Consider the following 57,671-nt stretch of genomic DNA (forward strand, 5'->3'; position numbering starts at 1 on the left):
ATTTACTATTTGATGTATCGACGTATCAAGACGAACAAATAAAAGGGGTCGCCCAATTAAAGATACTTTTTACGGTATGGCGCAATCTTTATACGGAAAATCCAGCGGATTTAAAAGAGAGTATCTATCAGGCGGCGAAAGCCTTAAATACGCTAGATGAAAAAGCGTCCGCATCGCCTATTTTGAAACGTTGATGCGGTATATTTTTAATGTAAGTGATGCATTCACTAAAAATGATATCCGTGATATAGTAAAAACATTAGAACAAGCCTATCCTATGGGGAGTGATGTCATGAAGACTATTGCTGATGTGTTACGAGAAGAAGGTATAGAACAAGGAATAGAACAAGGAGAACAAAAAGGCATAGCAAAAACATTGTTGGCCTTCCTCAGCCGAAAAATTGAGCACTTGCCTGAAGAAACAAAAGATAAGTTACGACAGTTAGATGGCCAAAAACTTGAAACAATTGTAAATGACTTTCATCAGATCGAGACAGTCGAGGACTTAAATAAATATCTTTAATTGTTGACTTATTTCATATGAATGACGTAAAAGACAGGTGAAGGCCTGTCTTTTTGTGTGGACATTTTTTGAAAATCTAAAGACAAGTGTTTTTCTTTTTTTGTTTTAGTGTTATAGTTAAGTGTAACACTAAAACATTATGAGGTGAGTACATGTTTCAATTAGAAAAAGTGTCATTTGACTATAGTGAAGAGCGTGTCTTTGACCGGATCAATCTTGACGTAACATCAGGGTCAGTTATTGGTATATTAGGACCGAACGGTGTCGGTAAGACAACGTTATTTCAACTACTGACAGGCTTGTATTATCCGAGTAGTGGGAATGTGAGCGTTCTAGGATATGAACCAAGATTACGAAACAAACAGTATTTAGAGAAAATCAGTTATTTACCAGAGACTTTACCAAATATTGAGCTATCCATTGGGGCATACGGTGAGTTGATTGGTCCGATGTATCCGAATTTTAGTCGAGAAAAGCTGACAGCTTATTTAACCGCCTTTGATTTAGAAGAAGATTTAAACTTGATTGACCTCAGTGCTGGAATGAAACGAAAAGCCTTTGTGTCGATTACTTTAAGTCTCGGTACACCGATGGTATTTCTTGATGAACCAACAAAAGAAATGGATTTAGAAGGACAACGTATCTTTAGGCAGCTGTTAATTGATGCGCAGTCTGATGGACGTATGATTGTGATTGCGACCCACCACTTAAGAGAATTAGAACCATTACTTGATCACGTTATAATTATGGACCGAAGAGGACATGTTGTGATTAATCACGCGACCAATGATTTGGACCAAGTCTTGTCGTTAAAAGAAGTAACAACGTTGCCTGACGAGACGATGTACTTAACGTATCAACGTTTACCCTTCGGATACCGGTTACTCTGTCATACACCGTCAAGTGAACCAACCGATATACCGTTGGAACTTGTTTATCAAGGTTTTGTAGGAGGTAAATAATATGGTGCGTTTTATTCATGCGAGTAGTCTCTATGGCAATAAAACATTTTTAAATATGTTTAATGCTATTACGATTTTACTCATCGCAGAAACGCTTATTAAATTTGGACTTAGTGAGTTGTTGTTTCAAGAAATAGACGCTGTTCCTGAACGCTTAGAATTACCCTTATATTTTTTCATTGCGTCCTTGTTGTTGGTGGGATTAACGGAGTATAATATCCGACTTATGAGAAAAGATGATAAGGTCACGACGATCAGGCTATTACCACAACGAACAGTAGTTAAGGTGAGTCTTTTCAGTTTCTTTCACGTCGCGTTACCGGTCTTGGCTATGATTTTTGCCATTCAATTTGTCCGCCCAACTATTCTAACAGCCGATGGGTTATATGTTTTAGGGGTAGTCGTACTCGGAGTATTTTTTACTCTACGGGCTTTATCAAAACCAACACAATCAACGAAGCAACAAGTCACCCATTGGTTTATCAATAGTGGCCTTGTTTTTATTGTTTCAGTCGCTTTTTATCTGAATGCGGGACTCGTCATCGTTAGTTTAGCTCTCATCACTGTAGGTGTATACCATTATGCCAAAGCGGCTTTTTCCGGGGAGAGAAGGACATATCAACGAGCGAAAAATAACCATGAACCAGCGTGGCTCATTCAATTGATTAAGAAACGTTACCTGAAAGTCAATCTACTTATTCACTATGACCGTCAGTTTTTTCTTCATCCGTTTCGTGAAGTGGCCGTCTTTACTGGGCAACTTATAGTCATTATAGGTCTAATCATTGTCTTCATGTTTCAAGACATGATGACGGCTAATTTTTCAACAATTGATCCTCAGATCATTACATGGTGGACGACCGTCTTTGCGGTTTTTTTCGTCATTTTAAATTTATCACAGATAAAGACAACCGACGTCACGCTGTTACCGTTTAAGCCATTTGAGCGTTGGTCACTCATTTCAGGATACCGCCATCTGAAAATTATCTTGTTGTCTACTGCTGCTGTTGCGACTGTGTTGACCGTCATTCATGTTGGGTTTCGACTATTTTATCTGTTTAACTCACATCAGATGTATGACGTGAATGTAACATATATAGACTTCTTAATGACTGGTTTCGAGTCGTATTTTGTCGCTTTCATATATGTCTTAGGTTTCTATCATGTAACGTTGATTTTACATCACCTGTTTTTATTATTGACCCGTGATGCAAAACTCTATCTTAGAGAGGGATTTAATAAGAAAAGTCAATTAAGCTTTCTTTATATCATTGTCTTTCCGTTCCTTTTGTATGATTATATCTCAAATATACGGTTCATAACGAATACCGTTGATTTAAAGTATGTAGGTCTTGTCATTATCCTGTCACTCTTAATAGATTACTATGCCAATCGTAAACTGGAAGTGGTGACGTAATGACGGAACTTTTTAGTGAATATCAAAGCATCTACCGCCAAATCGCGGACAAAATAAAAAATCAGATCTTAAAAGGGGACTTAAAAAAAGGGGATAAACTCCCCTCCCTTAGAGCACAAGCCGTGGAACTTGAAGTAAATATAAATACCATCACAAAAGGGTATAATATATTAGAGAATGATGGTATGATTGAAAAACAACGTGGTTTGGGCTTCTTTGTGACAGAGGATGCCTACGTGCGCGCATTAACAGAGCGAAAACAACGGTTTCAAGAAGAGACGTTGCCGAAATTGAAACAAGAGCTTGCTTTATTAAATCTGTCAGAACAAGCGTTATTACAACTATTAAAGCAAATTAAATAACTTGTATTCAAATTGTATCAAACTGTTTCAGGTGAGAAATAATAAACAAAGCATCGTTTGATTAACGAGCGAGCAAACAATAAAACGTGGAGAAACTGTTCATTTTTTAAGTGGACAGTTTTTCTATTTAAAAGGAGATAAAAATCTATGCAAGATTTTACTATGTTGAAAGACGAGGCGTTATTACGCCGTTTAAATGAGAAAGGTTTTACGACACCCACACCCATTCAAGAACAACTCTTACCAATGATTGTGGACGGTAAAGATGTACTCAGTCAAGCTGAGACCGGTAGTGGTAAAACATTAGCCTTCTTACTACCCGTGTTAGACCGATTAGATTTTAATGCGAACGATCCATCCGTCCTCATTTTAACGCCAACACGTGAATTAGCGCTTCAGATTGAAGGGGTTGTGAAAGATATTGCGGTATACAAACGTTTAAAGCCCGTGACTGTGATTGGGGATATGTCTTATGAAGCCCAAGAAGTCCAACTGAAACAAAAAAGTCATATCGTCATTGGAACACCAGGCCGCGTCTTAGATTTAATGAGTAAAGGCACAATTAAACGCGCGCTGATTGATACGTTGATTATAGATGAAGTGGATCATTTATTTGACCGCGGGTTCGCGGAGACGATTGAAGAAATTATTAGCCTGTTACCTTATGAAAGACAAAATATTTATACCTCAGCAACAATGAGTGACGAGATTGAACCGTTTATTAACGAAACGTTAGTTGATCCTGTACGTGTGACAATTGAACCGAAAAACCAACAAGTGTTTGACCAAATCCGTGTCGATGTTGACCCTTACGATAAAATCGAAACGGTAGTGGATGTCCTAGTAGAAGAACATGTCTCTGAGGCAATTATCTTTTGTGAAGAGAAGCGCACGGTCGATGAAGTTGCTGATGAACTGAGTGACTTAGGGATTCCAGTCGTGCGCCTGCATGGTGATTTAAAACAGCCAGTAAGAATTAAAGCACTCAAACAATTTAAAGAAAAACATCGCTCGATTCTTGTCACGACGAATTTAATGGCTAGAGGGATGGATTTAATCGACTTACCACTTGTGATTAATTATGATTTAGCTTATACAGAAGATGTCTTTACGCACCGGATGGGGCGTACCGGCCGGATGGGTAAGAAAGGAAAAGTTGTGCATCTTCTTGCACCAGATGAACAAGCGAGCTATGAAGCGATGAAAGACAACCTCAAGTTTCATGACCGTGAGCTTACGTATCCACAACGAGAGAACAGTGATACAAAAGAGTATGTGAATATGCTCGGCCGCCAAAAGAAAGTCGAGACAAATGACTCTGTCACGACGCTATACTTTAACGGTGGTAAAGAGAAAAAATTACGGGCCTTTGATTTTGTTGGCACAATCAGTTCTTTGCCAGGTATGGATTTTAATGATATTGGTGCGGTGACGGTTTATCCGAGACATACCACTGTCGAAATCCTCAATGGTAAAGCCGAAGACGTCTTAAAGAAAATGAAGCATACGAAAGTAAAGAAAAAACAATTAAAAGTCCATATCGACCGAGAGACGCATCTTTAATATCGTCTCGTGAGATAAGGTTTTGATAAAGACTAGCTGAGTTATAGCGTAGCATCGCTGTTTCTCAAGCTTGTCTTTTTTTTGCATTATTTTCTTTGTCACTCATAACCCAATCTATAGTTTTTAAATCGTTCAACGGCAAGACTATATGAAAATCACTGTAAAATCAATAGATAACACAGGCATGACACGTTACGAAGTGACGTGATAACTAAACTTTTTGAAGAAGAGACTAAACCACCACTGGTACGCATAATGTAAGCGCTTCACTATAATAGAAAATATACGACTTTACATAGGAGAGGAGGCTAATGTTTCTTAATCACTTACTATTACTAGGAGGTCAAACATGTCAAAACAGAAGCAATCGAAATGGTTTATTTATTTCCTTATTACTTTGATGTTGTTACCTAACTTATCACCCCTTACTGTCTATGCTGAAACGAGTGATGTGATCTTGCATCATGATTTTGAAACAGATACCGATGGATGGGAAGCATTAGATTGGGGGGATTCGACTTCCCCACTCACGAGAGAATTAACTGAAACAGAGGCCTTTAGTGGCCAAAAGTCACTAGAGGTAAGCCGTGAGGCATACAATAGTAAGCTAAGTTTTAATCTTACAGACCAACTTATTGAAGGTGAGTCATATAAACTTTCCTTTAGTATAAAACTGAAAGAAGGAACGGAAACGTTACGTCTTGCTTCAAAACATAGTTATCCAGGGACAACCAATGAATACCCTTGGGTTATAGGGAATAATGAGGTTAGCACGGAATGGGTGACTTTTGAGTCTGAAGCGATTCATTACGAGCCAGGAACAACAGAATTTATCGTTTATATTGAATCAAATCAAGAAGTAGGAACACCAGCTGTGTATTATTTAGATGATATTCAAATGATTCAGCTTGAAGGTGAAGACACTCCTGAAGAACCCGAGGGAGAAGCTGTTTCGATAATTAAACACGATTTTGAAACAGAAACGCATGGTTGGGAAAAACTCAGTTGGAGTAATGAGGGTTTAACGACAGCTCTAACAACAGACGAAGCTTATACTGGAGATCAGTCACTAGAAGTGACGCGTACTGGCTTTGGTAGTAAGCTCAGTCTAAACTTAACGGATCAACTCACAGAAGGTGAGACATATAAACTATCGTTTTATTTAAAGCTTAAAGAAGGGACAGAACAACTACGTCTCGCATCTAAATATAGCTATCCAGATACATCCAACGAATACCCGTGGATAATTAATACAAAAGAAGTAGGAACAGAATGGGTAAGGTTCGAATCTGGTGAAATTAACTATATGCCAGGAACAACAGAATTTATCGTCTATTTAGAATCAGAACAAACTGAAGGGACACCGTCGGTGTATTACTTAGATGATGTCGAGGTCGTACATTTGGAAAAAGAGACGACTGACGATAAACCAGCAGCGGAGATATTATCACCGATTGATTTTGAATCAGGTGAAGCAAGTGGCTTTGTGGCGCGTGGTGAAGTAGAAGACCTGACCGTCACTGATGAAACAAACCACACACCAGACGGTTCGATGAGTTTAAAAGTTGAAAATAGAAGTCAAAACTGGCACGGACCATCACTCGATGTTTACAATTACGTTGACCAAGGAGAGTTATACGAGGTTTCTGCTTGGGTGAAGATGGTTGAAGGCTCAGATGAACTTAAATTATCAACACAAGTAGGCGCAGGTGATACGGCAAGCTACAACAATATCACCTCAGCTCAAGTCACAGCAAATGAGTGGGTGAATTTAAAAGGGACCTATCGCTATTCAAGTTTAGGTGGAGGTAATTTAAGTATTTATGTGGAAGGTGCGAGTGCAACGTCTAGTTTCTATCTTGATGATGTGACGTTCACAAAGCTTGAAACCGCTCCGATTGTCATCGAAGACATTACCCCAATTAAAGATGTCTACCAAGATGACTTTTTAATTGGAAATGCGGTCTCGATGTCAGAATTTGAAGGGATTCGCCTCGAGTTATTGAAAAAACACTTTAACTTAGTCAGTGCAGAAAATGCGATGAAACCAAGTTATGCGTATGATGATGAGGGGAACTTTGATTTTAATGCAGAGAAATTGCTTGTAGAAACAGCGATTGAAGAAGGTTTTGATATTCATGGCCACGTGTTAGTTTGGCACCAGCAATCACGTGACGCATTGTATCAAGATGAGGAGGGAAATCCGCTCTCCCGCGAAGAAGCACTAGAAAATATGTACACGCATATTGAGACGACGATGGCGGCGTTTAAAGACTATGACGATCACCTCATTTCATGGGATGTGGTGAATGAAGCGATGCTTGATAGCGCAAATGCCCCGTATGACGATTGGGAAAGTAACTTACGTCAATCAGGTTGGTACAAAGCCATTGGTTCTGACTACATTGAGCTCGCCTTTAAAAAAGCACGTGAAACAGCCGATCGCTTAGGACTTGACGTTGTTTTATACTACAACGACTATAATGATGATCAACAAAATAAAGCCCAATCGATCTATCATATGATTAAAGATATTAATGAACGTTACCAAGAAGAAAATCCAGGTGAGTTACTGATTCAAGGGATGGGCATGCAGTCACACTATAATATGAACACCAATCCTACAAATGTGCGCCTTTCAATGGAACGTTTCATTGAGTTAGGTGTTGAAATTGGTGTGACGGAACTTGATGTCACTGCTGGTTCTGGTGGGGTACAAACAGCTAAAGAAGCAAATCGTCAAGCTTATATTTATGCAGAGTTATTCTCACTTTACAAAGAACACGCAGAACATATTTCACGCGTGACCATTTGGGGTTTAAATGATGCGACGAGCTGGCGCGCAGAACAATCACCACTTGTCTTTGATGCTAACTTACAAAGTAAATTAGCTTATGAGGCAATCATGGACCCAGAGACATTCTTATTAAATTATGAAGAAGAACAGGTACCTGTTAGAGAAGGACAAGCAATAAAAACAGAAACAACGCCAATCTTAGACGGTGTGGAAGATGGGTTATATAAAGAAGCCATGACGCTTTCAGTTGACCGATTCCAACAAGCATGGTCAACAGCAACGGCCGAGGCGAAAGCTGTTTGGGATGATGATTTCTTATATGTCCTTGTCAATGTGACAAATGATGTCCTTGACGTGACAAGCGCAAATGCTTGGGAACAGGACTCAGTTGAGGTCTTTGTCGATCAATTAAACAGTAAAGCGCCTAACTATGATGCCGCTGAAGGTATTGGACAATACCGTGTCAATGTCGAGAATGTTCAATCATTTGGAAATGGTAATGTTTATGAGGGCTTTAAATCAGCGACGAAAGTCAATGGCACAAGCTATACAGTTGAGATGGCGATTCCATTAACGAACATCACACCATCAAATGAGACGGTTATTGGATTTGACCTTCAAATTAATGATGGAGAAGACGGGACAAGAGTCGGTGTCGCTACATGGAACGATACAAGTGGACAAGGCTTCCAAGACCCGTCTGTGTTTGGAGAAGTGACACTAGTATCTGATGATACTGATGAAACACCAACACCAGGCGAACCAGGAGAAGAAACCCCGACACCAGGTGAACCAGAAGAAGAAACACCAACACCAGGTGACGAAAATTCAACGAATAATGACACCGTGATTGGTTTATCAAAAGCACCGGTTCGTGTGTCTAAAGGTGAAACGATTGTTATTGAGGATTTAAAAGCGACGATTAAGATGCCAAACGACCTACCTGAAGGCACAACAATCACAGTTGGTACGTATGATGAGGAAACCTATACGGCCGCAAATGGCGAAAAGCTTAACGTTAGAGGAGAAATCATCACGGTTAACCTCGTGTTCCCGGAAGGTTTTGAGGGCTATGAAGGTGAGTTTAAATTAACTCTAGGTGTAAATGCCGATGCTGACAATCCAGCGGTCTACTACTTAGGCGAAGATGGCTGGGAATTACGCGGCGGTGATTACGACGAAGAGAACGGAGTTATTCGATTAATGGTCTCAGGCTTTTCTACTTATGGAGTATTTGAAACTGAAGTAGACGATGCCGCAGGTGAGACATTACCTGATACAAGTACGATGATGTTTAATTGGTCAGTGATTGGGGCTATATTACTTCTCGTAAGTGCGGGGTTATTCCGCGTAAATAAGCGTAAACAAACGGTTAAATATTAAACAATGAAGAAAGATCTCAAGCGGTCACCATGACCGCTTGTTTTCGTTCATAACTCGACACATGAGGAGGTTAAAGGATATGAAAAAGTATGGTAGGTATATACTGTTATCGCTATTGATCTTATTGGTCGGATGTAGTGAGAGCGCTACCTATGAAGCCGAAGATGACTACTTTAAAGTAGAAGCAACCATAACGGAAACAACCGATGACAGTGATACAAAGTTTGAGGTAGAGGCACAATTAACCCCGAAACAACCAATGGAAGCTGAATCATTTCACTACCAAATGGTCATCGAACCACTCGGTACGAGTGAAAAAACAGAAGATTACGATGAGGTTGTGGAACTTGAAGCGCTCACGATTCGAGACACATTCACAAGTGAAGAGGCTGTAAGTATCGATGACTTCACCTTAACGATTAAAGTAAACGAACTAGAAACAACCTATACGTTAACACGATAATGAAATAAGAATGGACATGACCATATTTACAGGTTATGTCCTTTTTTTCTTGCTTATAATCATGAGGATATAAATGAAAAAGTGATGAGAGTGACGTCTTTTGTTGTTAAAAAAATCACAAAGGATAAATCTTTCCCCTCAAGGATAATAATTTACCCGAAGTAGTGATTACGATAATAAAGCGCTTACATTATACTTCAAGTTGTAAGACAAATTAAATGATTTGAGAGGGGTTAAATTATGTTAAAACGTTCTAAGTTTTTATGGGTATTACTTGTTGGAGCCTTATTCTTTTCACTACTCGTCGGTTGTTCTGATACACAGACAGATGAAGGAAGTGGTGGCGATAGTGATGAAGGTACCTCAGATGAAGGGTCAAGTGATGATGCCATTGATGTAGGGATTATCTTACCAACACGTGACGAACCACGTTGGGTACAAGATGAGCAACGTTTCCGCGATGCCATTGCCGATTCAGACTATACAACGGAAATTCTATTCTCACAAGGGTCATCGGCGAATGAATTACAAAACGTTGAAACATTGATTAGCCGTGGGATTGATGTACTTATCATGAGTCCACATGATGGCGATGCTGCTGGTGCTGCCGCTAAAGCTGCCAGTATGGAAGGTATTAAAGTCATCTCATACGACCGCTTAATTACGAATACCGATGCAGTTGACTATTATGTCACCTTCGATAGCTTTGCGGTTGGAGAAGCACAAGGTCAATATTTAATTGATAACACAGACGGTTCTGGCATTCCACTTTACTTATATGCAGGAGCATCATCTGATAATAATGCGTTCCTCTTCTTTGAAGGCGCATGGAGTGTGCTTCAACCGAAAATCGCCGACGGCACATTTGTAGTCGCCAACTCAAGTGCCGCAGAAGAATTATCAAGTAAAAATGAGTTAACACGTGATGAATTAGGACAAATTCTTAACCAAGTTACAACAAACTGGGATCCAAACGAAGCGATCAACAAAGCACAAACGCACCTGACAAGTGCTGGGGCTGAGTTAAAAGGTGATGTTGCCGTTCTTGCGCCAAACGACGGGACAGCCCGTTCGATTGCTGATACATTTAGCTCAGACAGTGAAGTGACAAGCTACGTTATTACTGGACAAGATGCTGAAAAAGCCTCCATCCAGTACATCATTGATGGCAAACAATCGATGACGGTCTTTAAAGATGTGCGTCGCTTAGTTGAAGATGCGATGGGTATGGCGATTACGATTCTTGATGGCAGTGACCCAGAAACAACAGGTTCATATGATAACGGTTCAGTCGATGTACCAGCACTTCAATCAGAAGTTATCACTGTTGACCAAGCCAATGTAGAAGCCGAACTTATTGAATCTGGTTACTACGAAGCCAGTGAATTTACTGGTTTAGAGTAAACAATAACGTCAGTCGTTAAAATCTAACATGTGTGTCTCTACTATATAACAGAATAATTTTTAGAACAGGATAGAATAGTGTCCCCCACTATTCTATCCGTTTTAAAACGAAGGTGGTGCGAGTCAATGGCAGATGTCATTTTAGAAATGGCCAATATCACAAAAACTTTTCCTGGGGTCAAGGCCCTTGATCAAGTAAACTTTCAAGTGGAAAAAGGTGAGATTCATTTTCTTGTCGGTGAAAACGGGGCAGGTAAATCAACCTTAATGAAAGTCTTAAGTGGCGTATACCCTTATGGCAACTATGAAGGCGATATTATTTATGAAGGTAAGGTTCAACAATTTAATAAAATTCAGGACAGTGTCAATGTCGGAATTGCGATTATTTATCAAGAACTCGCGTTATTCCCGGATTTATCCGTCTATGAAAATATTTATATGGGGAATGAAGTTAAAGACGGTGGCATTATCAATTGGAATCAGACCATTGTCAAAGCAAAAGAGATGTTACAGAAAGTCAATTTAAAAGTCAATCCAGAAACGTTGATCAAAGATTTAGGGGTTGGGAAACAACAACTCGTAGAAATCGCAAAAGCTTTAAGTAAACAAGTCAAGTTGTTGATCTTAGATGAACCAACCGCCGCTTTAAATGAAGATGATTCCGAGAATCTTTTAGAACTCATAAAAGAATTAAAAAAACAAGGCATTACCTGTATCATGATTTCACACAAATTAAAAGAAGTGGCAGCGATTGCCGATAAGGCAACGATCCTAAGAGACGGTCAAACGATTATCACCTTAGATGCGAAAAAAGGCGAAATTGATGAACCAACAATTATTCGTCACATGGTTGGACGCGAGATGAATCAAATTTATCCAGAACGGGCGAATAGAAACATCGGTGATACGGTATTAGAACTTATCAACTGGTCTGCTTATGATACCCAGCTCGGTCGCGCGGTTGTAAAAGATGCCAACTTGCACCTTAAGCGTGGTGAAATTATTGGCATCGCTGGACTAATGGGCGCAGGACGGACAGAGCTTGCCTTAAGTATGTTTGGTAATCCGAAAAGCTATAAACTGATGGGCAGCATGGCACTAAATGGCCAAGCGCAAAACTTTAAACATACGAGTGACGCCATCAAAGCAGGTATGGCTTATGTGACAGAGGACCGAAAAGGGAATGGTCTCTTTTTACTTAATACGATTACAAAAAACGTGTCGGCCTCGAAACTATCTGGCATTGCACATAACGGCATTATTAATACAAATGAAGAAATCAAAGTTGCCGAACACTATAAAAATTCTCTCCACATTAAAGCCTCTTCGATTGAACAATTGGTAGGAAAACTGAGTGGAGGGAACCAACAAAAAGTCTCACTCGGTAAGTGGTTATTTGCTGGACCGAACATTCTTATTTTGGATGAACCAACACGTGGTATTGATGTTGGAGCTAAGTTTGAAATTTACTCCGTGATGAATACCTTAATTGAAAAAGGCATGAGTATTATCATGATTTCATCAGAACTCGGTGAAATATTAGGTATGAGTGATCGGATCTATGTGATGGCAGAAGGAAAAATCACCGGAGAGCTCGACAGGCAAGAAGCCGATCAAGAAAAAGTTATGGCACTAGCCACGAAGTAGGAGGAGAAATCATGAATCTTTTAAAAGAAACATCACATTTAATTAAAGACAATATCCGTGATTACGGCATGTACATCGCCCTCGTGGCCATTATGATTACCTTTAACGTGATGACGAGTGGAACGTTTATGTCTTCCCGTAACATTAGTAATTTACTTGATGCGAGTGGGTATATTGCCGTCTTAGCCGTTGGGATGACGCTCGTCATTGTCATTCGTCACATTGACTTATCTGTCGGGTATGTGGCCGGGTTCTTAGGGGCAATTGCGGCCATATTACTGATGCAACAAGGCTTGTCTGTTTGGCTTGTCATACCGATTATCTTAGTCTTAGGTATTGTAATTGGTCTCATGAACGGCTTTCTTATTGCTCAACTCGGCATTCCTGCTTTTGTCGCCTCACTTGCAGGGATGTTAATCTTCCGCGGGGCGCTGTTACAAGTAACAGAAGGTACAGGGACAATTATTGTTCAAGATGATATTTTTAATGCGATTGGGAATGGTTACTTACCCGCGATTAAGTATTTCTATAATCGTCATGTCCTCACCTTAATAATTGGTGCTGTTGGCGTTGTTCTATACATCTTCTCAGAACTAAAAAATAGACATGATAAATCAAAATATAATTTCGACGTGATTTCGATGCCTATATTCTTAATAAAGTTAGTGTTTGTATCGGCCATCATCGCTTATATTACTTGGATTTTAGCAGGCTATAACGGGATTAGTTGGACACTGGTCATTGTATTACTCGTGACAATGGTGTATCACTTTATTACAAATAAAACAGTCCTTGGCCGTCAAGTGTACGCTGTCGGTAGTAATCCAGAAGCGGCCCACTTAAGTGGGATCAATGTTAAAAACGTGACTTACATGGTGATGGGCTCGATGTCCATGCTGGCAGCACTTTCTGGTATTTTATATACGTCACGGTTACAATCTGCCACAACAACCGCTGGGATGTTGTTTGAACTTGATGCGATTGCGGCAGCTTATGTTGGTGGGGTCTCCTCTGCCGGCGGTGTTGGAAAAGTAACAGGAGCGATTATTGGGGCGATTGTTATGGCCTCCCTCACAAACGGGATGAACTTGCTCGGTGTCGGAATTTCTTATCAATATATGATCCGCGGGGGCGTTTTAGCTGGTGCGGTTATCTTTGATGTCATCACAAGAAAACGCGGCAAATAATGACGAGATCAACCAACGCACTATAGCAATAACTCACTATAAATAATGAGTCAACAATGAAGCGCAATGACCCCGAAAAGCATGACTGACGGGGTCTATTGTCGTATTTTCAAGAAAGAACAGCGAATGATAGGCAGCTCTTGAGTTAATTATGATTAAAAAATATAATACCAACAGCACATACGTTTTGTGATAGAATATGAAGAGCGACGATTCTTTCGTCTAGTGTCTTTCAACAAGAGGAGTTGTCATTATGCGCAAAATTGTAACCGCTTTATTTATAGGGATGTTAATCTTGACAACGTTATTTACCTTGCAATCATTGACACATGTCTTATCTGTTGATATCGATTTACCAACGGGAGACACATCAGAAGATGATGCAAAACGACTTGTGCTCATTACAGACCAAATGGGGACGCCTTTTTATGATGCCATCGTTAAGGGCGCACGGGCGGCAGCCCTTCATCAAGGGATGTCTCTAGAGGTGCTCGGCTATGCGAATCAAAATGAGGAAGCCTTACTTACCGACTTAGAGCGGTCAATTTATGCGAAAGTTGATGGCATTATTGTGCAAGGAAAAGATACAGAAGCGTTTAAAGAATTAACGAAAGTAAAAGCGGCTTTTTATAGTATACCGGTAGTCACCATCGCAGAAGATGTCCCGATTGAAGAAAGTCTAAGACGGACGTACGTCGGATCTAATCACTTCCAGATGGGGCAAACATTAGCCAACGTGGTGACAGAAGATTATCAAAGCTATGAGACAGTCGTTATTTATTATGATGAGACGCGTCCTTTTTATCAACGAGAGCGGCTACGAGGGGCGGCGGCAGTCCTAAATGAATCAGAACTTACGGTGCAATATATTGGCCTTCCGGCCTCGACCGATGAAGCCATCTTACAGACACAACGTGCGCTTAATCAGTATCCAACGTTTGATGCGGTGATGATTTTAGATGCCCAGCTGTCCTCTATTGTCATAGAGGAAATTAAACGTCGCCGCCAAATTGAACCACTCGGGATTTATACATTTGATGAACAACGAAATTTAGATCTTTTACTTGACCAAGGAGAGATTGATGCCTTAATCAAACAATCTCCAGAAAAAATGGGAAGTATGAGTGTAGAGGTCCTTAGTGAATGGATCAATAATGAGCGTGATCATCTAGAGTTTTCAGGTTATTTAACCCCATTCTCTGTTGAGAGGGGGAAGAGTGATGCACAAGATTAAACATAAAGTGGCCCTTTTTATGATAATAGTTATCTCAACGTTATTTGTGATTTGGCTGTCGTTAACGTACTTTAATCGACAAACACAAAATAATTATAATGACATTTTAGCGCGCTATTTAATCTTAAATGAAGCCAACACGAAAAGTGACACATTAATGACGACCTTAAGCGGCCTACTAACAGAACGAGTTGATGTTGACTCGCCGAGCCTCAATCAATTGGAGCGTGAATGGCGTGAGATTCAGCGCTTAGAGAATCGACTAGCAGACCTTGAAAATAGCAGCAACATAAACGCACTTACTAACTACATTCATTTACTTGATAGCTTAGTTGAATCAACCGATCGTGCGATGCGTCTCTATGAACAACAAGACATTGACCAAGCAGAACGAGAGCTGAATGATGCGATTCGGATTCAAACATATATTTCAGATACGACCTTGCAGTTACTTGATCAAGAATTAAAAACATATGATAGTTTTTATCGCGGCATGATCGAGCAATCACGTGCGATTAATACCTTTGGGTTTTGGTTACTTATTTTACTGGTGCTTGTTTTAATCGCGGTGACGTATTTATTTCAGCGACAAATCACTCATCCGATTCATCAACTAACCCGGGCAGCTAATGGTCTATCATTAGGTAACTTAGACCAAGAGATACAAATTGACTCTCAGGATGAACTGGCCTTTTTAGGTAAAACATTTAACCGAATGCGTGAGAATATTAAACAACTGATTCATGAAATCAATGAAAAAGCAAAAGTAGAAAAAGAATTGAGTGAATCAAAAATGCTACTCCAACAAACACAGCTGAGAAGTTTACAAAGTCAAATCAATCCACACTTTTTATTCAATACGCTCAATACCGTCTCGAAAAAAGCTTACTTAGAAGATGCTTATGAAACAAGTGATTTACTTGTCTCCATTGCTGATTTGTTGCGGTATAACTTAAAGCAACTTGACCGAGCCGTGACGTTAGCCGATGAAATTAGAGTCATAAGGCAATACATTCAAATTCAACAAACAAGGTTCAGTGACCGTCTCGTCTACACAGAAGAAATTGATTCCACCTTACTCGGAAGTCATATACCTGCCCTTACCCTGCAGCCTATCATTGAAAATGCGGTGATTCATGCGGTTGAACCATACCAAAAGGGTGGTCAAATTACGTTAAGAGTTTTTAAACAAGGCTCATATACTCGAGTAGAAATTAGTGATGATGGTCCTGGCATGGAAGATGAGACGATTAATCAATTATTCTCAGGAAAGTTAATGCCAAAAGAAGGCCATTCGACGGGGATTGGTTTTACCAATGTGATTAAGCGGATGCGCTTATTTTATAATCAAGATCAGCTTGTTTATATTGACTCGTATAAAAATCGCGGCACCAAGGTAAGTTTATTGTTGCCGGAGATGAAGGGGGAACAACAGGATGAAACTGATGATCGTAGATGATGAGCGGGTTGAACGCGAAAGTATGAAACAAATATTAACGAAAAAATTCTCAAACCTTGAGATTATTCTCGCAGAGAATGGACAAGAAGCGGTACAAATGGCGAGTGAATATCAACCAGCTATCGTACTTATGGATATTAAGATGCCGGAGATGAATGGACTTGATGCGATTCGTTTAATTAACGAATCGACACAACGCATTAAATTTGTGATGGTTACGGCATATGATACATTTGATTATGCGAAACAAGCGATTACTTTAGGCGTAAAAGATTACTTACTGAAACCAAGTAAAATCTCAGATATAATCGAGACCGTCAATAAAATCATAAAAGAAGTCGAGACTGAACAAGAAGAACAACAAGCGACAATGAAAGTGAAAAAAGAGCTCGCGCAATCAAAAAAAGTCATTGAACGCGATCTTGTGACGCAATTGTTACTCGGACATGTGCATGACGTAAAAGCGCCGTTATTGTTGGATTATTTAAATAAGAATATTGGCCTTGGTTACGGGGTGATTATTTTAAAGTTCGACCATGTCCCGCTTTATTCATATGATGAATTGATCCAAGAGTTATCAATAGATGAGACGTGCCTAATTGGGCCTCTCTATCACCGACAATTGCCGATTGTCGTGTTCCGGAATGAACAGTCTTTCCGTCAACAACTCACATATTTAACCCGGCAGATCAGACAACGATTTGAAACGCTTAAACAACCGGTGAAGATGGGTGTAAGTGACGAGGCGTTATCGATTGATCAATTAAACAAGAGTTATCAAGAAGCGGTCATTAGTGCAATGGAAACACGTCGGGATTATCACGTTTTATTCTATAGCGATGTACCAAAGGCCACGCACCTTTGTGAGCGCCAATTAGATGCGTATATCTACCGAGACTTTTTTGACCAGTTACGGTTAGGTAAATGGACAGATATTGAAAAACACCTAATAGATATTTCGCTCTGTTATGAATCAGAACAGGTCCCCTTAGCGGACTTTCGGTCACGTTTAGTCCAACTCATTCAACTGATGGGTCAAACGCTTGAAGAGCTGCATATGAAGATTGCCTGGCAAAAGTATCATTTTAAAGCCGAGGACTATACATCGCTGAAGGAAGAATTAAAAGGCTACCTTCATCACATGCGTGATGCACTGAAGACCTATCAAGGAGAGTTAAATGATGATTGGTTTACGAAGATGACGCACTACATTGAAACGCATATTAAGGAAGATTTATCGTTAGAACAATTGAGCGCAGAAGCTGAGTTAAGTCCGATTTATGTGAGTAAAGTCTTTAAGGAACGCCTCGGTATGAATTATATCGAGTTTTTAACGACCTGCCGGATTGATGAGGCAAAACGCCGGTTACTTGAAACAGATGAGTCGATTAAAGCTATTGCGGTCGATGTCGGTTATCACGATGCGAATTATTTTGGTAAGGTGTTTAAAAAAGTAACCGGCGAAACACCGAACGCTTACCGAAAACAATTGATTTATAAGTAACGTGGGTGTAGGTAATGATTTGATGTTGCCCAGACAAAGAGGGGGGAGATCGATGATACAAAGACTATGGATGATCAGTGTCATATTTATACTAGTGGGCTGTCAGACGCCTCCTGAACCAATCCATGATGAAGAAATAGAACCAGTACAATCCTTGTCTGTGGATGATATTACCGTCGGTTTATCCATGGATACGCTGATTGAAGAGCGTTGGCAAAAAGACCGTGATATGTTTTCTGAAGCGGTTCAAGAGTTAGGTGCTGATATTATCGTGAAAGCGGCCAACGGCAATGATGCGCTTCAAATTGCGCAGGCTGAACGAATGATTTCAGATGGAGTGGATGTGTTAGTACTCGTCCCGCATAATGCGGAAGCGGCCGCAACCATTGTCGGTAGAGCACAAGCGGCAGGGATCCCTGTGATTTCGTATGATCGTTTAGTTAAGAATGCGAATGTTGATTTATATATTTCCTTTGATAATGAAGAAGTGGGGCGCTTGCAAGCAGAAGCGATGCTAAAGGCTGTCCCGTCGGGACAGTATGTCTACATTGGCGGCGCAAGTACCGATAATAACGCACACTTGATGCGTGAAGGCGTCTATGAAGTCTTAAAGCCTCATATCGATGCAGGACGCATACAAGTCGTCTATGATGAATGGACCGACGCCTGGAAACCGAGTGAAGCAAAAGCAAACATGTTGGAAGCACTATCAGCTAACGATCACGACATTGATGCGGTCATTGCCGCAAATGATGCCACGGCTGGAGGTGTGATCGAAGCACTGAAAGAAGCCGGTATCGAACAGACGATTCCCATTGTCGGTCAAGATGCTGAACTACAAGGCATTACTCGCTTAATTGATGACCAACAACTCATGACGGTCTATAAATCTATCAAGGCCCTTACTCAAAAGGCAGCGGAAGTCGCCATTAAACTGGCAAAGGATGAACCGCTAGAAACGAGTCATTTGATCAACAATGGCAAAAAAGATGTGCCAACCATCTTTTTAACACCGGTCAGTGTCACAAAAGAGACGATTAAAGAAACAGTGATTGATGATGGGTTTCATTCACATGAATCAATTTATTTAGAGTAATGTAACTGTTATAGGCTGTTCCTCAACATGAGTGAACGGTCTTTTTCATGATGAAAATTAAAGAAAACGTTGGGCTGAGCGAGATGAAAGATAAGAAAATAAGAAAAGGGATACAGATAAGCGGCAATCTTTGGTAAAATGAACGTAACACCAAAGAAAAGCAGGTGATCGACATGGAAGCATGGTTAAATGAACTAGAACTAGGTATACAAAAAGGTTTGATTGATAAAACCATTCCTTATTCAGGGCAATTTGAGCCGCAGTTATTAATGAACCACCAACAGAAAAAACAAGATGTCTTAACGACACTGATTGATGAATTAAGACAATCACAATCGTTTAAATTTGCGGTGGCTTTTATTACTGAGTCAGGTATCCAAACATTAAAAGCTCATTTGTTGGATTTACATAGAAAAGGTGTAACAGGACAACTGATCACTTCAACATATAATTACTTTAATCAACCAAAAATGTTTCAAGAGTTGTTAAAGCTAAAAAATCTAGAAGTAAGAATTTCGGACGTTGATGGTTTTCACTCCAAAGGTTATATATTTGACCAAGGAGGATACCACTCATTAATTGTCGGGAGTACGAATTTAACGGCGAGTGCATTAAAAGTCAATTATGAGTGGAACATCAAACTAACGTCACACGAGCATGGCGCGATCATTGATCACTTCACGACACAGTTCAATGAGATGTGGCAAGATAGTGTCCCATTGACCACTGAATGGATCAATCACTACCGAAAAGCCTATCAAACACAAAACATTCAAACGGTGGCTGAGTTTCCGGCAAGCTATCACAATAAATGGTCTGATGCTTTAAAGATTGAACCAAATAAGATGCAGGTCCAAGCCTTAATGGGGATTGAAGCAGTTCGCCTGCGCGGGGAATCCCGTGCCCTTGTCGTTTCAGCAACCGGAACCGGTAAAACATACTTAGCCGCTTTTGATGTGAGACGAGTGAGCCCTAATCGTTTATTGTTTATTGTCCATAGAGAACAAATTCTTAAAAAAGCAATGGCTGATTTTAGGCGTGTAATTGGTGGTAACGATGACGATTATGGGATTCTCTCTGGTTCCAGTAAAGATGTCGGGGCGCGTTATTTATTTGCGACCGTTCAGTCATTATCAAAAGTTAAGACATTAAATGAATTTGATTCCGAATGGTTTGATTATATTTTAATTGATGAAACCCACCGGGCGGGGGCAACTAGTTATCAAAAGATTATTGATCATTTTAAACCAGATTTTATGTTAGGGATGACAGCAACGCCAGAGCGAACCGATGGCTATGATTTGTTTAAGCTATTCGATTACAATATCGCCTATGAGATTCGTCTACAAGAAGCATTGGCGGAGGATTTACTGGTCCCGTTTCATTATTTTGGAGTGAGTGATTATGAAGTTGATGGTCAGATAAGAGAAGATCTATCGTTTCAGGACCTGGCAATTAATGACCGGGTGATGCATATTCGTGAGAAATTAGAATACTATAGTTTTTCAGGTGAAAGGCCACACGGTCTCATTTTCTGTGCAACAAAAGAAGAAGCGAAAGACTTGTCAATGGCATTAAATCAAACTGGACTACAAACCATTAGTTTAACTGGGGATAATAGCCAAGAGGAACGTGAGCGACGAGTAAAGGAATTAGAAGACGGGGTGCTTGATTATATTTTAACGGTCGATATCTTTAACGAGGGGATTGATATCCCGAAGATTAATCAAGTGGTCATGCTCAGACAAACCGAGTCCAGCATAATTTTTGTGCAACAATTAGGTAGGGGACTTAGAAAACATGAATCAAAAGCCTTTCTAACCGTGATTGATTTTATCGGTAATCATGAGAATAACTATTTAATTCCGATCGCTTTGTATGGTGATCAAAGTTACAATAAAGATCAACTGCGCCGACAACTTGTTGAACGGAGCCGAGGTATACCAGGTGAATCGACCATTAATTTTGAACGCATTGCTGAAGAACGTATTTTTGAAGCGATTGATCAAAAGAATATGTTGCTGAAAAAGGACTTAGACCAAGATTATTTAACATTAAAATATAAAGTAGGTAAAATACCGACAATGATGGACTTTGTGGCACACGGATCGCGCGATCCGATGAGTTATGTCCGGTACAGTAAATCTTTCTATCGTTATATTGTAAAAGTAGAAAAATTAAAACAAACACTTTCAGAAAAAGCAGATAAAAGTTTAATTTACCTATCTCAACACGTCTTAAACGGTGTTCGGCCACACGAAGCGTTGTTGTTTCAACAACTGATCGACAATGTTGAAATAAAAGAAGAGGTCTATTTAGATAAAATGACTATGGATGTCTATGATGACTTTACTGAAGATATTAGAACGTCTGTGTTGCGCAATATGAATTTGCAGTATTATCAAGAAAATTATGATAAGAAGCGACGGGCACCGCATGACTTTTTATCTGTTCGGTTTGTTGACTATGATGAAGAAACAAAGACATATAAACGACACCCGATCTTTACCGAACTCCTCCTAGAGCCTGAATTTAAAGCTTCGTTGTCTGATCAAGTAAGTTATGCGCTTTATCTGTATGATGAGAAAAGACAAGGACATGAAGTATGTAACGGCTTTATGTTGTACGAGAAATATACCCGTCAAGATGTGTTTCGGTTATTATTATGGGATGAGAATCCACTCGCACAAAATGTAGGGGGCTACATTATTAGTCAAGATAAATCTAACTGTGCCATCTTCATTAATTATCATAAAGAAGATGATATAAGTGAAACGACGAAATATGATGATCAATTTTTATCACCACAAATATTTCAATGGATGTCTAAGTCAAAACGAACATTAGCCTCTCCTGATGTTAAAGCGATTCAACGCTATAAGGAACATGACATGCGCCTACCGCTATTTGTGAAAAAACATAATGATGAAGGATTGTCTTTTTACTACATGGGTGATGTCGAACCTATTCCGGAATCATTTGAAGAGAGGCAGATGGAAACAGCTAAAAAACCTGTCTCGATTGTTAAAATGATATTAAAAATGAAAACACCTGTTGAGAAAGGTTTGTATGATTATTTAACAGAAAAATCGATAACGGGTGACTAGTTATCATGCTAGATGCGATAATATAACGGCTTGTTAATTCGCAACAAAAAGAACAGACACTTATAAAAAATGGTTGTATAATATTTGGTGTTGGTGAAGGGGTTTTAAGTGAGACAGAGATTGCTCACTAAAATAACTTACTGGCACCTTTTTCTACCTAAATATAGAAAATAAATGCGTTTCCCTGTATTATTAGTTTTAACCACAAAACCATTAGGAGGGAATTCTCTTATCTATATCAAGAATCGCCTTTGATATTCAAGCTGAAAATATAATTTTTGAAGAGGATTATGCCCGCGCGGGCAAAAAGTACGGCCATGCTTGCACATTCCTGGAAGGCAAACTCACGTATACTCCGACGCACTGTGATCACTGTCATGTTGAAAACGAAGACTATACCATTATTAAAAATGGTACAAAGACGTCGACAATTTTTATTCCAGCTGGGGGAACTAAAAAGACATATCTCGAATTAAGAAAACAACGTTTCTATTGTAAACATTGTCAAGCAACGTTCGTGGCGAAAATATCGTTAGTTAATGAGGGATGTTTTATCTCGAAAGATACATGTCTTCAAATGGGGGTAAAACAGCTGAAGCTCGTTCAGTAAAGGATATTGCACGTGATTGTGCTATCTCTCCAACAACGGTTCAACGTGAAATTAATAAGGCGAGTCAAGAGCTTCAAACATACGATCGAACGTTACCTGAAAACCTTTCTTTCGATGAATTTAAGGTCGCAAAAGGATAGATGGCTTTTATCAATATTGATGTGGCTTCTGGTGATATCTTAGACATACTCCCACAGCGTGATGGGCGCACGATTCGAAACCACTTTACGACGTATTTTACCTTTAAACAGCGTAAAAATGTGAAGACAGTAACGATTGATATGAACGCCAGTTATCAAAGGGTGATTAAGGACCTGTTTCCTAACGCTAAAATCATTATTGATTGCTTCCACATCGTTCAGTTAATGACGCGAGCGATGAATAAAACGCGTGTCAAGATCATGCAAGCATTCAACACATCAACGGTGAAGATAAAAAGAAATATCGCCGACTTAAGCGATACTGGCGACTGTTACTGAAACCCAACGAAGAACTTTCAAGTACAGATTACAAGCACTATACCTTGTTTGGTCCATTACCATCTAAAGCAGTCGTTGATACCATGTTAGATTATTCTGATGAACTAAAAGCAAACTATAACTTACTTCAAAGCTTCTATAAAGCTTTTGACGATAGGAACTTTGACGATCTCGAAGAGATCGTGAGAAAGAAACTTGATGCCAGCATTTCTAGTTATATGAAAATGAGTATAAAGACCTTACGTTTACATTTACCACACGTTCAAAATAGCTTTGACTATACGTACAATAACTACCGCATTGAAGGTATTAATAAAATCATAGTCTTAAATCGTGTCGCTTATGGTTATCGTAATTTAAAAACTATAAGAACCGTATTCTTTTACATTTTGCGTACAAACCAGTTGAACCACATAAGAAAAAATCACAAAATAAAACACATGTTTCAGCTGCATAAAAAGAACTGAAACATGTGAAATATAAGCTTGAAATTATTGGTTAAAACTTCTCGCCAACACCATTTGACAAAGAACCTAAAAAATTAGTGTCTGTTCTTTTCATTGATTAATTGTTCTACAATCGGAATGTCGGCAGGTGCCCAGTTTAAACTGAGTAAGTTTTCACGTTGTAACCAAACATATTGAGCATGTTCAGTTAAGACGGGGTCTTGATCGATCAACTTGGCTTTAATCGCAATCAAATTGATGGTGAAACTGTCATAGTCATGTGTTGTTTCAGTGAATATGACTGAATCAGTTGCGATCAAACAATTGAATTCTTCTTGGATTTCTCGCTGAAGAGCGGAAAAAATATCTTCATCTTGTTCTACTTTCCCCCCAGGAAACTCCCACATGTTTGGCAAAGACATGGCCTGCGATCGTAAAGCGCAGAAAATATCCTGCTTGTCATTTTCTATAATAGCCGCAACGACTCGAATTTTTTTCTTCATTTTAACTTCTCCCCTTAAAGTTACGATTGAGTCTACTTACATTGCATAGACTAGTGATCGTTAAAGTTTTTTAACACTTGCATGAGCCGACCAATTGGTAAACCAACAACATTATAATAATCCCCATCTATTTTCTTAATGAACGGGGCCGCAAGGCCTTGAATCCCGTAGGCACCAGCTTTGTCGTAGGGCTCATCTGTTTCGATATAGTCATTGATTTCTTCATCTGTAAGGGGATAAAATATAACTTTGGTTGTCTCCACAAACAGCTCTTGTTTATGTTTGGAGTTTACTAAAACCCCAGTATGTACCTCATGTGTTTGACCGCTTAAAGCACGCATCATCGTATAAGCTTCTTGTTTTGTTTTCGGTTTTTCAAATATCATATTCTTATAACTTACAACAGTATCAGCTGTAACAATGATCTCATCATCAGCTTCAAAAATTATACTCGCGGCTTTTAGTTTACAGAGAGCGGATACCTTTTCAATTGGTTTGGTTGTTTTGATTTGTGATTCATCGACGTTCGGTGTACGCACGGTAAAATCAACATTCACTTGTTTTAAAATATCTTGGCGTCTAGGTGAACCGGATCCTAATATGAGTTGCATAAACTTCTCCTTTATCTTGATTATGATGATAATCATCACCGTATATTGTATTAGTTCATTGTTTATCATAACATATTTTTTCCGACCTATACTTGAGATGATATTCTATTGTTAAAAACAATGATATTTTAAGTAGACATTCAATATTTGTAAGAGAGAATGAGATGTTGCGTTATCAACGCTCTATTTCATTACTATGGTCAACGTAATCCTGAAATTTAAAAGCCGATTTCTCAATATGAATGGATGGCTGTGAAAGCCGAGACAGTTTATGAACAAATTAAAATTAATTAAACACAAGATAATAAGTGGGTGTTAAGTCACGTACTGTCCTATTATATTGGGTTTTCATTTGTAAATTCGACAAATATCATCTTTGATCTACAAAAAGTGGAAGATGTATATTACAATAGTATAAATATCAGCTTTTAAACATACAAGGAAGGATGTATAACATGGGTATTATTAACTCGGGTTTTTTAACTGTATCAACCTTTCTACAACAACATATCTATCATGTTCCTGAATATCAACGAGGTTATTCATGGACAGAAGATCAGTTGGAGGATTACTGGATTGATTTAATGCAGTTAGCAGAAGATGACGGATTAGGTTCTCACTTTCTAGGACAGATTGTTGTTCATTTTGAACGAGATACTGAAAAGTGGTTTATTATTGACGGGCAGCAAAGAACAAGCACATCCATCATCATTTTGGATGCCATTAGAGACATTTTAGATCATCTCCATGAAGTCGAACATTTAGAAGATGCAAAGATTGAGGCTGATGATCTAACATCAAAATACATAGGAAGAGTCACGCCGAAAAGAAATGATGAACGCTTGATTCTTGGGGAAACAGATAAAGAATTTTTTAAAAAAATTGTTCAACGTCGAGGAATAATTCATTCAGAAAATATTAAAGTTAAGAGATTGTCTAATTCGGAAGAATTAATTTTAAAAGCAAGCAAGTATTTTCATAAAAAATTAAATGAGCTCGTTAATGAGGAAAAAGATCCAGACGCAAAATATAATAAAATCATTTCAGTAATGAATTTGATTTTAGATCAATTCAAAGTCATGTATGTTGAAACGGACGATATTAATGAAGCGTTCATTATATTTGAAACATTAAATGCCAGAGGTAAAGAGTTAGAGACGTCGGATCTTTTAAAAAACCATGTATTTAGATCTTCGTCAGATCGAATTGAGAATATTAAAGAAAAATGGTCACGAATGATTGAAAACTTAGATAATGCCGACCCAACAAAGTTCATCCGTCATTACTGGAATGGTAAATATAAGTTTGTAAGAGAAAAAGATTTATATAAAAACATTCGTAAAGAAATTGACACACCGCAAAAAGTAGAAGAACTTATTGATACGTTGGTCGATTTATCGGAGCTATATTTTGCCTTAAATAATCCGAAAAGCATTAATTATTATCAATCTCCGTCATTAAATGAGAGAATGACAGAATTACAAAACCTTGGTGCTAAATCATATTATCCAATTCTATTAGGGTTAGAAAATAAACATTACTCTGAAGAAGATATAGATCAAGTTCTAGCGGCACTAGAATGTTTAATTGTAAGGAATTTTGTGGTATCAAGTAAAGTAGCAAATAAATATGAAATTGAATTCGCAAAAATTGCAAGACAAATAAATAATGATGACTATGTTACGAGTCAATCAATAGTTGAAGCAGTAAGAGATTTGATCATTTCTGATGAGGAATTTAAAGAAAACTTTAAGTACTTCACAACTAAAAAAACACCTGTCATTCGATATCTTTTGAGGAAAATTCACAACTCATTTAATTATGAAACTCGGATTATTAATGACAACGGGCGGATTCATATCGAACATATCATGCCTAAAAAACCAAGAGAATGGAAGGTATCTGAAGACGTTCATAAAGATTATTTATGGAGATTAGGTAACTTAACCTTACTTGGAGAAGAATATAATCGTAGTGCGACAAACAAAACATTTGATCTTAAGAAAGAAGTTTATAAAAAGTCTCAAATTAAGATGACCAAACAGCTTGAAAACTATGATACATGGAAAGTGAAAGATATCGAGAAAAGACAGATGGAATTCGCCGATATATCTGTGGGTATTTGGGCTAAATAAAATGAAATAGTCCCCTTAACTCAAAAGGTTAGGGGGTTATTTACTATATAGAAGGAGTGGCTAGATTGACCGATATAAACAATAATCAGTGGAAGTTCACGTCAATAGAGAATATTGAAGAATCTCATTTCGATCGTAGTTTAGAACGATTTTTTGGCATGGGTGTCATGGGACTAGTCAGGGAAAATATTCAAAATTCACTTGACGGGTATTTGTATGATGACAAACCTGTTATCGTAAAAATTAAAACAGGTGAAATGAGAGCTACTGATGTTCCGGGCATTGATAATTTAAGAGAAAGAATCAACACATTGGAAGGTCGTAATAATTACACTAAAGAAACAATAAAACATATGAACGAAAAAATAAAACAGAACCGGATACGGTACATGTCTTTTGAAGATGAAAATACCAAAGGCTTGACTGGTGCAGAGAACGGTCAAACTAACTCTAAGTCTGATACTTGGGGCATCTATGCTTATAATAAAGGCTTTCATTTTGAGGAAGAAAATATATCCAAAGAAGAAATACGCGGCGGATCGCACGGTGTTGGGAAAATTGCATCAAATGCAGCTTCAGATCTTCACGCCATGTTTTTCTCGAACTGTGATGATAAAAATCAAAAACATTTAGGTGGAACAGTTCAACTTGTAGAACACTGGTTCAATGGACAAGCTTATCGATCGACCGGGTATTTTACGGACGCTCAACGAGAAAATGGTCTATTGAAATACTATCCATTTAGCAACGAATCTAATCACCCATTTAGAAAAGATACTAGAGGTTTAAAGATTATCATACCTTTTTTAAGAGAAGAATATGATGATCAAATGGCAATTGTGAAAAGTGTCTGTGACAGCTTTTTTGTATCAATATTGAAAAATAAGCTAGAAGTGCATATTAATGATCAGGTGATAAATAAAGATAATTTAACAGACTATGTTTATAATGATCAATATTATGAACAGTCTGTTGAGAATATGAAAGATGTCTTTACGCCAATGTATGTTGACACGTACTTAAACTACCCGATTGAAAAAGACTTAGTTGTTGAGAGCAAAGACGAAACTTATCAGTTCAAGTTGTTTTTTAAATATGATGAAAAAATAAGTAAGGGACGAACAGCAATTATTAGAACGGTTGGGATGAAAATCGAAGATTTTAAAGTTAATGGCTATGCGACAAAACCCTATAATGCTGTCGTTATTGGAGATAAGAAAGCAGATGCTTATTTAAAATCACTCGAAAATGAATCACATACGGAAATATCAAATAAACATATCAATGATAAATATCTGAAGAGCAATGCTACTCGCTTTATTAATAATTTAAGTAGAGCGATAAAAAAGCACATTGATGATGCCATTCAAGAGAATAATCAGATGGATGGGATAATGGATACGAAGGATATTATATATACGGTTGAACGTAAGTTCAAAAACGATTTACAGAAAGCAACTGAAACAGTTCGTGTAGGAAATGGAAAATCTCTAAGAAAAACTAAGGGCAACAGTTCAAAAAAAGAAAGAAGAAATAGGGCTGATGCAGAAACAAACGCTACTGGTGATAAAGGAGAAAAGCGCAATAAAAGGGATCCTCTAAAATTTAAAAAAGCAAAAGGTGATGGAAAAGTAGTTGATGAAAAACAACGCTATAGTACTTATCCTGAAACAGTCGAACGTCTAAGACTAGACGATCATGAAATTCTACAATTTGATTTTTCAAGCAGTAAGTTACTAATGGGTGTTACTGAGTGTGATGTTGTATTAGCTGTCATCGATGGTACGGGTAAAGAATACAGTGATGAATTTAAAGTAGATAGTAATTTCACGCGGGCGATTGATCTAGGTACAGGGCAAGATTGTCGTTTATTAAAAAATAAAATTACTAATGTCAAAGTAAACAATGGCATTATTAAGCTGCGTCTAGATTATGATCGAAAAATGAATAAATCGTTAAAATTCATTTATTATTTGGAGGTGGAATAGTTGATATACAAAAAGGACGCGAACTTTCCTTATCCAATATTATCGAATCATGCTCAAAGTTATGTAAATAGTATTTTTGAATTGGATGTAGATGTAATGGAAAATAATGATACTTATCGCTTTACGATTAAGCATGATATAGGTTCTGAATTTATAAAAAGATTGATTGCCCTTAACAAGGCTGAACTCATATTAATAATTCAATCAAAAGACAGCAAGTTTTATAGGCTTAAAGAACAAGAAATTGAAGTTAGCAAATCGCGTGTATCACTTGATCAAAAAACATCGCTTCAATTGCATATTCAGGCTTTAACAGATATTTCATTTCATGATAATCAAGACTTGTCTCAATTTTATGACCAGTTTAAAGAAGATATAAAAGTGAATAAATTCAATTTACTTGCCTATTCTAATGTCGTGACTTTTGATGCACCATACCAAAAGCCATTTGATCTTTTTGAGAAAAAATTAGATGAACATATGAAAAAAGATATAAAGATTGAAGTAGGTCAAGCGACCATTAATATTTATTATAGAAAGCCAGAATATCAATTTCACACCTTACCTAAAAGCCAATATTTGAATCATCCTTATATATATATTGGTTTAACAAAAGCACTGCAACAATTCATTATGAATAACGGAGAAGATGGAGAAGTTGAATTGAAAACTGTTGAACCAGTTAGCGAACTAGAAAATAAACTATTAGATCTTATGCAATCGAAAATGATAGATGAGTTAACAGTTGATAATATAGATGATGTCATTTATGAGATTACGGATAATATTATCGAAAAATATGTTCGATCGGTAGAGGAGATGGTAGCCAATGGAGATTAAATTATTAAAGGATGGCTATAAAAATATCGAGTCATTATATGAAGACTTCAAAGCAGATATGATAGCAGAGAATGAAGAGTATTTTTCTGAAGAAAGTGTGTATATCGATCAGACCCCTTCATTTCCTATATACATCGCAAAAGGTTCTACAGAACATAAGAAGAAAGAATTTCTAGAAGCTTTTAATACAGTGACTCATTCTTATTTATCACTTGACCGCAGTATACTTTTGAGTGAACATTTTTGGCATTCGTTTTTACTTATTTACAAACGGAACTATATTATTGGTAAATACCCTGAAGTTTTAGACAACGAAAATAAATTTAAGAACATTGTGCTGAAAAAACTAGATTGGGAAAATTATATTTACAAGATTATTTTAGGTGCTCAGTACATTGCTGACTATATAAATAATGAAGATCAGCGGCAAAGATATTTTGGTTTAATTATTGATAACCTTGATTTATACAACTATATTATTAAATACGAAATCTTTAGAAATGATGATTTTCTAATTAATATCCTAGATATAATTGATGAGTTAGGACTTTCTGAAATTTTAAAAGCTAAAATTAAGGGAAGAGAGGATCTAGGCGATGATGAAAGATATGGGCGGAGAGTAATATTTGAATTAAATAAAAGTTATCCGATTGTACTTTCGCCAATGTTAAGTAAAGATGACTTAAAAGATATTTTCATAGAGTATCTGGGATACTATTATGACGTTTCTGATATTAAGAGTTAAGACATAGATTTGTCATAAGAAAGCAGAATTTACTGTTTCGATTTTCGTTGATTTGTTGTATAATATAAGGAGTTACCAATAAGTGTAACTGGGAGAGTTTTGCTGATTGAACGAGCCAAAAGGTTCGTTTTAATCAGCCTTTTTTTTGATAGCGCTTAATTTTATTGTTGGTAATATTTGAGTATGGTATGCTTATGGTAAAATGAATGATTAAATAAAAGAGGTGAAGTGATGAATCAACGTTATAATGTAAGACCAGGTAAGGGTCAATCAATGTTTGGCTTCTTTGTTGGTTTGGTTTTTGTTTTTATCGGTTTTGTTATGGTATTACCGACCTTCGGTGCTTTCGGTATCATTTGGGTATTAGTTACGATCGGTATCACTGTTATGCACGGGATTAATGCGTTCACACAAAAAGGTGTCGCAACGCACCGTGTAGATGTAACGACGGAGGCTAATACTTCTACGGAAGCAATCAAGCAATCTGATGATAGTTTTGATGAAAAATTGCGTAAGTTGCACCAGTTGAAACAAGAAGGCATTTTAACAGATGAAGAATATGAAGAGAAGAAAAAACAGATGTTGAAAGAAAAATGGTAGGAGGTTGACGACATGCCAATACATAATAAACTTGTTCGTGATAAAATTCCTGAGATTATTGAAAAAGCAGGAAAAACATTTGAAACAAAAATTTTGGATAACGAGAATTATATTAAAGAACTTGAAACGAAGCTGATTGAAGAGTTTAATGAATATTTATCAGCTAATACGAAAAGTGATAAGCTAGAAGAATTAGCTGATATGATGGAATTAATTAAAGCTTTCGCAGAAGTAAATGATGGATCATTAGCTGAAGTAGAAGACCTTCGTCAAGACAAGGCTTCTAAACGCGGAGGTTTTAACGAGCGCATTTATCTAGTTGAGGTTCATGATGACAACAACAAAGCTGATTAAACATAACATTGTGGATGAGATTAAAGCGGGGATAGACTGTAGTTCATCTACAGCTATCCTTGTCTCTTTTATGATGGTATCTGGTCTAGAGCTGATTTTACCTTCATTGCAGCGCTCACTTGATAAAGGTACTCAAATCAAAATCCTAACCGGGGATTACTTGTATATTACCCAACCTGATGCATTATCACGGTTGGACGAATTAGTTGGAGATATTGAATTAAGGTTGTGGAAAAGTCATGGCGTCTCTTTTCATCCTAAGGCCTATCTATTTGAATCAGATCATGAGAAGCAAGTTATTGTTGGTTCGTCCAATTTATCAAAATCGGCATTGACAACCGGTGTAGAATGGAATGTCAGCATTGAACAACAAGGGCAGGCAGACGTCTTTGAAGAAGCTGAAGAAAGTTTTTTACAGTTGTTTTATGCTGATCAAACCGTACCAATTAATAGAGAGACCATTGAACAATATCGACAAAGGTATGAAACATACCATGCCAAATATCCAGGCTTTGTTGATCGATGGCACAGCCGAGAAGCCGAAGCGTTAATGTTTGATGAAACAGAACCAACGATTGTTAGAGAAAGTAGTAATAATCAAGAGCCAATCATAATTGAACCCAGACCGCATCAAGCGCTTGCGTTAGACGCTTTAGATAATGTCATAAAAGAAGACTATGATAAAGCACTTATCGTCATGGCTACAGGTTTAGGCAAAACCTATTTAGCAGCATTCTTTGCACGGCAATTTAATCGTGTATTGTTTATTGCCCATAGAGAAGAAATACTTAGACAAGCAAAGCAAAGTTTCGACCATGTCTTACCAAATAAATCAAGTAGTTTGTACAACCAAGAAGAGAAAAATAACGAGTCTGATCATATATTTGCTTCTGTCTTTACTTTAAGCAGAAAAAATCACTTGAATCGATTTAATTCCAGTGATTTTGATTTAATTGTTGTTGATGAGTTTCATCATGCGGCAGCAAAATCATATCAAGGTATTTTACAATACTTTAAACGGGAATTCTTACTAGGGATTACAGCCACACCAGATCGCTTAGACGGAAAAGATGTGTATGCGTTATGTGATAATAACGTTGCCTTTCAAATGCACTTTATCGAAGCCATTCAACATGGCTATTTAACGCCGTTTAAATATTTTGGCGTGTACGATGAGACAGATTACAGCTCAATGACGTGGCTTGGAAATCGTTATGATCAACACGAACTTGAAGCGAAACAATTACAAGATGCGATTGCTGAAAAGATATTTAATGCATGGGAAAAGCATAAACAAAAGCGTACCATTAGCTTCTGTTCATCGATTAGACAAGCAAAATATTTAGAAGATTACTTTGTGAAAAAAGGTGTGAATGCCATTAGTCTTCATTCTAAAACAATGGGTTATTCACGACAAGAAGCCATTAAAGCGTTAAAAGACCAAACGATTGATATTATCTTTACTGTCGATCTCTTTAATGAAGGGGTAGATATTCCTGAAGTCGATACGTTATTGTTTGTGCGTCCCACTGAATCTTTAACTATCTATACGCAACAAGTAGGAAGAGGTTTAAGATTAAGTACTGGAAAGACACATTGTCATATTATCGACTTAATTGGTAACTATAAAAATGCCGATGTGAAGATGCAGTTATTTGATACTGAGCGAGATCGTGACTCTCGCTCGGTGAAACACGTGATACCAGAAGTACCAACGAGTTGTGAACTGCATCTGGATATGCAAGTAGTTGACCTAATCAAGTATCTCGTCCGAAAACGGCAACCAAGAAAAGAAAGACTTATATCAAGTTATCATATGTTAAAAACAGAACTCGGTAGAAGACCAACATATTTAGAAATACATCGATACGGTAAAGAAGATGCTAAACAGATAAAACAGGAGTTTAAGTCCTATATGGGTTTATTGCATCATTCAGGGGAATTAACATTAGAAGAATCGGATTTATACAATAGATTTAAGTCTTTAATTGAAGATGTAGAGCGTACGCTTATGTCAAAAAGTTATAAGATGGTTGTCTTAAAGCTTATGCTTGACCGGGGAGAGAACCAGTGGCATCGACCTATTACTGCTAGTTCAATCGCTTATCCGTTTTGTAAGTTTTTAACAGATAAGGATTATCGACGTAAAAAAGATTTCAGCGATAAGAAAACAAAAAAGCTGCTGACATTTGATGAAGACAAAATCGTTAGACTTATTGAAGATATGCCCTTTTCAAAATGGAATGGAAGTTCAAAAGGGATATTCACATTTGATAGAGAACAATTTGCCATAACGGTTCCTCTAACCGAACAAGAAGCGAGAAATTTGTATCCCTTTATTAATGATATTGTTGAGTATCGCCTAACAAGTTACTTTGAACGTGGCATAAGTAAAAAAACTCATTAACCATTACATCATGGTTAGTGAGTTTTTTTATTTTTTACATTTTACTAAAATGCATCTTTTAGTAAGCATTAACACAATAAACAAATCAAAACGGGTGCCAAAACAAACGATTTGGTATTATAATGGCTGCTTTGGCAAGGTGCCAAAACGGACTCAACCAATTATGCTGAACTTACCGCGGAATACAATGAGGATCTTCCTAGAGGACGTATTAAGATGGATGAGTTCAACCGATTACTGAATGACTATGAACCGATGATGTATCACTTACTAAAGAAATATCATGTGAGAGATCCTGAGGGTGAGTTTTATCAAGAGTTGGCGATCTGTTTATGGCAAGCGACACAAGATTATGACGACGAAAAGATGAAGTTTTCTACGTATGTCTACAATAAAATGCAGTTTCGTTTGATTGATTTATTCAGAAAGGATGAACGTAAACGAAATAGAGAAGAGAAGTATAAACATCACGTTGAAACGACGGGCTCGTTTCAGACCGAAGATCAAGTGCCTAATACAGACTTTATTGTTTGTTTAAAACAACTGTTAACAGACAATGAGTGGTTGTGGTTTGAGGGACATGTATTAAAGGGGAAAACGCTCGTGGAGATTGGAAAAGACTTGGGTGTAAGTGCCAATGCCGTGAGGCATTATAAGCGTAGTGCAGCACGTAAATTAAAGGATTGTTTAATAAAAGAAAGCAAATAGTTGACGAACGTATTTCAAAGTCGAATGATGTCATATCCACATACTGTGGTTACTGGAGATAACCTATTAATAATGACGCTGTCTGGCTTTGTGATTTTGAATAATTTTGGTATGATGACAGTAGTGAATATTAGTTTTGCCTTTTTAAGTACAGTGATTGTGATGACGATTATGTAGTTGCTGTTTGATCCATTTTTCATTAAAAAGCAAAGCTAAACAACCATCCACATGAGGAGTTTAGTTATGGCAGATAAAACGAACCAGATTATTAAAGCCGCTGTCGATGTCTTTATAGAAAAAGGCTACAATGCCACTACACAAGACATAGCCAGAAAAGCGCAAGTAGCTGAAGTCACGTTATTTAGAAAGTTTACCAATAAACAAAACTTATTTTTAACCGCGATTCAATTGACCATTGATGAGTATTTTAACATGCAAGAACGTCAAGAACAGACGGATGAACCGCTTGAAAAAATATTAACATTATGGTTTACTGAACGATCACAGATTTTGATTAAAAACAGAGCGCTCGTTAAGATGTTGTTAAGCGAGAGTTTGATGGGGAACTTACCTGAACATATGAACTTCCCGGTCATTTTTTATCATCAGCTATTAAAACAGCTGAAACCATTTGAACAAGACGTTCATATCGAACATATGGCTCGCAGTTGGGTTGGGTATTTTATTTCGACGGTCGTATTAGGTACAACTAGTGAAGCGATCGATGTTGAACATATCTTTATTCGACCCTTCGTAAAGGGGGGATGTTCATGAGTAAGACAAGCGGAATGAAAGTTGTTCAACAATTGATGTTAGGATTTTATCTATTAGGTTTGATTGCCTTTTTGATTGTCGGCGATTTATCAACAACAATGAATAAAGTCATATTAGGTTTGTTTGTTGTGTTAATTGTTCGCGAATCGATGCGGTACTACATGCATTATATTAAACCAAACAAAATAGTGAATGAAGAAACGGCCAGTGACGAAGCATCATCAACGGATAAGAAATAACATTGGGAGTAATGAAAGATGTTAGATAAGCGCATAAGAATCATGAAGAAAAGCCGGTCACTTCGCGTGGCCGGCTTTTCTTAGGTCAATCACATGCTGATTAATTTGTAGTTGATGGCTTGTAATCCATTGAACAATCACATGCTCAAAGTTTCGTTCGACATACAAATGTTGTTTAAACCATAACGGACCTTTTCGTTCGGCGACGAGCGCTTTAGGGTTGGACTTTTGGTATACATTAACCGTATAAGACTCATCAGGTGATGAGGTAGACATCAGCTTTTCTTCTTTCGTTAGTAACACTTGAATCGTTGGAATGATTAAAATGACCGCCAGTAAGACCGGGGTGGTTAGAGATAACCAACGATAAAACTTCGATTTATCAACAGGTATTTTCAATGCGCAATAGATGTTGAAAAGAATAATTGGCCAAGCAAATAAGACGGAGGGGAGCACACGCCAATAACTGAAGAAAGAGGCAAAATAAAATTCAATAATCCAAATTAAAACAATAGCACTTAGTGACCAAGAGACCATGCGCGTTCGTTTACTCATTATTAACCCTCACAATCTATGAATTGATTCATTTCCATCTTATAGAATTTACAGTCATTTTACAATATGACTTTTGGTATATATTAGTGACATGATAGGTAGGTAACTATGACTGATATAATAGATAAGACGTATGAAGATTAAAACAAGTTACAAAATATAATAGGGGAATACAAAAAGTAGTAAAATGAAATTGTTCGATCGATCAAGTTATGCTAAACTAAGAACAGTATAAGGCGGTGAAGCTCGCCTCTTGAGATGACTCAGAAACTGTCGACAGACCAATAGCTTCTACAAACAACAGGAGGTGACCTGTTCTTTGTAGTGGCTATTTTTTCTATATTAGATGAATGATAAAACAAGCTAACCAAGAAGAGTTGTCACCGTGAAGGGAGAAAAAAATGTTAGAGAGTATCGCGTTATTATTACTGAGTGGCTTCGTATTGGGGATGGTGATGAAAAGTTTTCGCCTGCCACCATTATTAGGTATGTTATTTGTAGGGATCCTGTTTGGACCGTATGTACTCGACTGGCTTCATCTTGATTTACTAAATATATCAAGTGAGATTCGGACCTTTAGTTTACTGATTATTTTAATTCGCGCCGGCCTCGGGATCAAACGCCATGAAATACAAGCGGTTGGGAGTCTGGCGATCAAGATGAGTAGTCTACCAGGCTTGTTAGAGGGGTTTAGTATTCTTTTTGTGAGTTACTATTTCTTTGACTTTAGTTTCGCAGAAGCCGGGATGCTTGGCTTTATTATTGCGGCGGTTTCACCAGCGGTTGTCGTACCAAGTATGTTAGAATTAAAGAGTGAAGGTTATGGAGAAGATAAACAAATTCCAACGTTATTACTAGCAGGTACGTCAATGGATGATGTGTTTGCGATTACGATTTTTAGTTTTTTCTTAAGTCTCGGAACAACAGGTGATCTGTCAATTGTAGAGTCAGTATTAAAGATTCCCTTTAGTATTGTGCTTGGTGTGTTAGGTGGTTTAGTCATTGGCTATCTGTTTATTAAGCTGTTTGACTTTAAACGTTTGTTTCATTCGAATGTCGAACGGTTATTGTTGTTACTTACAGGTGCGATTGGTTTTTATACTTTCGGTGAAGTAATTGGTATTGCGAGCTTACTCGGCATTATGGCGATTGGTTTTCTAATTACCGACCAACGCGAAAAGATAGGAGTAGAATTATCTACTACGCTCTTATCGATTTGGTTCTTTGCCCAGATTCTGTTGTTTAGTTTAGTCGGAGCGGAAGTTAATATTACAGTCGCACTAGAGGCAGGGTTTATGGGGCTTGTCATTATTATCATCGGTCTCATGTTTCGAACACTCGGTGTGTTTATTTCAACCATTGGCAGTGCGCTCAACACGAAAGAACGCTTTTTCTGTGTGCTTAGTTATTTACCGAAAGCAACCGTACAAGCGGCTATTGGTGCGCTACCTCTCGCAAGCGGCGTAGAAAAAGGACCTGAAATATTAGCCATTGCTGTCTTATCCATTCTACTTACCGCACCTTTAGGCGCTATTTTAATTAAGTGGAGTGCGCCTAAACTGTTACAAAAAGGATAAAATAGGTCGCTTTTTTTACACATAACAGGACGCTTATAGCGATAAGCATGAGTAAGTAATCAGTATGATTTTTTAGAAAATGTTGGACGTAAAGGAACGAATAAAGGAGGAAATAAAATGTATACATATGCCATCGATGACCGGATTGAATTAAGGCCACTTACCGTGTTTCATACCGAACCATTGTACCGCCTCATTCAAGACTCTAGAAATCACTTACGTGATTTTTTAATATTTGTGGAGTTTACGACGAAGGAAGACCATACTCGAAAGTTTGTTGAAGAGACCGTCATCACGAATGCGAAACTTGAATCATTTGTATCAGTGATTTATGTAGATGATTGTGTTGCTGGGTTGGTTGGATTTAATGAGCTTGATCAACAAAATAAGCGCGCTGAAATTGGCTACTGGCTTGGTGAAGCTTATATTGGTCAAGGGGTAATGACAAAGGCCGCAAAAGCTATTATTCAATATGGATTTAATGAGCTTGGTCTTAATCGAATGGACTTAAAAGCGGCTGTCAATAACCATAAGTCGCGCGGTATTGCTAAACGCTTAGGGTTTAAAGAAGAAGGAATCATCCGTGAGGCTGAGTGGATGCATGACGGCTATCTTGATCATGTTCATTACGGCTTATTAAAAAGTGACTATGACGAAAGTGAGTGAGGCATGTCGTGAAAAAGATCGAACAAACGGTAAAAACAGAGACGATGCTCATGGGCTTTTTACTCCAACAGTTTGATTATAGTAGGAGTAAAATAAAAGGTTTTTTGCAGCGAGGGCAAGTCTATGTGGATAATCAGCCCATCTCGCAATTCAATCATCCCTTAACAAAAGGGCAAGTCGTGAGCATTTCAAAAGAACAAATCAAAGAAACTCAATTAAAAGGTTTAACGATTTTACACGAAGACGATGATTGTTTGGTTGTCAATAAAGCCAGTGGCTTGTTGACAATTCAAACGAATAAACAGGTAAAAGAATTGACGGCTCACCGGCAATTAAGTGAATATCTACAAAAGAAAGACCCAAGAGCCCGAATCTTTATCGTACATCGACTTGACCGTGATACGTCGGGTGTGTTGGTATTTGCGAAAAACGAGCGCTCAAAACTCGTCCTACAGTCAAACTGGAAAGAACGGGTGAAAGAACGACGGTATGTGGCACTTGTTGAAGGTGTCGTAAAAAAAGATCAAGCTCATTTAGAAGATTATCTAGGGGAATCTAAAACGCATCGTATGTTTACAACTAACAATAAAACTGAAGGTATTTATGCGTCGCTCCATTATCAAGTCAAACATCGCGGGAAAAAGACAAGCTTACTACATGTACATCTGGATACTGGTCGGAAAAATCAAATCCGGGTCCAACTAAGTGCTGCTGGTCATCCGATTGTGGGAGATAAAAAATATGGCGCAAAAACAAATCCAATCAAACGGTTAGGACTACATGCGGAGACGATTACTTTTAAACATCCAACCACTCAAGAAACCTTGTCGTTTCATGCACCTGTACCAAAGTCATTTCTCTCACCGCAGTCATGACGTGAGGATGGGTATTACAAGAGATAAGGGGGAAAGGGCTTGTTCGTGTCAATTAAGGAAGCAGCCGATTATCTAGAAATAAATGAAACGGATTTACGTAAATTAATTTTCGAAAAGAAGATCAAAGCATTTTATGACGGGGAACAATACTTAGTCAATACCGCTCAGTTTGATACGCATATAAAAGAAATGGAACGGATTCGAGCGGAAATTCAAGCCTATTTATCTGAACCCGTCCCAGAGAGTCTATTCGTTAAAGATGAGGATTAATTTTATATTTTAAAAAAGAGTCATTTACTGACGGGCACTAACCAACCCTCGGTAAACGGCGTCGTAGGTGAGATGAAAATAATTGTCCAAAGTGTGACCTCACCTGGTGCTAATGAAAGGTGAGGGATCGTCACATCAACCACGTCACATGATGGTAATGTTGCCGTGAATGATGGAGACAGGCTTGTCTGTGTGGTGTTTTGATAAAAACAAATAATTAACCGTTGTCCCGCATGGTTTTTAGCTTGTCTTAGCGGAATGAGCTTGCCTATTGAGGCGCGGAGGCCGATATCTTCTAAGTGGGTTAATTGATGTTTAACGTAAGTGTGATACAAGTTTTTGTACTGATTATAATCAACAGGTGCCAGTTGTTTTTGCCATTTTTCTTGTAAGATAAGTGTCATGGTGAATGCATCCTTTCTCTGCTCCAGTATTGATTTACTAAGCATATCATAAATGAGGTGTCTCTATGTCAAAACAACTTAAACGGTCAAGAATAGAAAAATCCATTCATGGTGTGTGCGGTGGCCTGGCGAACCACTTTGATGTTCCACCATTTTTGGTACGGTTATTATTTATCTTTACCTTGCCAGGTAGTTTCTTTTTTTACATCATCCTTGCGAATACGTTACCGGAAGACTTATCCGACGGTTATATTGAACTGAAAAAGCGATAAAGAAGATTATGTCACACTGATATTGTAAGAGCGAGATATGATATATCAATAGAATTTCAAAGATTAACTTAGCGAAAGTAGGGATTATATGACAACGAATACCATGACATATTTAAAGAACTTAGTAAACATTCCTAGCCCGTCGGGCTATACAGATGAAGTGATTGCCTATGTAGAGGACTTCTTTCAGAACTTAAAGCTAGAAACCGTCCGCAATAAAAAAGGTGGACTCATTGTCACATTACCAGGAAAATCAACGAAAGAGACCCGGATGTTGACCGCTCACGTTGACACACTTGGTGCGATGGTGAAAGAAGTGAAACCAAGTGGCAGGTTAAAACTTGATTTAATTGGTGGTTTTCGTTTTAACTCGATTGAAGGTGAATACTGTACCATTCATACCGCAAGTGGCAACACGTATACAGGGACGATTCTTTTGCATCAAACATCTGTCCATGTCTATAAAGACGCTGGAACAAAAGAACGCAATCAAGACAATATGGAAGTGAGAATTGATGCTGTTGTAAAAAATGAAGCAGATGTTCATGCTTTAGGCATTGGTGTTGGTGACTTTGTGTCATTTGACCCGCGCGTGGAAGAAACAGAGACAGGCTTTATTAAATCACGTCACCTAGATGATAAAGCAAGTGTCGCAATGCTCATGTCACTGGCCGAACAAATCGTCAAAGATGCAATTGATTTACCTTACACGACTTATGTGCTTATTTCTAATAACGAAGAGATTGGTTATGGCGGGAATTCAAATATTCCTGAATCGGTTGTTGAATACTTAGCCGTTGATATGGGCGCGATCGGTGATGGTCAAAGTACCGATGAATTCACTGTATCGATTTGCGCAAAAGACTCAAGTGGCCCTTATCATCATGGTCTTCGTCAACATTTAGTGAGTTTAGCAAAAGAGCACAACATCGGTTACAAGGTAGATATCTATCCATACTATGGATCGGATGCTTCCGCGGCGATTAGAGCCGGGCACGATATCATTCACGGTCTTATTGGTGCAGGTATTGATAGTTCTCATGCGTTTGAGCGTACCCACATTGATTCCATCAAAGCAACAGAACAATTGATTTATCGATACTTGCAATCCCCAGTTGTACCGCATTAAGATTAAAAATTCAGAAAAACCAAGCCGACATTCAAGCGAGGCTTGGTTTTTTGTTGGCTTATTATTCGACTTGTCTGATGTCGTTATTTTTCACTAGGACAATGATCGCAGTAAGCGATTACTTTCATCGCATAGGTTAGAACGCCCAAACATTTGGGTATACTTTAGTATACTGAGGGTAAGTAAAATTAATTAATGAACGAAAAGAGTGAATGAGATGAAACAAGCCATGGTTATATTAAATCCGTCATCTGGTCATGAGGCGGCAATCGATTATAAGGAAGATATAGTGTCTGTAATAAAAGAAAAAGGTTATGAGGTTGTTGTGAAAGAAACAGAAAAGAAAGATGATGCAACGGTCTTCGCAGAAGAGGCTGTCAATGACGGATATGATTATGTTATTGGTGTTGGTGGAGATGGGACCATCAATGAAGTGATCGCAGGCTTAGCTAGATATGATCAACAACCACTGTTTAGCTTTGTCCCGTTCGGGACAGTCAATGACTTTGCGCGTGCGATAGGGATCCCCTTAAAGCCTCGTGACGCCATTGAGTGGCTAAAAGAAGCGCGTACAGAGCAACGTGTTGATATAGGCAAAATCAATGAACGGTATTTTGTTAATGTTGTCGCTTTAGGTGCTGTCGCTGAGGCAACTTATGAAGTAGGTGTGGAACAAAAAACCCGTCTAGGCCCCTTAGCTTATTACATTGAGGGTGCTAAAACGCTTGCGGAAAATAAAGTCTATCCGCTCACGTTTAAGCTTTCAGATGACACGATAGATGAAGAGGCTTTTTTAGTTGTTATTGGAATGACGAATTCCATCGCCGGCTTTGAAAAGATAGCTACAGACGCAAAATTAGATGATGGCTATATGCACGTCTTTATTGTAAAAAAATTAGCGGGTTTTGACTTAATGACTTTATTACCATCTGTCTTAACAGGTGAGTTTAAAGATCATGAAAAAGTCCGCTATATTAAAACAAAAGAAATACAGATTGAGTCAATGGCGTCATTACACACGAATATTGACGGGGATGAAGGAGAAGATTTACCTCTTCATTTAACCGTCTTACCAAAACACATTCGCTTGCTTAGAAAATAAGGTGTCAGAAGGACTAATATTTCACCAAGAAAGGACGTGACATCATGAAAAATGGGGTGGACGACTATTTAATTGGTTGGCAGAACGGCAGTGAATTAAAAATTTATCGCGATTTTGAAGTGGTTTCATTTATCGGCATTCAAAATAAATGGATTTATACGGTCGATCGTTTACTTGATGTTAATCTATTAGACATCATTCGTTATAAAACGGCAACAGAAACGTTAAACGAACTGATTAAACTCATCCCAAAAGATGAGGATATCTATATTACCTCTACACCAATTGAGCACGACCTACGTGATGTACATTTCTACAAATTAGACTTACCGCTTCGGATTGATTATGCGATTCAAGTGGGATTAGGTGTGGCACGGTCGATATCACATAGTAAAGAGTACCGTCTTTATCCAATCACCATGGATTTACCTGAAGGTACAATCGATAAAAAGACTTTAGAATTAATTCGTCTGAAGCTTTATGCTCAATTGATCAAAGGAAAAGAGTCTATTGATGAGTCGCTAAAAGCGTTATGGCAATCTGATAAATGTCAACTAAAGCAACTATTATTTGCTGATATTGAAGAAGTCGAAACACTTTTTGATGAATGGTTTAAGACCAGTTAATGGATGGTGGAATGTGAAAGAGAGGAGGAGGCCATTTGGATCGACAAACGGTAGATGAGCGTTTAGACAGGCTCGTCAATATTCGGACGAGTCTTGACCAAGTCATGGATACTTTACCAATGAAGGTACCAAAACAAGCAAGAGAACAAATTAAAAAGATTCTTTTAAAAAATGATGAACTTAATCAGTTACTTGAAGATATAAAAGACCGGCGACCTCCGCGTTTGATCGTAGTTGGTAAAACTGGTGTCGGTAAAAGTAGTTTAATTAATGCGATGTTTGGACATTATTTAGCCAAAACATCTGCGGTTGACGTTGGGACACAGTCGGTGAGTAGTTATCAATATCGTGATAATCAACAGGTATTATTTGATGTCATTGATACCCGTGGTCTAGGAGAATCGTTTAACTCAGCGAGTAGCGCAGAAAAAGCTTTAAAAGAAGCCGTTCAGCAATTTGAGCCAGATGCTGTTCTTTTAGTTATGAATGCGACAGACCGGGCAGGGATGGATGAGGAGTTACAACAAATAAATGTCTTAAAACCCTATATATCAGAACAGGTTCCCGTTGTCTGTGTCCTCACACACGCTGATCATATTGAACCGGCTCGAATTAAAGAGCCTGATCAATATCCTGACATAAAACAGGAAAGAATTGAAGAGAAAACGCAACAAGTGACACGATTAATCCAATCCCTACATGTAGATATTCAAACCGTCATCCCTGTCTCGAGTTATATCGAATGGAGTCATGAGACGCCTGAGCATTTAACTGAACAGGAGCGATCAGCGTTAACCATCGCATTTGATGGACGTTATGAGATTGATACGCTACTGGATTACTTAGAATCAAACATTGATTTTCAATCAGCGATTCACTTGATGTTATCAACCCGGATTGACAGGGCGGTGAAACAGCTCACACAAAAAGTCATTAAAGTCTTCTCAGGTGCTGCTTCAACGGTGGCTTTAACTCCGATTCCAGTCAGTGATATGTCGGTTCTTGTCCCTTTACAACTGCTTATGGTGAGCTTTATCGGTTATGTGAGTGGCCGGACAGTTGATAAGAAAATGTTGAAGGACTTTTTAGTTAGTTTAGGTGGGGTTGGCTCTCTTGGCTACAGTTTTAAGCTCATTGCCCAACAAGGAACGAAATTCTTAAATGTGGTTTTGCCAGGCTCAGGTAGTGTCGTCTCTAGTACGATTGCTTACTCTGGCACATACGCGATGGGTAAAGCAGCCGAGGCTTACTTTATTGATTCAGTAAGCAAGAAAGATATGAAGAAAATCATGAAAAAAGCAGAACAAGAAGGTAAGCAAGCGGCGAAAAAGAATGAAAAATCAGCTGAATGATTGTACGGGAATTTAAAGTCTCGCCTTAAAGGATTGAATTCAGAAATACCTCCCATTATTTTTAAGTTTATCGACTTAGCACCTGCCATTTTAGTAGGTGCTTTTTATAGGCAGACACCTCTACTATAAGTATTTTGAGGAAAGTGTCTTCTCGCTCTAAGACGATCAAGGGATTATCTTTCTATAATTTCTTCAAATAAAAAGCTAGCATTTCAATCACAACCGTGCTATAGTAATAGAGCGATGAGCTGATTTGCATAAGACGCACACGTTTATAACGTTGTATGTGGCAACGTGTGTTGCGCCGCAAATAATCTCTGGTTAATTTATTAACCAGTAAAACCTCCGATTCTTTATTGAGTCGGAGGTTTTTTAATGTTTTTTAATAAAAAATGTAATCGCATTCATTATTGGTAATTTGGCGATTTTGATATGAAACTATAATGATTCATACCAGAAAAGCATAAAAAGGCGTTTAAGGTTTTTCTCTCTCGGGTAAGGGTAGTATAGGGTGAACTGTTTCGGGTCGAGCGAACAGTAATAAGTACTAAAAGAAGAGAGGAGGATGCGGGAACAGGTTGAGCAAAATTTTGCTTTTAAGCCATGATTAAAGGAATCACCTATACTTATTTCGGTTGAACGAGATAAAAAAAGTACAAGGGAGACGATTATTCATGAAAAAGTTAATAGGTATACTATTGTTAGGTCTAATGCTTACACTCGTTGCTTGTGGAGAAGATGATACAGCATCTGATTCAGACGCTGACGGTGCAGGTGATAGTGAGACAAGTTTTGGTTTAGTAGAACCAGGAAAGCTAACCTTTGCGGCATCAGGTGAGTTTAAACCATTTAGTTATATGGAAGGCACGGATATGGTCGGATATGATGTAGCTGTTGGGAAGGCGATTGCGGAGAAGTTAGGTTTAGAACCTAATCCAAAACGTGCGAAATTCTCAGGTATTGTGACGGGTGTAAGTGAAGGACGTTATGATATTGCGGTCGCAAGCCATACCATCACAGAAGAGCGTTTAGAACAAGTTGATTTTAGTGAACCTTATTATTATTCTGGACCTGTTGTTTGGGTACAACCGGGTAGTGATATTGAGACAGAAGCCGACTTAGAAGGTAAAAAGATCGCGGTTGCGCGTGGGACAACGTACATTAGTATTGCAGAAGGGTATACCGATGATATCCCGCAACTAGACAGTGATGTTGTGGCCTTACAGACGCTTTCAAACGGGAATTATGATGCGGTTATTACCGATGACGTCACTGGTAATGCGGCGATTGATAACGGACTTGAAATTGAAGAAGCGTTCTATTTAGGTGTCAGTGAACAAGGGGTTGCTGTTAATAAAGACAATCCAGAATTAACGGAAGAAATTAATGCAATCTTACAAGAAATGAAAGAATCAGGAGAGCTGAAAGCACTCGCAGAAGAATGGATCGGCGTCGATATTACGGTTGAACCAGAAGGGGCGTCTGAATAAGAGAGTAGGTCACGCTTATTGCGTGACCACGTCTTTACTCTGTTTATGCGCTACATAATATCGAATAAAGCTTTCATTAGAGAGAAGGAGCGGTCAAGTTGGGAGAGTTTTTTTCTATCTTTACAGGTAGTTTTGATGTTTTCATGGAAGGTCTTTGGCTTACGCTTAGATTGTCCGTTGTATCATTACTGATTGCGATTGTGATCGGGTTATTCTTCGCGATGCTGAAAATATCACGGATTAAAGTGTTAGAAATTATTGCGGATTTATATATTTGGATTGTGCGCGGAACCCCGTTAATCGTCCAAATCTTTATACTATTCTATGGCTTAGCTGAAATTTGGCTCATTCCAGAATTCTGGGCAGCCAGTATTGGTTTAGCCTTCCACTCAGGGGCCTATATTGCGGAGATCATTCGCGGGGCGATTCAATCCATCACCAAAGGTCAAACAGAAGCGGCCCGTTCACTTGGGATGAACCGCTCACTTACGATGCGCCGGATTGTATTGCCACAAGCTTTTCGTCGTGCGGTACCGTCGTTAGGTAATCAATTTATTATTGGGATCAAAGATTCATCACTTGCCTCATTTATTGGCTTACAAGAGCTGTTTGGGGTGTCGAATACGATGGGGTCGAATTCATTTAATTACTTGCCTTATTTCTTTACCGTTGCGATTTATTACTTACTTATTGTCTTGATTTTAACGATTGCAGTGAATCAATTAGAGAAAAAATTAGCGGTGAGTGATTAAGGAGGGAATTAGGATGACAGAACCAAGAGAAATGATTCGAGTAGAAAAATTAAATAAATCATTTGGTGATTTACACGTCTTATATGATATCGATTTAAAAGTAAACGAGAGTGATGTGGTCGTTTTAATCGGCGCCAGTGGCTCCGGTAAAAGTACGTTATTACGTTGTCTCAACTTTTTGGAATTTAAAGATGATGGCAAGATCATAATAGAAGGCGAACAAGTCGAAGCGGATACGCATGACTTAAATAAAGTGAGACAAAAAGTCGGCATGGTATTTCAACATTTTAACTTATTCCCACATAAAACCGTCTTAGGCAATGTGATTGAAGCGCCGATTCAAGTGAAAGGTTTATCAAAAAAAGAAGCGATCAAAGAAGGGAAACGGCTGTTAGATAAAGTGGGTCTTGGTGATAAATATGATGTGTATCCATCACGCTTATCAGGAGGACAAAAACAACGGGTCGCAATTGCGCGCGCACTCGCCATGCAGCCGGACATTATGTTATTTGATGAACCAACGTCTGCGCTTGACCCTGAACTTGTCGGAGAAGTTCTTGAAACAATGAAAGAGCTAGGGGAAGAGGGTATGACGATGGTGGTTGTGACCCATGAGATGGGCTTTGCTCGTGAAGTAGGCGACTGGGTCGTGTACATGAACGAAGGCCGGATTGTCGAAGAAGGTAAGCCGGATCAAATTTTTGACCAGCCTAAAGAAGAACGAACGAAAGCTTTCTTAGATTCAATCCTGTAAAAGAGGGCCGAAAGTGTATATCACGAGATGTTTTAAATCAAGCACACCAAAAAACGTAAGGACTCATCCGTTGTCCTTACGCTTTTTGTGTGCTATTTTTACTTAAGCTGGTGTTCGGCGTAATAGATCATCGCTTCTTGCATAAATTGGGCTAAGCCCTCACCATATTGATCCATGTTTTCTGTGAAGCGTTCATCCATCGTATAAAGTTGAGCGACACCAATTAACATGTCTTTTGTATATGGGTAGATACGGTTTAATTGATCGACCCACACTTTTATACCGCTTTGAGCTTCCTCACTTGTCGGCGCAAGGTGACGAAGTGTGGCTAAGTGTTTAAAACTGTCATGCATCTGTTCCTGACTCACCTTTCCATTTTTTACGTTGGCTTTAGCGGTAAGTACAGCTTCTTTTCCGTATAATTGGGTGGCTTCCTCGTCATACTCGGTGTTGTTGAAATCAAATCCTTTAAACTTTTCTTCGTTTGACATATGTTTTCCTTCTTTCTCATGTAAGATTGTTTGATCGATTGTTTTAATCATCTCTGTTAATTGTGTGTGTTTTTTCATTAAAGCTTGTTTTTGTTTTTCAAGTGTGGTTAATCGGTCATGATCGCCCTCAAGGATTCGCTTAATATCAGTGAGGGATAGACCGAGGGTTTTATAAAAAAGAATGGACTGTAGCTGATTTAAATCATCGTCTGAATAATCTCGATAACCAGATTGATGACATTTTGCCGGCGACAACAAGCCAATCTTATCATAGTGATGCAAGGTGCGCTTTGTTAGACCCGTTAATGTACTTACTTCTTGAATTTTCATCTTCAGAACCTCCTTGTTCTCTACTATAAAGGGTAACGTTACGTGAGGGGCAAGTAAAAATTTAATTTTTCTCTCATGGATTTTTTGTGTCTAATAGCGGAAGAGAACAGGGTATGTTAAAATCTAAGAGTTGAAGACAACGATTAAAATAATGACAAGAAAACTGAGGTGTCGACAGTGACCGAATTAACATATGACCGCTTAATGGAAAAAATTAATCAGTTAAGTGAGACTTACGCGATTGATGAAGCGGTGTTTTATCAAATCATTGAACATTGGGATGAACAGGATGTATCCGTTGAGAAAAAGTTGAATGAATCGTTTAGAGGTTTATTAAATCAAGTCAGTGTTGAAATGAACAAGATGGATGAAATCATGGACGAGAGACCCACATGTTTTATGGGCTGTGCGTTTTGTTGCTACTTCCCGATTATTGTGACGGGATTAGAAGCGAAGTTAATCAAACAAGTGATCGACCGCTATCCAACAGAGAGAAAAGAAGCGATTCTTAAACATTTATCACGTTATCAAGTCAATCATGAGGTTAAGTTAAAACAAGCGCGCACGATTGACTTTAAAGACGATCCTGACTTTAAAAGAAAATACCGTACCCTTGATTTACCTTGCCCGCTGCTTGATTTAACAACGAATAGCTGTATGGCATATGAAGCCCGTCCGATTCCATGCCGAACGTATGTGAATTATTTAGATCCAAAACTTTGTGAAGAAAACCGCATGCCAAAAGAAACGGTTAGTTTTGAATTCTTATATGGCCCATATTTTGAAGCTTTGAATGAATTTGTGCAGTGGCTATATGAAGATGGTGACACCGGTATGATTCACTATCCGGATGATTTATTTAGTGAAGATTACTTAATTAATTGGCTTAATCCAACCGATCATGCTTAATCAACGTAAAGAAAAGCGTCTAAGACACAAGTCTTAGGCGCTTTTGCTTGGAGTGATTATACACATAACACAATTATACGAAATATAAAGGTAGGAACAGACATAATCAACCGGTGAAGATTTCACCCTTCGGATAGGAAATCCGAGGTGGTTGAGAGCGTGCAAGTGAAAAGGCAATCGTTAAAGGTCCCACACGACCGATAAACATGAGGAGCATAATCACAGGTTTACCAATCACAGATAACTGGTCGGTGATCCCGGTAGATAGGCCGACGGTACCAAAGGCTGAAAAAGCTTCAAACACCACGCTCATCATCGGTAAGTCTTCCGTTACTGCTAAAATAAATATCGCAATGAAAACGATAAAGAAACTAATAACAATGATGGATAATGACCGGATAACGACTTCCGTATCAATGCGTTGTCTAAAGGCAAATACTTGGCTATTACCACGGAGATAAGCAACCACCGCAAGGATAATAATAATTAACGTCGTCACCTTAATACCTGAAGCTGTCGAGGCACTCCCGCCACCAATAAACATTAAAAAGATTGTCAGCATGAGCGTACTTGGATTCATTTGACTGTAATCCAATGAGTTAAAACCTGCTGTACGAGGGGTTAACCCTTGGAAAAAGCTCCCCCAAATCTGTCCGTCAAGCGAAAGATCACCAATGGTATTGGGATTATTAACTTCTAAAATAAAAAAGCTAAGCACGGCGAAGACATTAATAAGAAATGTCCCGAGTAACATGACTTTCGTATGTAACGTCCATGTTCGCCATTTTCTTTTATGCATGAGCTCATAAATAACAGTAAAACCAATCCCACCTGAGACGAATAGAAGGGTTATCACGATATTGATCAGTGGGTCTGCGACATAGTGAGATAAGCTATCACTAAAGAGACTAAAACCCGCATTATTAAATGATGAGATCGCGTGAAAGAGGCTAATAAATATCCCGCGCCCGACGCCAAACTCTGGAATCCACCGGATGCTTAACAGCGCTGTTGCGATCAGTTCCATCGTCACCGCAAAATAGAAAAGGGTTCGAATCAGACGGATGATCCCGCCCATTGAATTTTGATTTAACGCTTCCTGCATCAACAGTCTTTCTTTTAAACGGATTTTTTTTCCTAGGAATAAGATACTCATCACCGCAAATGTTAAAAAGCCTAAGCCGCCAATTTGAATAAGGATCATTAATACCGTTTGTCCGAAAGTAGTAAACGCTGTCCCTGTATCAACAACAATTAAACCGGTAACCGTAACGGCTGATGTGGCTGTAAAGAAAGCGTCCAGCCATGAGAGGGGCATCGTGCGGCTAATCGGTAATTTAAGAAAGAGTGTCCCTAACGTAATAATCACAAAGAAACCCATCGCTAATATTTGTGGTGGTGATAAAGGATTATCTCTTAGCTTTAAGCGTAAATTCATCGTATACTTCCACCTTTTTAAATTTTTGAATCGACCGGTTACGCCCTAAAATAATGAGGACATCTTTTGGCTGCATTAGATAGTAGGGACTTGGATTAATATCCACTTTACCGTTATGACGAATACCTATGAGTGATAAGCCGTAAAGGCCTCTTAAATCAATAGCTTCGATCGAACGATTGACTAAACGGTCGGAAACTTTTACTTCAACGATACTATGATCATCCGAGAGTTCAATAAAATCCATAATATGATTATGCAGTAATTGATTGACGAGTCGCTTGGCGATATCTTTTTCAGGCTGAATAATATAATCAGCGCCGATCCGACTTAATATTTTTGAATGGTTCTTGTTGATCGCTTTTACCCAGACGTTTTTGACACCCATATCTTTTAAGATGAGGGTCGTTAAAATACTCGCTTGAATGTCTTCACCAATCGCCACAATAACGTAATCAAAATTCGTTAAACCGAGACTTTTTAAGCGGTTTTCCTCTGTCGTATCAGCGACAACCGCATGAGTGGCAATCGCTTGATAATCGCTAACCAGTCGCTCTTTTTTATCAATCACAAGCACATCGTGTCCTTGCTTGATTAATGTATCTGTCACGCCACGACCAAATTGGCCTAAACCAATGACTGCTAATTGACGCTTAGCCATAGGATGACCTCCTTTTTTCTATATAAATCCGAAGTTTTTAAGCAATGTTTTACTTAAGCTACCATACGTTAATTATACACGAATGTCAATATAAAAACCGGTCAAAATGACCGGCTAAATAATAAGATAACGATCATCAAATCTGAGTCGATAGGCATCTATTAGATGACTCATGAGGGTAGATTTGCTTTGATCTGTTTGATGTAATCAACGACAAGATGTGAATCTTTTTCTATTTGTGTTAAGCTCTCTTCTGCGTCGTGTATGCGCTGGTTAGTGTAACTTTTAATGGCTGCACGCGCTTGGTCATGTATGCGCTTATGTGGTGGTAAAATCGATTGTTTAACGGCTTGACATTTCTCGGTCTGGGGTAACGTAGTTAACCACTGTCCGAGACGACAGTCTTTTTCAGTCCCAACTTGAGAGTCATCTAGTGTAACATAACCTAAGATCATATTGTAAATATTCCATTTCCACATTAAATGGTCTGCGATTGATACGTCAGCTTTTGTTTGATCGTTTAGATCGTGTAAATGTTGATACATCGCTGTCCGAATGGTATTCAGTGTTGCTGAGATTTTATAAAGTACGTCACCTGTTCTTTCGGTATCTGATTCAATTTGATGGCTGATATCATTAATTTGTTCAAGATGAGCCGCCATTTGTTCGGTTGTGGCTGATTGTTCTTCTACATTGGCACTTACTTCGGTAAATGCTTGGGTTAAATAATCAAAGGCTTCTTTAATACCATCCAGTTCATTAAAGGCCTCGCTCATCTTTTCATTGGCTTTCGTTAAGTCATCAACAATATCGTCTACTTTATCATTTGTTTGATCAATCTTCTTCGTGAGTTCTGAGACGATGGATTCAATCTGAGCTACCTGGACTTTCGTTGAATCGGCGAGTTTTTTGATCTCATTGGCCACAACAGAGAATCCTTTACCGTGTTCACCCGCACGTGCCGCTTCTATTGATGAGTTTAAAGCAAGTAAATTGGTTTGTTCAGCCACGCCTTTAATCACATCCACCATGTCAGTAATGCGAGCGGCTTCTTTGATCACTTCGGCCATATCGGTTTTAATTTCGCCGACGCGACTAACATCTTTATTCATTTGTTTAAAAGCTGTTTGGGCGTCGGATAAGCTTTTATCCGTGGTTGTTTTAGCTACGCCTGCCTTTTCGGCTGAGGTTTGGGTTTGTTTAGCAATCTCCTCTGTCGTAGAGGCGAGTTCCTCACTACCGCTGGCGACACTTTCAATAAGGTCAGCTTGATTACGGACGCTTAAAATCATTTGTTTGATGTAGTCTAAGCTCGTCATCTCAATTAATAAGGCATTGATCGATACGAGTGTCGTTTCTAAATCGTTGCGCTTTTCTGATAACTTTGTTGTTAGGTCATCTACGACAGCTTTTGTGTCATTTGCTTGGATATTGACAGGATGTTTTGGCTTTTTCTTAAACATGCTTATATCACTCCTCAATATAAATACACTACATATTTAATATCGGAATATTCTTGGCGGTTATGAAGAGACGTGTGTGGCCTTTGACTATAAATTTTCACCTGTAGATAGTCGACAATGTATGGTAAAATATAGGCATACATAGAGAGTGAGGAGATTGACATGTTGAAAAGATGGTTACTTCCTTTAGTGATGATCGTGCTTATGTTATCAGGTTGCGGGGCAACGTTAGAGTCATCGGACAGTGAAGGAACAAATGATGCCGCGACAGAAGATTTGGGGACCGATGTTGACCAAGCAGGGGAGGATTCAGATCAAGCCCAAAATGAAGTGAACAATGAATCGAGTGAGAACGAAGCAGCGACTGACACCGCTGTGAATGATGATATAACAGATACAGGTGAAACGTCTACAGAAGATACTAACCCTATCGAAGCATCTGGCAATATGACGGTACATTTTATTGATGTCGGTCAAGGGGACAGTATCCTCATTGAAACAGCTTCAGGAAATGTCTTAGTTGATGCAGGTAACTGGAATGGGCGTGCGGTGATTGATTATTTGAACAGGCGAGGGGTGACGCACCTAGATTTAATGATCGCTACACATTCAGATGCTGATCATATCGGCCAAATGCCACTTATCCTAGACGCTCTCACGGTAGATGAAGTGTGGATGAACGGCGTTGAGTCGACATCAAAAACTTTTGAGAATACCATTAATCTTATTATGGAAAAAGATATTGTCTACTATGAACCTGAAGTAGGTGATGGAATTGATTTTGGCGATGTCGCGATTGATGTTTTAGGACCTATCACAAAGACGAATGATGCCAATAAAGACTCAATCGTTACTAAAGTTACACACGGTACGATTGATATTTTATTAACGGGAGATGCAGGTATAAAAGAAGAAGCGACCATGATCAATCAATTTGGTACGGGGTTACAGAGTGAGATTTTAAAATTAGGTCACCACGGATCGAATACATCGACATCAGCGGCCTTTTTAGAAACGGTCAAGCCAGAAGCTGTCATTATTTCTGCTAGTGAAAAGAATAGTTATGGTCATCCGCATGAAGAAGTCGTTGCGCGATTGATCAAGGCGGGGGTAGATGTGTATCAAACGAGTCAACATGGTGATGTTGTGTTTCAATCTGATGGGCAAAAACTCAAGCTCATTGAAGCAAACGACTACCCAACAACACCTGTGGTGACAAAGGACGATTCAACGAATGAGACGAAAGAGGACACAACAGTTGCACCACCTGTCCAGAGTCCAGCGCCTGATGCACAAGCTGATGATACGACGAATAAACAAGATGTGCAAAGTGGCGCGTGTGTCGATATTAATACCGCCTCAAAAGAGGAACTCATGACGATTATTCATATAGGTGAGGAACGGGCAGACCAACTGATTAAATTAAGACCGTTTGATTCTGTTGATCAATTGACCCGGATTAAGGGGATTGCGGCGGGAAGATTAAAGGATATTAAAACAGAAAATAAAGCATGTGTGAGGTGAATCTTATGAAAACATTAGCTGTCATTGACCGTTTCAGTGATTTGAATACAGCGGTCATATTAGTAGAATCAATGCATAAACAATTTGTCGTTAAAAAAGATCAATTGCCAACGGGGGCAAAGCCGCAAGATTATTTAGATGTGGAAGTGGCAGACGAGTCGCTTCAGATCCTCGGTATAAATACCGTGGAAACAACAAAGCGTAAAAAAAATATACATGAGAAGATGGAAAAATTACGGGCGAAAAATAGTGCGGTCAGTCGGAGGCGACGATGATGGATATGACAAGACATAAGCGCATAACGGCGCTCATACTGTTTATCACTTTACCTATTTTAATGGCGCCCGTTGACTTATTTCTTGCCCCGAACTATTGGGTAAAATCATTCGTTAAAATCATTCTATTTATCCTTGTGCCCTTAAGCTTGAATCAATATTTTAAATGGGTTAAGGTGAGCGATATATTTGTGTTAAAGAGGAAACAAGTATTACATATCGTTGTGCTAGCAGTCGCGACTTACGGATTGATCGTACTCGCCTATCTTTTGTTAAAAGATTTGTTTGATTTCTCGATGGTCACCGGCCAATTGGCATCCTCCATGGCGATCACTAAAAATAATTTCTTGTTTGTCTTTTTCTACATTCCGCTCGTGAATGCGATGATTGAAGAAGGTTTTTTTAGAGGGTTTGGTTTTTTAACGTTAAATAACTATTGGCCGCGCTGGATGAGTTATACATTAAGTGCTTTTGTCTTTAGTTTGTATCATGTCGCGATTATGGCACAGTGGTTTTCACCTGTCTTATTTCTTTTGTTGATTGCCAGTTTAGTCATCGCTGGGTTATTCTTTAATTATATTAATGAAAAGACCGGGTCCATACTCACATCGTATGTCATTCATGCCGGAGCAAACTTAGCGATTAACACGATTGGTTTAAGTCTATTCGGTATTATTTAACTACCAGTTATAACATGTAAAGAGCCACCCTAAACATGAGGGCGGCTCTTTACGTTTATAATGATACATCATCGAGTGCATTAATACACTTTATCACCATTGAAAATAGAATTTTTAACGACGACATAATCTACATTACGAATCGCCATTAACTGCTTTCCACCCGCATAAGAAATACTAGACTGTAAGTCTTGTTCCATTTCTAATAAAGTGTCAGCCAATTTGCCGCGGTATTCTACGTGCATTTTTTTACCTTCGACGTTCTTTTTCTCACCCTTTTGATATTCTGAAGCTGAACCAAAATATTCTTTATAGAGCTTGCCATTCACTTCAACGGTTTCACCAGGTGATTCTTCGTGTCCGGCAAATAATGATCCGATCATGACCATTGAGGCGCCAAAGCGAATTGATTTAGCGATATCGCCGTGGGTTCTAATACCACCATCGGCAATGACAGGTTTACTTGCGGCTTTTGCACACCAACGAAGCGCCGCTAGCTGCCAACCACCCGTACCAAAGCCTGTTTTGATTTTAGTAATACATACTTTCCCTGGACCAATACCAACTTTTGTTGCATCTGCTCCGGCGTGTTCTAGTTCACGCACAGCTTCAGGTGTCCCAACATTTCCGGCAATCACGAAAGCTTTTGGCAACTGTTGTTTAATATACTGAATCATTTTAATGACCGCTTCTGAATGTCCGTGGGCAATATCGATTGTGATAAATTCAGGGATGAGCGCTTTAGCTTTTAATTGATCGATAAAAGCATATTCTTCAGGTTTTACACCGACACTGATCGAGGCAATTAATTGATCCCGTTGCATCGATTCAATGAATTTTTCGCGTGTCTCAGGCTCAAACCGGTGCATGATATAAAAGTAACCGTCTGTCGCAAGCTTACGGGCAATACGTTCATCGATAATGGTTTGCATATTAGCGGGAACGACCGGTAATTTAAAGGTATAGCCACCTAATGTGACCGACGTGTCACACTCGCTACGTGACTCTACGATACACTTCGCTGGTACTAATTGAATATCTTCATAATCAAATACATTTTCCATTGTATACACTCCTAAAAGACGAATATTTTATAGTAGGTTAAACATTATTGTTCGAATCCCTCAAGTAATATACCGAATTTCAATAATAATGTCAAATATTTTTATTAAAAAACGAAAGATAATCTTAAGAGTGTATAAAATTGTTCGTTATTCCTGAATAAAATGCGCGCAAAGACGTAAAGATTTGATATACTATTTTTGTAAGCGTTAACTTAGGAGGAGATAAAAGATGCAAGTCATCACAGAGTATTTAAGAGAACATACACCGAAAGTGACACTGACCAGTTATATTATTGACGATAAGGAAGAGTTTCAAACGGGCATGAAGCGACCAGCCGTTGTTCTTGTGCCAGGTGGCGGTTATTTTGGTGTGTCAGACCGCGAAGGTGAACCTATTGCTTTGCGTTTATTAGGGCTAGGTTATCATGTGTTTCAATTGCGCTACACGACACGTGATACAAAAAATGAGACAGATCAAGATATGATCAGCGATCAAGCGCTAGAAGATTTAGCCACATCCTTTGAATATATTCACGCGCACTCTGATCAATTTTTAGTGGATACAAAAAAGATAATTCTCATGGGTTTTTCTGCGGGTGGTCACTTATCGGCGATGTTTGCGACTTATGGACAAACAGAGGCATTTTTGGCAAGGCGAGATCACAGTAAAGCAGTATATCAACCGGCTTGTCTTGTTTTGGGCTATCCCGTTGTTGATTATCTGGAAATGATGCGTGTTGTTGATGCTTCGGCATCAAGCGATTTACAAAACTTTTGGCAAGCATCTCATCAATATGTCTTCGGCACTGAACATCCAACAGACGATCAGTTACGTGAAAAAAGCCCTATTACTTATATTACGGCAGAAACCGTTCCAACGTTTCTTTGGCATACGGTTGAAGATGGTTTAGTCCCACACGAGAATGTTTTAACCTTTGCGCGAGTCTTAGCAGCTAACTGTGTCCCTTATGAGTTGCACTTATATCAAACGGGCGTCCATGGATTGGCCCTTAGTGATGAGACAACAATGGGTGAGGCGAGTCACGTCAATATGGCGGCCCAAACATGGTTGCCTCAACTTCATACGTGGTTAAAACAACACGGCATCTCTATCGCTCACGTCTAACTTTATAAAAAGAATGAAGGTTTACTAACTAGATAAAACAGGAAGAGTCTTATGTAAGCTATTTCTTAGCTTATGACCAAATCCTAAGGGAGGAATGTTGTGTGAAACACTTAGTCCTCGTATGTGCTGTTGGTATGTCTAGTAGTATGTTAGTTAATCGAATGATTCGGGTTGCAGAGAAACAAGAGTTAGAAGTCATGATTCATGCCTCTGGTATGGGGGATTTGACTTCTTTTACTGATGCAGCTGATGCGCTACTTATCAGTCCACAAATTCATTACATGGAAGAAAAAATTAAAGCGAAGTATCCACACATTCCAGTTATGTCTCTTTCGTCAA

At 38.5% G+C, this 57,671-nt stretch carries 57 protein-coding genes and 1 pseudogene (1 of these 58 running past the window's edge); 49 read left to right on the plus strand and 9 right to left on the minus strand.

Annotation, left to right across the window (positions count from 1 at the left end):
- The 20 genes and pseudogenes from BM390_RS15370 to BM390_RS15710 all read left to right on the plus strand — a co-directional run.
- A pseudogene (locus tag BM390_RS15370) lies at nucleotides 1–194 on the plus strand (Rpn family recombination-promoting nuclease/putative transposase); the annotation flags it as partial.
- A gap of 98 nt (nucleotides 195–292) precedes the next feature.
- On the plus strand, nucleotides 293–523 hold the full coding sequence (locus BM390_RS04500) for a DUF4351 domain-containing protein (RefSeq protein WP_177220623.1): 231 nt from the start codon (nucleotides 293–295) through the stop codon (nucleotides 521–523).
- 152 nt (nucleotides 524–675) lie between these two features.
- Complete coding sequence (locus tag BM390_RS04505) at nucleotides 676–1,485, plus strand: ATP-binding cassette domain-containing protein (protein WP_062321594.1); 810 nt, start codon at nucleotides 676–678, stop codon at nucleotides 1,483–1,485.
- Between the two features lies 1 nt (nucleotide 1,486).
- The gene (locus BM390_RS04510; RefSeq protein ID WP_089853091.1) at nucleotides 1,487–2,902 is read left to right on the plus strand and encodes a hypothetical protein; all 1,416 of its coding nucleotides are present in this window, start codon (nucleotides 1,487–1,489) and stop codon (nucleotides 2,900–2,902) included.
- Complete coding sequence (locus tag BM390_RS04515; protein WP_062321590.1) at nucleotides 2,902–3,264, plus strand: GntR family transcriptional regulator; 363 nt, start codon at nucleotides 2,902–2,904, stop codon at nucleotides 3,262–3,264. Before BM390_RS04510 ends, BM390_RS04515 begins: the two co-directional genes overlap by 1 nt.
- A gap of 147 nt (nucleotides 3,265–3,411) precedes the next feature.
- Nucleotides 3,412–4,827, plus strand: coding sequence for a DEAD/DEAH box helicase (locus BM390_RS04520; protein ID WP_062321588.1), 1,416 nt, complete (start codon nucleotides 3,412–3,414; stop codon nucleotides 4,825–4,827).
- A 349-nt stretch (nucleotides 4,828–5,176) separates the two neighbouring features.
- The gene (locus BM390_RS04525; protein WP_062321586.1) at nucleotides 5,177–9,007 is read left to right on the plus strand and encodes an endo-1,4-beta-xylanase; all 3,831 of its coding nucleotides are present in this window, start codon (nucleotides 5,177–5,179) and stop codon (nucleotides 9,005–9,007) included.
- Between the two features lie 79 nt (nucleotides 9,008–9,086).
- Nucleotides 9,087–9,470 carry a hypothetical protein gene (locus BM390_RS04530; protein WP_062321584.1) on the plus strand — a complete coding sequence of 128 codons (384 nt, stop codon included), beginning with the start codon at nucleotides 9,087–9,089 and terminating at the stop codon, nucleotides 9,468–9,470.
- 240 nt (nucleotides 9,471–9,710) lie between these two features.
- The gene (locus tag BM390_RS04535) at nucleotides 9,711–10,874 is read left to right on the plus strand and encodes a sugar ABC transporter substrate-binding protein (RefSeq protein WP_089853093.1); all 1,164 of its coding nucleotides are present in this window, start codon (nucleotides 9,711–9,713) and stop codon (nucleotides 10,872–10,874) included.
- Between the two features lie 126 nt (nucleotides 10,875–11,000).
- A complete protein-coding gene (locus tag BM390_RS04540) occupies nucleotides 11,001–12,521 on the plus strand; it encodes an ATP-binding cassette domain-containing protein (RefSeq protein WP_089853095.1) in 1,521 nt (506 codons plus the stop codon).
- A gap of 11 nt (nucleotides 12,522–12,532) precedes the next feature.
- Nucleotides 12,533–13,708 carry a sugar ABC transporter permease gene (locus BM390_RS04545; RefSeq protein ID WP_089853097.1) on the plus strand — a complete coding sequence of 392 codons (1,176 nt, stop codon included), beginning with the start codon at nucleotides 12,533–12,535 and terminating at the stop codon, nucleotides 13,706–13,708.
- 253 nt (nucleotides 13,709–13,961) lie between these two features.
- A complete protein-coding gene (locus BM390_RS04550) occupies nucleotides 13,962–14,942 on the plus strand; it encodes a sugar ABC transporter substrate-binding protein (protein WP_089853099.1) in 981 nt (326 codons plus the stop codon).
- Nucleotides 14,929–16,401 (plus strand): sensor histidine kinase, encoded by a 1,473-nt coding sequence (locus tag BM390_RS04555; RefSeq protein ID WP_062321577.1) that lies wholly within the window; start codon nucleotides 14,929–14,931, stop codon nucleotides 16,399–16,401. Before BM390_RS04550 ends, BM390_RS04555 begins: the two co-directional genes overlap by 14 nt.
- Nucleotides 16,379–17,905, plus strand: coding sequence for a response regulator (locus BM390_RS04560; protein WP_062321575.1), 1,527 nt, complete (start codon nucleotides 16,379–16,381; stop codon nucleotides 17,903–17,905). The genes BM390_RS04555 and BM390_RS04560 overlap by 23 nt, the downstream gene beginning before the upstream one ends.
- 52 nt (nucleotides 17,906–17,957) lie before the next feature.
- Entirely contained in the window at nucleotides 17,958–19,001 is a 1,044-nt protein-coding gene (locus tag BM390_RS04565; RefSeq protein WP_062321572.1) for a sugar ABC transporter substrate-binding protein, read from the plus strand.
- Between the two features lie 173 nt (nucleotides 19,002–19,174).
- Nucleotides 19,175–22,108 carry a DEAD/DEAH box helicase gene (locus BM390_RS04570; RefSeq protein WP_089853101.1) on the plus strand — a complete coding sequence of 978 codons (2,934 nt, stop codon included), beginning with the start codon at nucleotides 19,175–19,177 and terminating at the stop codon, nucleotides 22,106–22,108.
- Nucleotides 22,109–22,439: 331 nt separating this feature from the next.
- Entirely contained in the window at nucleotides 22,440–22,718 is a 279-nt protein-coding gene (locus BM390_RS15695) for a transposase family protein (protein WP_256212399.1), read from the plus strand.
- Nucleotides 22,655–22,858: a hypothetical protein gene (locus tag BM390_RS15700; RefSeq protein WP_256212393.1), complete on the plus strand. Its 204-nt coding sequence runs from the start codon at nucleotides 22,655–22,657 to the stop codon at nucleotides 22,856–22,858. Before BM390_RS15695 ends, BM390_RS15700 begins: the two co-directional genes overlap by 64 nt.
- The gene (locus BM390_RS15705) at nucleotides 22,859–23,197 is read left to right on the plus strand and encodes an ISL3 family transposase (RefSeq protein ID WP_062321565.1); all 339 of its coding nucleotides are present in this window, start codon (nucleotides 22,859–22,861) and stop codon (nucleotides 23,195–23,197) included.
- Nucleotides 23,194–23,664: a transposase gene (locus BM390_RS15710; protein WP_231631469.1), complete on the plus strand. Its 471-nt coding sequence runs from the start codon at nucleotides 23,194–23,196 to the stop codon at nucleotides 23,662–23,664. The genes BM390_RS15705 and BM390_RS15710 overlap by 4 nt, the downstream gene beginning before the upstream one ends.
- 74 nt (nucleotides 23,665–23,738) lie before the next feature.
- Here BM390_RS15710 and BM390_RS04580 read toward each other — a convergent pair whose 3' ends face one another.
- The gene (locus BM390_RS04580) at nucleotides 23,739–24,146 is read right to left on the minus strand and encodes a (deoxy)nucleoside triphosphate pyrophosphohydrolase (RefSeq protein ID WP_062321560.1); all 408 of its coding nucleotides are present in this window, start codon (nucleotides 24,144–24,146) and stop codon (nucleotides 23,739–23,741) included.
- A 50-nt stretch (nucleotides 24,147–24,196) separates the two neighbouring features.
- The gene (locus BM390_RS04585; protein ID WP_062321558.1) at nucleotides 24,197–24,757 is read right to left on the minus strand and encodes a Maf family protein; all 561 of its coding nucleotides are present in this window, start codon (nucleotides 24,755–24,757) and stop codon (nucleotides 24,197–24,199) included.
- Nucleotides 24,758–25,212: 455 nt separating this feature from the next.
- On the opposite strand from BM390_RS04585, the gene BM390_RS04590 reads away from it, so the two are divergent.
- The 11 genes from BM390_RS04590 to BM390_RS04635 all read left to right on the plus strand — a co-directional run bounded on the left by BM390_RS04590 (nucleotide 25,213) and on the right by BM390_RS04635 (nucleotide 35,547).
- Nucleotides 25,213–26,892 (plus strand): DUF262 domain-containing protein, encoded by a 1,680-nt coding sequence (locus tag BM390_RS04590; RefSeq protein ID WP_062321556.1) that lies wholly within the window; start codon nucleotides 25,213–25,215, stop codon nucleotides 26,890–26,892.
- A gap of 65 nt (nucleotides 26,893–26,957) precedes the next feature.
- On the plus strand, nucleotides 26,958–28,880 hold the full coding sequence (locus BM390_RS04595) for a hypothetical protein (RefSeq protein ID WP_062321554.1): 1,923 nt from the start codon (nucleotides 26,958–26,960) through the stop codon (nucleotides 28,878–28,880).
- A 96-nt stretch (nucleotides 28,881–28,976) separates the two neighbouring features.
- Nucleotides 28,977–29,720, plus strand: coding sequence for a hypothetical protein (locus BM390_RS04600; RefSeq protein WP_231631466.1), 744 nt, complete (start codon nucleotides 28,977–28,979; stop codon nucleotides 29,718–29,720).
- Entirely contained in the window at nucleotides 29,710–30,465 is a 756-nt protein-coding gene (locus BM390_RS04605; protein WP_062321548.1) for a hypothetical protein, read from the plus strand. Before BM390_RS04600 ends, BM390_RS04605 begins: the two co-directional genes overlap by 11 nt.
- A 231-nt stretch (nucleotides 30,466–30,696) precedes the next feature.
- Nucleotides 30,697–31,065: an SHOCT domain-containing protein gene (locus BM390_RS04610; RefSeq protein ID WP_062321546.1), complete on the plus strand. Its 369-nt coding sequence runs from the start codon at nucleotides 30,697–30,699 to the stop codon at nucleotides 31,063–31,065.
- A gap of 12 nt (nucleotides 31,066–31,077) precedes the next feature.
- Nucleotides 31,078–31,419, plus strand: coding sequence for a nucleoside triphosphate pyrophosphohydrolase (locus tag BM390_RS04615; protein ID WP_062321544.1), 342 nt, complete (start codon nucleotides 31,078–31,080; stop codon nucleotides 31,417–31,419).
- Complete coding sequence (locus BM390_RS04620) at nucleotides 31,397–33,826, plus strand: DEAD/DEAH box helicase family protein (RefSeq protein WP_089853103.1); 2,430 nt, start codon at nucleotides 31,397–31,399, stop codon at nucleotides 33,824–33,826. Before BM390_RS04615 ends, BM390_RS04620 begins: the two co-directional genes overlap by 23 nt.
- Nucleotides 33,827–34,042: 216 nt before the next feature.
- Nucleotides 34,043–34,534 (plus strand): sigma-70 family RNA polymerase sigma factor, encoded by a 492-nt coding sequence (locus BM390_RS04625; protein ID WP_082394486.1) that lies wholly within the window; start codon nucleotides 34,043–34,045, stop codon nucleotides 34,532–34,534.
- On the plus strand, nucleotides 34,535–34,711 hold the full coding sequence (locus BM390_RS15375; RefSeq protein WP_177220624.1) for a hypothetical protein: 177 nt from the start codon (nucleotides 34,535–34,537) through the stop codon (nucleotides 34,709–34,711).
- A gap of 66 nt (nucleotides 34,712–34,777) precedes the next feature.
- Entirely contained in the window at nucleotides 34,778–35,308 is a 531-nt protein-coding gene (locus BM390_RS04630; protein WP_177220625.1) for a TetR/AcrR family transcriptional regulator, read from the plus strand.
- Nucleotides 35,305–35,547 carry a hypothetical protein gene (locus BM390_RS04635; protein ID WP_062321537.1) on the plus strand — a complete coding sequence of 81 codons (243 nt, stop codon included), beginning with the start codon at nucleotides 35,305–35,307 and terminating at the stop codon, nucleotides 35,545–35,547. The genes BM390_RS04630 and BM390_RS04635 overlap by 4 nt, the downstream gene beginning before the upstream one ends.
- 57 nt (nucleotides 35,548–35,604) lie before the next feature.
- Here the strand turns inward: BM390_RS04635 and BM390_RS04640 are convergent, their stop codons facing one another.
- The gene (locus BM390_RS04640) at nucleotides 35,605–36,102 is read right to left on the minus strand and encodes a DUF5412 family protein (protein WP_062321535.1); all 498 of its coding nucleotides are present in this window, start codon (nucleotides 36,100–36,102) and stop codon (nucleotides 35,605–35,607) included.
- 401 nt (nucleotides 36,103–36,503) lie between these two features.
- On the opposite strand from BM390_RS04640, the gene BM390_RS04645 reads away from it, so the two are divergent.
- The 4 genes from BM390_RS04645 to BM390_RS04660 all read left to right on the plus strand — a co-directional run bounded on the left by BM390_RS04645 (nucleotide 36,504) and on the right by BM390_RS04660 (nucleotide 39,490).
- Nucleotides 36,504–37,679, plus strand: coding sequence for a cation:proton antiporter (locus tag BM390_RS04645; RefSeq protein ID WP_062321533.1), 1,176 nt, complete (start codon nucleotides 36,504–36,506; stop codon nucleotides 37,677–37,679).
- Between the two features lie 117 nt (nucleotides 37,680–37,796).
- Nucleotides 37,797–38,345, plus strand: coding sequence for a GNAT family N-acetyltransferase (locus BM390_RS04650; protein ID WP_062321531.1), 549 nt, complete (start codon nucleotides 37,797–37,799; stop codon nucleotides 38,343–38,345).
- Nucleotides 38,346–38,353: 8 nt separating this feature from the next.
- The gene (locus BM390_RS04655) at nucleotides 38,354–39,220 is read left to right on the plus strand and encodes an RluA family pseudouridine synthase (RefSeq protein WP_246806744.1); all 867 of its coding nucleotides are present in this window, start codon (nucleotides 38,354–38,356) and stop codon (nucleotides 39,218–39,220) included.
- Between the two features lie 45 nt (nucleotides 39,221–39,265).
- Nucleotides 39,266–39,490 (plus strand): excisionase family DNA-binding protein, encoded by a 225-nt coding sequence (locus tag BM390_RS04660; protein WP_231631468.1) that lies wholly within the window; start codon nucleotides 39,266–39,268, stop codon nucleotides 39,488–39,490.
- Nucleotides 39,491–39,510: 20 nt separating this feature from the next.
- Here BM390_RS04660 and BM390_RS04665 read toward each other — a convergent pair whose 3' ends face one another.
- Nucleotides 39,511–39,894, minus strand: a complete 384-nt coding sequence (locus tag BM390_RS04665; protein WP_062321526.1) for a hypothetical protein — start codon at nucleotides 39,892–39,894, stop codon at nucleotides 39,511–39,513.
- Nucleotides 39,895–39,959: 65 nt separating this feature from the next.
- Here BM390_RS04665 and BM390_RS04670 point away from each other — a divergent pair, with 65 nt between their 5' ends.
- From BM390_RS04670 to BM390_RS04705, 8 genes are all read left to right on the plus strand, one after another.
- A complete protein-coding gene (locus tag BM390_RS04670; protein ID WP_062321524.1) occupies nucleotides 39,960–40,166 on the plus strand; it encodes a PspC domain-containing protein in 207 nt (68 codons plus the stop codon).
- Nucleotides 40,167–40,269: 103 nt separating this feature from the next.
- Entirely contained in the window at nucleotides 40,270–41,295 is a 1,026-nt protein-coding gene (locus BM390_RS04675) for a M42 family metallopeptidase (protein WP_082394490.1), read from the plus strand.
- Nucleotides 41,296–41,512: 217 nt separating this feature from the next.
- Nucleotides 41,513–42,397 (plus strand): diacylglycerol/lipid kinase family protein, encoded by an 885-nt coding sequence (locus BM390_RS04680; RefSeq protein ID WP_062321520.1) that lies wholly within the window; start codon nucleotides 41,513–41,515, stop codon nucleotides 42,395–42,397.
- Nucleotides 42,398–42,441: 44 nt separating this feature from the next.
- A complete protein-coding gene (locus tag BM390_RS04685; RefSeq protein WP_062321518.1) occupies nucleotides 42,442–43,023 on the plus strand; it encodes a hypothetical protein in 582 nt (193 codons plus the stop codon).
- Between the two features lie 35 nt (nucleotides 43,024–43,058).
- Entirely contained in the window at nucleotides 43,059–44,375 is a 1,317-nt protein-coding gene (locus tag BM390_RS04690; protein ID WP_062321516.1) for a GTPase family protein, read from the plus strand.
- Between the two features lie 674 nt (nucleotides 44,376–45,049).
- Complete coding sequence (locus BM390_RS04695; protein ID WP_062321514.1) at nucleotides 45,050–45,865, plus strand: transporter substrate-binding domain-containing protein; 816 nt, start codon at nucleotides 45,050–45,052, stop codon at nucleotides 45,863–45,865.
- A gap of 143 nt (nucleotides 45,866–46,008) precedes the next feature.
- A complete protein-coding gene (locus BM390_RS04700; RefSeq protein ID WP_089853216.1) occupies nucleotides 46,009–46,617 on the plus strand; it encodes an amino acid ABC transporter permease in 609 nt (202 codons plus the stop codon).
- A 13-nt stretch (nucleotides 46,618–46,630) separates the two neighbouring features.
- Complete coding sequence (locus BM390_RS04705) at nucleotides 46,631–47,371, plus strand: amino acid ABC transporter ATP-binding protein (protein ID WP_062321512.1); 741 nt, start codon at nucleotides 46,631–46,633, stop codon at nucleotides 47,369–47,371.
- A 98-nt stretch (nucleotides 47,372–47,469) separates the two neighbouring features.
- Here the strand turns inward: BM390_RS04705 and BM390_RS04710 are convergent, their stop codons facing one another.
- Entirely contained in the window at nucleotides 47,470–48,192 is a 723-nt protein-coding gene (locus BM390_RS04710; RefSeq protein ID WP_062321510.1) for a MerR family transcriptional regulator, read from the minus strand.
- A gap of 177 nt (nucleotides 48,193–48,369) precedes the next feature.
- On the opposite strand from BM390_RS04710, the gene BM390_RS04715 reads away from it, so the two are divergent.
- Complete coding sequence (locus BM390_RS04715) at nucleotides 48,370–49,101, plus strand: YkgJ family cysteine cluster protein (RefSeq protein ID WP_231631463.1); 732 nt, start codon at nucleotides 48,370–48,372, stop codon at nucleotides 49,099–49,101.
- Nucleotides 49,102–49,207: 106 nt separating this feature from the next.
- Here the strand turns inward: BM390_RS04715 and BM390_RS04720 are convergent, their stop codons facing one another.
- The 3 genes from BM390_RS04720 to BM390_RS04730 all read right to left on the minus strand — a co-directional run bounded on the left by BM390_RS04720 (nucleotide 49,208) and on the right by BM390_RS04730 (nucleotide 52,663).
- A complete protein-coding gene (locus BM390_RS04720) occupies nucleotides 49,208–50,539 on the minus strand; it encodes a TrkH family potassium uptake protein (protein ID WP_089853107.1) in 1,332 nt (443 codons plus the stop codon).
- The gene (locus BM390_RS04725; RefSeq protein ID WP_062321508.1) at nucleotides 50,511–51,200 is read right to left on the minus strand and encodes a potassium channel family protein; all 690 of its coding nucleotides are present in this window, start codon (nucleotides 51,198–51,200) and stop codon (nucleotides 50,511–50,513) included. The genes BM390_RS04720 and BM390_RS04725 overlap by 29 nt, the downstream gene beginning before the upstream one ends.
- Nucleotides 51,201–51,370: 170 nt before the next feature.
- Complete coding sequence (locus BM390_RS04730) at nucleotides 51,371–52,663, minus strand: methyl-accepting chemotaxis protein (protein WP_062321506.1); 1,293 nt, start codon at nucleotides 52,661–52,663, stop codon at nucleotides 51,371–51,373.
- A gap of 165 nt (nucleotides 52,664–52,828) precedes the next feature.
- Here BM390_RS04730 and BM390_RS04735 point away from each other — a divergent pair, with 165 nt between their 5' ends.
- From BM390_RS04735 to BM390_RS04745, 3 genes are read left to right on the plus strand one after another with little or no spacing between them, the layout of a single operon-like run.
- On the plus strand, nucleotides 52,829–54,187 hold the full coding sequence (locus BM390_RS04735; RefSeq protein ID WP_177220626.1) for an MBL fold metallo-hydrolase: 1,359 nt from the start codon (nucleotides 52,829–52,831) through the stop codon (nucleotides 54,185–54,187).
- 5 nt (nucleotides 54,188–54,192) lie between these two features.
- On the plus strand, nucleotides 54,193–54,462 hold the full coding sequence (locus BM390_RS04740) for a DUF3006 domain-containing protein (protein ID WP_062321500.1): 270 nt from the start codon (nucleotides 54,193–54,195) through the stop codon (nucleotides 54,460–54,462).
- A complete protein-coding gene (locus tag BM390_RS04745) occupies nucleotides 54,462–55,142 on the plus strand; it encodes a CPBP family intramembrane glutamic endopeptidase (RefSeq protein WP_231631462.1) in 681 nt (226 codons plus the stop codon). Before BM390_RS04740 ends, BM390_RS04745 begins: the two co-directional genes overlap by 1 nt.
- 80 nt (nucleotides 55,143–55,222) lie before the next feature.
- Here the strand turns inward: BM390_RS04745 and guaC are convergent, their stop codons facing one another.
- Nucleotides 55,223–56,206: a GMP reductase gene (gene guaC / locus BM390_RS04750; RefSeq protein WP_062321497.1), complete on the minus strand. Its 984-nt coding sequence runs from the start codon at nucleotides 56,204–56,206 to the stop codon at nucleotides 55,223–55,225.
- Nucleotides 56,207–56,435: 229 nt separating this feature from the next.
- Between guaC and BM390_RS04755 the strand changes: the two genes are divergently transcribed.
- Together BM390_RS04755 and BM390_RS04760 are read left to right on the plus strand one after the other, a co-directional pair.
- The gene (locus tag BM390_RS04755) at nucleotides 56,436–57,332 is read left to right on the plus strand and encodes an alpha/beta hydrolase (RefSeq protein WP_062321496.1); all 897 of its coding nucleotides are present in this window, start codon (nucleotides 56,436–56,438) and stop codon (nucleotides 57,330–57,332) included.
- 101 nt (nucleotides 57,333–57,433) lie between these two features.
- Nucleotides 57,434–57,671 carry the 5' portion of a PTS sugar transporter subunit IIB gene (locus BM390_RS04760; RefSeq protein WP_062321494.1) on the plus strand. The gene runs 80 nt beyond the window's last position, so the window shows 238 of its 318 coding nt (coding positions 1–238); it begins with the start codon at nucleotides 57,434–57,436; the stop codon falls past the right edge of the window.

It is taken from the genome of Halolactibacillus miurensis (assembly GCF_900116255.1).
Lineage (GTDB): Bacteria > Bacillota > Bacilli > Bacillales > Amphibacillaceae > Halolactibacillus > Halolactibacillus miurensis.

Coding starts and splice junctions, on each gene's coding strand:
- BM390_RS04500 (WP_177220623.1), top strand. CDS start 293: ATGAAGACTATTGCTGATGTGTTACGAGAAGAAGGTATAGAACAAGGA.
- BM390_RS04505 (WP_062321594.1), top strand. CDS start 676: ATGTTTCAATTAGAAAAAGTGTCATTTGACTATAGTGAAGAGCGTGTC.
- BM390_RS04510 (WP_089853091.1), top strand. CDS start 1,487: ATGGTGCGTTTTATTCATGCGAGTAGTCTCTATGGCAATAAAACATTT.
- BM390_RS04515 (WP_062321590.1), top strand. CDS start 2,902: ATGACGGAACTTTTTAGTGAATATCAAAGCATCTACCGCCAAATCGCG.
- BM390_RS04520 (WP_062321588.1), top strand. CDS start 3,412: ATGCAAGATTTTACTATGTTGAAAGACGAGGCGTTATTACGCCGTTTA.
- BM390_RS04525 (WP_062321586.1), top strand. CDS start 5,177: ATGTCAAAACAGAAGCAATCGAAATGGTTTATTTATTTCCTTATTACT.
- BM390_RS04530 (WP_062321584.1), top strand. CDS start 9,087: ATGAAAAAGTATGGTAGGTATATACTGTTATCGCTATTGATCTTATTG.
- BM390_RS04535 (WP_089853093.1), top strand. CDS start 9,711: ATGTTAAAACGTTCTAAGTTTTTATGGGTATTACTTGTTGGAGCCTTA.
- BM390_RS04540 (WP_089853095.1), top strand. CDS start 11,001: ATGGCAGATGTCATTTTAGAAATGGCCAATATCACAAAAACTTTTCCT.
- BM390_RS04545 (WP_089853097.1), top strand. CDS start 12,533: ATGAATCTTTTAAAAGAAACATCACATTTAATTAAAGACAATATCCGT.
- BM390_RS04550 (WP_089853099.1), top strand. CDS start 13,962: ATGCGCAAAATTGTAACCGCTTTATTTATAGGGATGTTAATCTTGACA.
- BM390_RS04555 (WP_062321577.1), top strand. CDS start 14,929: ATGCACAAGATTAAACATAAAGTGGCCCTTTTTATGATAATAGTTATC.
- BM390_RS04560 (WP_062321575.1), top strand. CDS start 16,379: ATGAAACTGATGATCGTAGATGATGAGCGGGTTGAACGCGAAAGTATG.
- BM390_RS04565 (WP_062321572.1), top strand. CDS start 17,958: ATGATACAAAGACTATGGATGATCAGTGTCATATTTATACTAGTGGGC.
- BM390_RS04570 (WP_089853101.1), top strand. CDS start 19,175: ATGGAAGCATGGTTAAATGAACTAGAACTAGGTATACAAAAAGGTTTG.
- BM390_RS15700 (WP_256212393.1), top strand. CDS start 22,655: ATGTTTTATCTCGAAAGATACATGTCTTCAAATGGGGGTAAAACAGCT.
- BM390_RS15705 (WP_062321565.1), top strand. CDS start 22,859: ATGGCTTTTATCAATATTGATGTGGCTTCTGGTGATATCTTAGACATA.
- BM390_RS04580 (WP_062321560.1), bottom strand. CDS start 24,146: ATGAAGAAAAAAATTCGAGTCGTTGCGGCTATTATAGAAAATGACAAG.
- BM390_RS04585 (WP_062321558.1), bottom strand. CDS start 24,757: ATGCAACTCATATTAGGATCCGGTTCACCTAGACGCCAAGATATTTTA.
- BM390_RS04590 (WP_062321556.1), top strand. CDS start 25,213: ATGGGTATTATTAACTCGGGTTTTTTAACTGTATCAACCTTTCTACAA.
- BM390_RS04600 (WP_231631466.1), top strand. CDS start 28,977: ATGGAAAATAATGATACTTATCGCTTTACGATTAAGCATGATATAGGT.
- BM390_RS04605 (WP_062321548.1), top strand. CDS start 29,710: ATGGAGATTAAATTATTAAAGGATGGCTATAAAAATATCGAGTCATTA.
- BM390_RS04610 (WP_062321546.1), top strand. CDS start 30,697: ATGAATCAACGTTATAATGTAAGACCAGGTAAGGGTCAATCAATGTTT.
- BM390_RS04615 (WP_062321544.1), top strand. CDS start 31,078: ATGCCAATACATAATAAACTTGTTCGTGATAAAATTCCTGAGATTATT.
- BM390_RS04620 (WP_089853103.1), top strand. CDS start 31,397: ATGACAACAACAAAGCTGATTAAACATAACATTGTGGATGAGATTAAA.
- BM390_RS04625 (WP_082394486.1), top strand. CDS start 34,043: ATGGATGAGTTCAACCGATTACTGAATGACTATGAACCGATGATGTAT.
- BM390_RS04630 (WP_177220625.1), top strand. CDS start 34,778: ATGGCAGATAAAACGAACCAGATTATTAAAGCCGCTGTCGATGTCTTT.
- BM390_RS04635 (WP_062321537.1), top strand. CDS start 35,305: ATGAGTAAGACAAGCGGAATGAAAGTTGTTCAACAATTGATGTTAGGA.
- BM390_RS04640 (WP_062321535.1), bottom strand. CDS start 36,102: ATGAGTAAACGAACGCGCATGGTCTCTTGGTCACTAAGTGCTATTGTT.
- BM390_RS04645 (WP_062321533.1), top strand. CDS start 36,504: ATGTTAGAGAGTATCGCGTTATTATTACTGAGTGGCTTCGTATTGGGG.
- BM390_RS04650 (WP_062321531.1), top strand. CDS start 37,797: ATGTATACATATGCCATCGATGACCGGATTGAATTAAGGCCACTTACC.
- BM390_RS04665 (WP_062321526.1), bottom strand. CDS start 39,894: ATGACACTTATCTTACAAGAAAAATGGCAAAAACAACTGGCACCTGTT.
- BM390_RS04670 (WP_062321524.1), top strand. CDS start 39,960: ATGTCAAAACAACTTAAACGGTCAAGAATAGAAAAATCCATTCATGGT.
- BM390_RS04675 (WP_082394490.1), top strand. CDS start 40,270: ATGACATATTTAAAGAACTTAGTAAACATTCCTAGCCCGTCGGGCTAT.
- BM390_RS04680 (WP_062321520.1), top strand. CDS start 41,513: ATGAAACAAGCCATGGTTATATTAAATCCGTCATCTGGTCATGAGGCG.
- BM390_RS04685 (WP_062321518.1), top strand. CDS start 42,442: ATGAAAAATGGGGTGGACGACTATTTAATTGGTTGGCAGAACGGCAGT.
- BM390_RS04695 (WP_062321514.1), top strand. CDS start 45,050: ATGAAAAAGTTAATAGGTATACTATTGTTAGGTCTAATGCTTACACTC.
- BM390_RS04700 (WP_089853216.1), top strand. CDS start 46,009: ATGGAAGGTCTTTGGCTTACGCTTAGATTGTCCGTTGTATCATTACTG.
- BM390_RS04705 (WP_062321512.1), top strand. CDS start 46,631: ATGACAGAACCAAGAGAAATGATTCGAGTAGAAAAATTAAATAAATCA.
- BM390_RS04710 (WP_062321510.1), bottom strand. CDS start 48,192: ATGAAAATTCAAGAAGTAAGTACATTAACGGGTCTAACAAAGCGCACC.
- BM390_RS04720 (WP_089853107.1), bottom strand. CDS start 50,539: ATGAATTTACGCTTAAAGCTAAGAGATAATCCTTTATCACCACCACAA.
- BM390_RS04725 (WP_062321508.1), bottom strand. CDS start 51,200: ATGGCTAAGCGTCAATTAGCAGTCATTGGTTTAGGCCAATTTGGTCGT.
- BM390_RS04730 (WP_062321506.1), bottom strand. CDS start 52,663: ATGTTTAAGAAAAAGCCAAAACATCCTGTCAATATCCAAGCAAATGAC.
- BM390_RS04740 (WP_062321500.1), top strand. CDS start 54,193: ATGAAAACATTAGCTGTCATTGACCGTTTCAGTGATTTGAATACAGCG.
- BM390_RS04745 (WP_231631462.1), top strand. CDS start 54,462: ATGGATATGACAAGACATAAGCGCATAACGGCGCTCATACTGTTTATC.
- guaC (WP_062321497.1), bottom strand. CDS start 56,206: ATGGAAAATGTATTTGATTATGAAGATATTCAATTAGTACCAGCGAAG.
- BM390_RS04755 (WP_062321496.1), top strand. CDS start 56,436: ATGCAAGTCATCACAGAGTATTTAAGAGAACATACACCGAAAGTGACA.